We start from the raw sequence: 56,246 nt of genomic DNA, 5'->3' as shown, positions 1-56,246 counted from the left end.
ACAACGTGCAGATGCTGTGGAGCGAAGGCAACTGGACGCTCGGCATGCTTGGCGGTGGCAGCAATGCCAAGGATTGGGAAGCCGCGATCGATGCGGTGCTTCGCCTTTCGGGCCTGCTGCACGTGCTTCCGCCGGTCACCGAGAACGAATCGCGTTCGGCGGCAACGGAATCCGGCGATAGCGCCGATAGCGCCGAGTTCGATGACATCGAGTTCCGCCCGCAGAGCGACTTCGCCGCTGGCCGCATCCCGACCCCGCGGCGCGGCGACCTGCACGACCCGTCGCGCTTCACCGGCCCCGACGATGAGGATGTCGAAGACCTCGCCGTCGCCCGCATAGAAGCCGACACCCGTCGCGGTGGGTTCAGCGAGCGCGACTTCAAGATGCGCGGCACCGACGGCCTGCCCGACGATTTCGATCCCGATCTCGACGATCCCGATTACGTCGAGCCGATCCCCGAGCCGCGTCGTCGGGCTGAACCGTCACGTCGGCCGTCGCTCGCCGTCGTGCCAGAGCCGCGTCCGCGCGTCGAGCCAACGCGCCCGCGTCCGGTAGCCGCCCAAGAAGCCGAGGATTCCTCCGATTCCACAGAGGCACCCGGCGGCCCATTCCACCCCGGCTTCCGCCCGTACCAGGGTCCGGTTCCGAAGTAACCGCTACGCCGTATCCTTTTGCGTGAATCGGAGTCTTCAACGCACGCGAAAGGGACCACATGATCGACCAGGCACGTCAGGCGCTCACCACCGCCGATCGCGACCGACTGGCCGCGCTCGTGCGCGAGCTCGCGGTCGTGCACGGCAAAGTGACGCTGTCTTCGGGCAAGGAAGCCGACTACTACGTCGACCTGCGCCGCGCCACGCTGCACCACCAGGCTGCCCCGCTCATCGGTTCGCTGCTGCGCGAGCTAGTCGCTGACTGGGACTTCGACGCCGTCGGCGGGCTCACGATGGGTGCCGACCCGGTCGCGATGGCCGTCATGCACGCGCCGGGCCGTCCGATCGACGCGTTCGTCGTCCGCAAGGCCGCCAAAGCGCACGGAATGCAGCGCCAAATCGAGGGCCCAGACATCGTCGGTAAGCGCGTTCTCGTCGTCGAAGACACCACAACCACCGGCAACTCGCCGCTCACCGCGGTGCGCGCGTTGCGGGACGCGGGCGCGATCGTTGTTGGCGTCGCTACCGTCGTCGATCGCGAAACCGGCGCTGACCAGGTGATCGCCGAAGAAGGTCTGGAATATCGTTCCATCCTGGGCCTGGATGATCTCGCCCTGAGCTAGCCTGAACACCGCCAAGACCGGCAGACATTGTGGTCAGCCGGAATTTCAACGAGGACGTGTGAGTCACCTGTGGTGAGCATTGCAGTAAATAAGGGTCGTGAGAATGTCGCGATGCTCGGGATCGGTGCCTACCGCCCCCAGCGTGTCGTGAGCAACGCCGAAGTGTGTGAACTGCTCGATTCCACGCCCGAGTGGATTTTCGAACGCACTGGCATCAACAACCGTCGCTGGATCAGTGGCGACGAAACGATCCGGTCGATCGCTGCCGCCGCAGGTGAGCGCGCCCTCAAGAACACACCGATCGATCCCACCTTGATCGGCGCGGTCATCCTGTGCACGTCGTCGTGGCTCAAGCTCACCCCGCACGGTGCGCCGAGCGTGGCGTCTGACCTTGGGCTCAACGGGGTCGCCGCGTTCGACCTCACCTCCGGTTGCGGTGGCTTCGGCTACGGACTTGGTGTTGCCGCCGACCTCATTCGCGCCGGTTCGGCCGACTACGTGCTGGTCATCGGTGCCGAGACGATGACCGTCGGCCTCGACAAGTCCGACCGTGGCACCGCGATGATCTTCGGCGATGGCGCTGGCGCTGTCGTTGTTGGTCCCGCCGAGGAAAACGGCATCTCGCCGACGGTGTGGGGTAGCGACGGCGAAAACGCCGAAGCGATCGCCCAGAACCTCGATTTCCAGGCGTTCCAGACGCGCGCCCAGGAATTGCAGGGCACCGACCCGGCTGTTGAGCCGGTTGGTCAGATGTCGCTGCGCATGGAAGGCCCGAAGGTTTTCCGTTGGGCCGCCGTCACGTTGCCGCGCGCCCTTTCGGCCGCGTTGGACGCTTCCGGTGTCGCGAAAGAAGACATCGAGGTGTTCATCCCGCACCAGGCCAACGCGCGCATCAACGAGCTGATGAAGAAGAACCTCGGCCTCGCCGACAACATCCCGATGGCGAACGACATCGAGAACACCGGCAACACGTCGGCCGCGTCGATCCCGCTTGCGATGGAAGAAATGTTGGTGACGGGCAAGGCAAAGGGCGGCCAGCTGGCTTTGTTGCTCGGCTTCGGCGCGGGTTTGAGCTACGCGGGCCAGGTCGTAGTCCTGCCCCCGGCCCCGTCCGAAACCAGCTTCTGAGCAGCGACGAGTGCGCCGCCGACCGTTGCGCGTCGTAAGACTTCGCGTCGCAGCCGCTGATCGGGTTGCGGCGTGAGCGGGTTCGGGGCGATTCGGCTCGCGTATGTCGCCGCCGCTGCGGTGACTGTCGCGGGTGCGGTGACTGGCCGCGATCGGTGGCAGCAGGTTGCGAAACCACTGCTCATGCCCCTGCTCGCGGTTGAGGTCGCGAAAGCCGAGTTGCCAACGGCCGAGCGTCGGATCGCGCTCGGCTCACTCGCGGCGGCGACCGTCGGCGACGTGCTGCTGCTCGACCCCGATGACGACCGCCGCCTAGTCGCGGGCGCGTCCTCGTTCGCGGTGATGCAGACCGGGTATTCGACGCTGTGGGCGCGTCGAGGTGGCCGCCCACGCGCGCAGGTCGCCGTCCCGCGCGTACTCGCCTGGTTGGGCGCGGCGGGCTTATTGCGCGCGAAGGCCCCCAACCTGGCGGTCCCGTTAAGCCTTTACGGCCTGACCTTGGGCACCGCCGCAACTCTCGCATCCGACCCGAAACTCGCGCACCCATCCCCACGGGTGATCGCGGGGCTCGTCGTCCCAACGCGTGACCCGCAAACCTGGCTCGGGGTTGGTGCGCTCCTGTTCACCATCTCCGACGCGACCATCGTCGCCCGCAGGCTCTTCGCGCGCACCGACCAGCAAAAACGCGTCGCCGAAGGGTTCATTCTCACCACCTACGCCGCCGCGCAATACCTCATGATGGCTGGCGTCACACGACGCTTACCTGGGTGAGAACCGAGGGCAACACCGGGCGCGCATTCTCTTAAAGATGAGCGGGGATGTGCGGTTCATCGAGGTACACGGCTACCGGCGCGCCTTCAGGATGGCCGGTACTGGCCCTCCGCTGCTGCTGGTCCACGGCATCACCGACAGTTCAGCCACCTGGCTGCCGGTCTTCGATGCCCTCGCCGAACACTTCACCGTCATCGCCCCCGACCTCCTCGGCCACGGCGAATCGGCGAAACCACGTGCCGACTACGCCGTCGCCGCTTACGCCAACGGCATGCGCGACCTACTCAGCGTGCTCGGCATCGACCGCATCACCATCGTCGGCCATTCGCTCGGTGGGGGAGTGGCGATGCAGTTCGCCTACCAGTTCCCTGAGCGCGTCGAACGCATCGTCCTCGTGTGTCCGGCGGGCATGGGCGCTGGCGTGCACCCGGCGTTCCGACTCGCCACCCTCGCTGGCGCGGGCCCGGCGCTCATGGCCATCACGTCGTGGCCGGTGCGTACGGCGGTGAAGGCGTCGATTCCAATTGTGAAGGGGCTCGGCGGTTTTGGGCTCGGACCCGACGCTGAATACGTCCTCAGCCTCTACGGCCACTTGGCCGAAGAAGGCGCGCGCAACGCGTTTCTTCGCACCATCCGCGCCGCCGCCGACCGTCGCGGCCAAACCATCACGATGCTCGATCGCGGCTACCTCGCCGCCCACCTGCCAACGCTGGTGATCGGCGGCACCCGCGACACCGTGATCCCGTCGGGTCACGCGAACCGCGCCCACCGCGCTTTCCCGGGCAGTCGTATCGAAATCTTCGCTGGCGCAGGACATTTCCCGCACCACTTCGATCCCGACCGCTTCGTGAAGACGGTCAACGAGTTCATCGCCGAAACCGAACCGGCCATCTTCGACCCCCTACGTTGGCAACGAACCCTACGCCGGGGTCGCCCCATCGTGGCACTCCCAACCCCGGGCGCGAAACCAGTCGGCCAACCGGAGCCGATGCGCGAACAGGGCTGACCCGCCAGACCAACCTCCCCACCGCGACCCACAGCCGCGCCCGGAATTACACCCCCGCGCGGCGAACCCAGCGCGCCAGACCTCGATACCGATGCGACCCAATTACGACCCAACGTCCAAGCGTCCCAACCGTTACCATCATGCGCATGAGCCAACCTGAGTACCCGCAGCAGCCCTATCAGCCGTATGGGCAGCAGCCCTACGGGTACCCGCAGCGCGAAGCTGACGGTGCGACAACCGCACTCGTGCTCGGCATCCTCGGCCTTGTCCTTTGCCAGTTCATCGCCCCGTTCGCATGGGCGAAGGGCAAGGGCGTGCTCAACGAGATCGACGCGTCCAACGGCGCGCTCGGCGGACGGGGCTCCGCCCAAGCCGGCTACATCATGGGCATCATCGGCACGATCTTCCTGGTACTTGGCATCCTCGCTGGCATCGTCTGGGTGATCTTCGTCGTTTTCATGTTGTCGTCGTCGAGCACCAGCACGTACTGACGCTCAGGCTCACACCTAAGATTGCCGGGTGACTGAGTCGAGTGAGATCGCGGCGGGCCCCACCGAGTGGGGTGAACATCCCTATGGGGTCGGGCCGTGGGCCGAGGAATACGGCACCGAGCCGCCAACCGACGAGCGCTACGACCCTGAGCTGCTCGCCGAAGGCGACCGCCGCAACGTCGTCGACGCCTACCGCTACTGGAAGCGCGAGGCGATCGTCGCCGACATCGACGCCCGCCGCTTCCCGTTCCATGTCGCCATTGAGAACTTCGGCCATGACGCCAACATCGGCACGGTCGTGCGCACCGCCAACGCGTTCGCTGCGGCGGCGGTCCACATCGTCGGCAAACGCCGCTGGAATCGACGCGGCGCGATGGTCACCGACCGCTACCAGCACCTCGTCCATCACGCCGACCTCGCCGAGCTACGCGAATACGCCGAGACGAACGGTCTTGAGGTTGTCGCCGTCGACAACGTGCCCGGCTCGGTCCCGATCGAAACCGCAGACCTCCCACGCAACTGCCTCCTGCTGTTCGGCCAAGAGGGCCCCGGCGTGAGCGAAGACGCGAAAACGGCTGCGGCACTTACTGTTTCGATCGCCCAATTCGGTTCAACGCGCAGCATCAACGCCGGTGTCGCCGCCGGAATCGCGATGCACGCGTGGATTCGCCAGCACGGCGACCTCTCGCTGGCCTGGTAAAACACAAGAATGTGATCTGTTCGGCCGCGAATTGGTAACGGATCGGCCGCGGGAACCCGTCAACAGCTGGCACCATGGAGCAATGAGCTCGCGCGGGGGCCGGCGCCCACCTTTCACTGATCGCACCGGATCCACCCCAACGGCCGCAGTGTGGTCGGAGCGCGCCGACATGGCTGAGTCGGCAGTGGTATCGCGCCACCTGCGCACGCTATGGGGTTGGCCAACAACGGAATTGGGCGTTGTTGGTTGGCCCGCAACGCGCCGTGAGCGCGGCTTCGCGAGTTGGCATTACTGGTGGCAGGCGCATCTGCTCGACTGCGCGGTCGACGCCGCCAACCGCGTCCCAACTCCGCAGCGCCGCAGGAGAATTGGCGCACTCGCCCGTTCGCATCGCATCCGCAACATCACCGGGTGGACCAACCGTTACTACGACGACATGGCCTGGTTGGCGATCGCGCTCGAACGTGCCGAGCGCACACAGGAACTCACGTCGGTGCGCCGCGCGCTCGTCGCGCTCGAACGTCAGCTGTATGACGCGTGGCAGCCCGAGGTTGGCGGCGGCATCCCGTGGCGGGTCAAGTCCGACTTCTTCAACGCCCCGGCGAACGGTCCCGCGGGCATCGCCCTACTGCGCCTCGGCCAGGTCGAGCGCGCCCAGGAAATGGCCGACTGGATCGACGCGAATCTCCGCGACCCCGAAAGCGGTCTGATCCTCGACGGCATCCACCTCCCGTCGCGCGAGATCGAACGGCCAACGTTCTCGTACTGCCAGGGCGTCACCCTCGGCCTCGAAGCCGAGTTGGCCGTCCACACCGACGACGACCGCCACCTTGAACGCGTCACTCGACTGCTCGCCGCCGTCGAGGAACACATGACCGAACGCGGCGTGATCAGCGGCGGCGGTGGCGGCGACGGCGGGCTTTTCAACGGCATCCTCGCCCGCTACCTCGCGATCGTCGCGGTGATGCTGCCCGGCGAAGGCAAGCAACAGCAAACCGACCGCCGCAACGCGGCCGCGCTCGTGAAAGCATCGGCAACGGCCGCGTGGGCCAACCGACTTGAGGTCGAAGGCGAACCGCTTTTCGGCCACAACTGGAATCAACCAGCCCGGTTGCCCAGCGGCAGCGCGGGCGCTGGCAAGTTCACCGCGGGCGGCTCGGTCACCGCGTCCGCCGTCCCCGAACGCGACCTTTCGGTGCAGCTGTCGGGGTGGTTGCTCATGGAAGCGGCCTACCAGGTGGTTGCCGCCGGGCTTTAGCGCTCGGTTTCGCCGACCACGCTCGGCTCAAGTTCAACGTCGAACTCTTCGGCGGGCTTCGCCATTTCCTGCCGGTAGTGGCGCAGCCCGAAGACCGTGCCGATGATCAGCCCGGCGATCAACGTGCCGATCACCACGGGCATCAGCCACGAAACCTGCTCAAGGAATTCCCCCGCGTAATAGCCGATCAGCAGCAGTACGGGCGCCCAGATGATCGCGCCGATCGTCGACGCGATGGTGTAGCGGCGATGATCCATCTTGGCCGCGCCAGCCACCATCGGGCACAGCGTGCGCACCCACGGAATCCAGCGCGCGATGAGCACCGCGAAAAAGCCATGTCGCTCAAGTAGTTCAGTGACCTTGGCAAGATTTTTCGTATTGATGTAGCGGCCGTTTTTCCGCGCGACCAACCGATGCCCGGTGCGCGCGCCAATCACGTAACCAACCTGGTTGCCCGCGATCGCCGCCAACATCGTGCCGACCGCCAACCCCCACACTTGCGCTTCGCCATTGGCATGCGAAGCGAGCACGATGCCAGCGGTGATCAGCAGCGAATCGCCGGGCAAAAACAGCCCGATGATGAACGCGCACTCAAGGAAAACGAAGCTCAGCACTACCGCGCAGACCACGGCAGGGCCTGCTGAGATCAGCGGATCGAAGCTGCCCATTGCCTGTATCGCAGGTCCCGCGGTTGCCAATGGTCTAGCTGTTTTCTGTCACCGACGCCAGCTCGGCGTCGTTGCCAACCGCGGGCGCGGACCGCTTGGCGATCAGCTTCTTACCGACGGTGATGATGCCGGGCAGGATCGAGACGAAGACGATCAGCAGGAAGATGGCTTCGATGTGATCGCGAATAAAGGGCACGTTGCCCAGGAAGTAACCGAGCGTGGTGATACCGCCAGCCCACAGGACCGCGCCGACGATGTCGAAGATGACGAACTTGCGGTAGTCCATCTTTGAAACACCGGCGAGTACGGGCATGAACGTGCGCACGATGGGCACGAAGCGCGCCAGGATGATGGTCTTCGGGCCGTGTTTCTCGAAGAACTCGTGCGTCTCGGTGACGTACGACTTCTTGAAGAATCGGGTGTCTTCCTTGTTGAACAGCGCGGGCCCGATGCGGCGGCCGATCCAGTACGCGGTCTGGTCACCGAGGAACGCGACGACCGTGACGAGCGGTACAAGCACCCAGATGTTGACGACGGGATTTTCCTGGGCGGCGAGCATGCCACCGGTGAACAGCAGTGAATCACCAGGCAGGATCGGGAAAAGTAGACCAGTCTCGATAAAGACGATCGCCAAGATCGCCGGGAGTACCGCGTTCTTCAGCCAGGTCTCCTGAAGCAGGTACATGGGGTCGAGCAACTGTGTCAGGGCGAGGTTGTTCGTCGCCGCATCCGATACCGCCAGCAAAGTCACGGGGCCCACCCTACCGGGCGAAACTGAGACACGAGCGGTCCATGCTCAGGTGAGACGAGCCGATGCACACGGCCGTCCCTTCCTAATTTAGGGTGACGCCTGACAGAATTGGTTTTTTGCTCCCCCTAACACGGAGGTCACTGCCTTGCCTATCGCGACTCCGGAGGCCTACGCCGAGATGCTCAGCCGGGCCAAGGCGAACTCGTTCGCCTTCCCGGCCATCAATGTCACCTCGTCGGAGACCATCAACGCCGCAATCAAGGGCTTCGCTGACGCGGGCAGTGACGGCATCATCCAGGTTTCCACCGGTGGTGCTGAGTTCGCGTCCGGTCTCAACGGTAAGAACATGGTTGTTGGCGCTGTCGCGCTCGCCGAGTTCGCGCACGTTGTCGCCAAGCAGTACGACGTCACGATCGCCCTGCACACCGACCACTGCCCCAAGGACAAGCTCGACACCTACGTGCGGCCGCTCATCGCGCTGTCGCAGGAGCGCGTCGATAAGGGCCTTGAGCCGCTGTTCCAGTCGCACATGTGGGACGGCTCGGCCATCCCGATCGACGAGAACCTCGCCATCGCGAAGGAACTGCTTGAGGCAAGCACCAAGGCGCGCCTGAAGCTGGAACTTGAGATCGGCGTTGTCGGCGGCGAAGAAGACGGCGTCGAAGCCGACATCGACGAGAAGCTCTACACCTCGCCGGAAGACTTCCTCAAGACCATCGACTACCTGGGCGACCCGAGCGGCGGCAAGTACCTACTCGCGGCCACCTTCGGCAACGTGCACGGCGTGTACAAGCCGGGCAACGTCGTCCTCAAGCCCGAGGTGCTCGCCGAAGGCCAGCGCGTCGCCGCGAAGAAGCTGGGTCTCCCTGCCGACGCGCAGCCATTCGACTTCGTCTTCCACGGCGGTTCGGGCTCGCTGAAGTCGGAAATCGAAGACTCGCTGCGCTTCGGTGTGGTGAAGATGAACGTCGACACCGACACCCAGTACGCGTTCACGCGTCCGGTCGCCGGGCACATGTTCGTCAACTACAACGGCGTGCTCAAGATCGACGGTGAGGTCGGCAACAAGAAGGCGTACGACCCGCGCAGCTACCTCAAGCAGGCCGAGGCGTCGATGGCCGCGCGCGTCATCGAGGCATGTGAAGACCTGCATTCTGCAGGCAAGTCCATCTCTGCTTCCTAATTAGGTGCGATGACTCTTGATGTTCGGGTGCTTGGTCCTGTCGCGCTCTATGTCGGTGGAACACCGGTAGCTCTCGGCGGGCCCAAGCCCCGCGCACTGTTGGCCGCGCTCGCTGTGAATCGGCGACGCGCGGTGAGTTCTGCCGTTTTGGCGGAGATGGTGTGGAACGAAGACCCGCCGGATTCGTATGCGGCGAGTCTGCAAGTTTTTGTCTCTAACTTGCGAAAAGCGTTGCGTAACGCCGGAGTTGACTCCCCTGCGGTCTTGCGGACCGAGGGTGCGGGTTATCGCCTCGAAATCGACGATCCCGCTTGCGATCTCGGTCGATTCGAGATCGCGCGCGAAGCGGGAACGAAAGCGGCCGACGCGGGCGACCACGCCGGTGCCGCAACACTTTTCGCCACGGCGTTGCGTGAGTGGTCGGGGCGAGCGCTTACCGATCTTGCTGGGTTGTCGTTCGCCGACAGTTTCGCGACGGCGATGGAAGAAGAGCGCCTCGTCGCGGTTTCGGCTCGTGTCGATGCCGAAATCGCTTGTGGGCGTGCGTCTTCGGTGATCGGCGAGCTCGTCGCGCTCACCAATGAAAACCCGCTGCGCGAGCCGTTGTGGGGTCAGCTCATCACCGCGCTTTACCTGTCTGGCCGTCAGGCCGACGCGCTTGAAGCGTGTCGCCGGGTGCGCACGGTGCTCGCCGACGAACTTGGCATCGACCCTGGTCCCGGGCTTATTGAGCTTGAACGCAGCGTGTTGCGTCAGGAGCCGTTGAACCTTGGGGTGGTCAAGCGGGTTGAGCATCTTGCCGCCGCGATGACCGAGACCGTCACCGAGGTGCCGCGCAGCGTGCGAGCGGGCACCCTGCGCTTCGCGGACGGGCGTGAGATCCCAATTCCGCACGCGGGCATTCGAATTGGGCGAATGACGGACAACGAGCTGGTGCTCGACGACCCCAAAGCCAGCCGGTATCACGCGCACATCATGCCGAGCCGGGCCGGTCTGTTGATCAAGGATTTGCATTCGGCCAACGGTGTTTACGTCAACGAGTCGCCGATTGAGAGTGGAGCGTTGCTCGCCGACGGCGACCAAATCCGTATTGGGTCAACGATTTTGGCGTTCCGCGCAATCGGCTGAGTCTTGCGAAACGCGATGAGCCCGGTCCCTGGTTGGGGCCGGGCTCATTCGCGTGAAATTCGTTAGGTGAGACGCACTTCCGCGACCGCGCGACCAAACAGCTTCTTGCCGTCGGAAACTCCGCTCAGCAGCACCGTCGCCGCACGACGTTCCGGGTCGACCGACTTCACCTTGCCGGAGAACTCGATCTCGCCAGCCTCGGTCGGCGGGACGGGAACGAAACCGGAGAAGCGAACGGCCAACTTCTCGACAGCAGTCGGGTCGCCGAGCCACTGGGTGAGGAAGTCGGCGGCGATGCCCATCGTCAGCAGACCGTGCGCGACGACCGTCGGCAGGCCAGCCAGCTCGGCGGCGTGGTCGCTGAAGTGGATCGGGTTCGGGTCGCCGGAAACGCCAGCGTAGTTGGCGAGGTCGCCGCGGGTCACGCGCGCGGTGAAGCCTGCAAGCTCGGTGCCCTTTTCGACCGACTCGAACGTGCGCACGGTGTTGACCGGGGCGTCGATGCGAACCGGGGCCGGGTCGCGGTCGCCCGTCAATGGGGTGAGCAGGTCGTCCATGCTCACGCCAGCCACAACCTCTGGGCGCGGGTGCATGCTGATGTTCTCGACGGCTTCAACGATGTTGGGGTCGACGTCGACGCCCGTGCGCGCGACGATCGTCGTCGTGCCCTGCACCGCGGTTTCGCCGTCCTGGTTGATCAGCCGGAAACCGACGACGATGAAGTCGTTGTCATTGAACGTGCGCTTCGACTCGATCTCGACTTCGCTGCGGATGGTGTCGCCGGCGAGGATCGGGCGGAACAGCTCGAAGATCTGGTCGGTTTGTAGCACCTGGCTCAGGTCGTACTCAACGAGCACGGTTTCGAGGAGCGCGCGGGTGATGTTGGTGCCAATCACCGATGCGAAGGTCGGCGGGGCGATCAGGCCCTCGTAGCCGAGCTTGCGCGCGTCGATCTCGTTCTGATGCGCCGGGTGCGAATTCTGCACCGCGCGTGCGAATTCCCGAATCTTCTCGCGGCCGACTTCGTAGTGGTCACGGAAGCCGAAACGCTGTCCTGCCAGCGATGCAGCCGGGACAGATGACTGCGCCACTGTTTCTTGCGTGCTCATAATCCGGCAAATATTACGCTGTAGGGCGCGCAGATCCCAGTTATGTGTGACCCGTCATAGCCGATATGACGGGTCACTGTCGCTGAACTCTTCGCTAATTCTTCGCTGCGGGGTCGCACACCTTCCATGTCCCGTTCTCATTTTGAAGATCAAACGTGCGTGCACTCGGCTTGCCAGGATCGCCCGACGGCGCGACCGTCGCTTCAGCGATCGCGGCGTTGTCGGTGATGCGCACGGCGTTCACGCTCGACACCACCGGAATGGTCCCGCGATCGGCCGACGACTTGTGCACGCCACGGAACTGTTCAGGCGAAATCTCCTGGTAGAACGTGTGCAGGTCGCCGCAGGTTGTCGCGCGGAGTTGGTTGAGGTCACCGTCTTTGAGCGCACCGGAGAACGCGGTGATGGCGCCGCGCACCTTCCCTTCGGGCGAGTTGTCGGACCCGGAGGTGAAGGCGAAAATCCCGGCGACAATCGCGCCAACGGCCGCGACCGCGATCCCGGCGATGATGAGCGGCTTCTTCGACTTGGGTGCGCCACCGTCAACGGGACTTGCCCCAACCCGCTCAGGTTTGGCCGACTGCCCTTCTGGCAGATGGTTCGCTGGCCGCGTTGGCTGGATATCGGCGGGCGAGGGAGCCGACGCCGCGGCCCGCTGATTGTCGCCCTTGGACGGCTGAGTCTCCTCAACCCCCCGATCCCCGGGTAACCCAAGAATCGGCCCACCGGGATAGGCAGGCCCAGGCTGCACACCCTTTTGCGCTGCAGCCCCGGCCCCGGCCAACCCAGCGAGCGGTGCCGCCCCCGGATACCCGGGCCCTTGCACAGGATGCCCATGCTGCCCACCCCCTTGCGCGTTGGCTGGTTGGCCGGGTTGCCCCGAAGCCCCACGCCCTTGCTGGTTTGGCCCACCTTGCGCGTTGGCCTGTTCCTGACCTAGTTGGCCCTGCTGCCCGGCACCGCCTTGCCCGGCGCTACCTGGTTGGCCGCTCAGCCCGACGACCCCAGGTCCACCGGCAAGCCCTGCCCCCTGCGGCCCGCGACCTTGTTGGCCCGCGTTCCCTTGTTGCACAGGTTGCCCTGGCCCCTGCGGCCCACGTCCCTGTTGGTTTGGACCACCTTGGGCATTGGCCGCCTGTCCTGGTCCGGGCTGACCTTGCTGTCCGGCCCCGCCGACGAGCCCAGGCGCGCTGGCTTGCCCGGGTCCCTGTGCCCCGCGGCCCTGTTGGCCCGCGTTTGCCGGCTGGCCGGGTTGTCCCGGACCCTGGGGCCCGCGTCCCTGTTGGTTGGGTCCACCTTGCGCGTTGGGCTGCCGTTGCCCGGGTTGACCTTGCTGTCCTGCCCCGCCGACGAGCTCAGGCCCGCTGGCTTCCCCAGGTCCCTGTGGCCCCTGGCCCTGTTGGCGCGCGTTTGCCGGCTGGCCGGGTTGTCCCGGACCCTGGGACCCGCGTCCCTGCTGGTTGGGTCCACCTTGCGCGTTGAGCTGGCTTTGTCCGGGCTGACCGGCAGGACCCTGCGCGCCTGCGGCGGCTGCGGCCGGTTGGTTCGGGTTGCTGTAGAGGTTGGGGCGGGGCGGTTGGCCCTGCGGTCCGCGACCTCGCTGCCCGGGCTGTCCCGGTCCCTGCGGACCTTGCGCACCCGGCTGGTTCGGCCGGCCCGGCTGACCGGGAGCCGGATTCTGTTGCGGCCCTTGCGGATTCGGCTGGCCGGGACCGCCGGGATGCGGCTGCTGTCCCGGCTGGCCCTGCTGCCCGGCTTGCCGAGGTCCGGCAGGTCCGCGCGGGGTGTTGGGCGGGGGAGTGACCGGCCGCCCACCTTGCTTGACGACGCGATCGGTGCCAGGCCGCTGCACCGGAATCGCGGTAGTAGGCGCATCAGCGGCACTGACCACCCGCATAGCGACGGTCGCGTCGTCGGCAGGCGCACCCCCTTCGCTCGCACCCGGCGACACCCGAACCGTCGCGTCGTTACCGCCCCCAACGCCAGCGTCACCCGACGCCGTACTGTCGCCCGACCCGACGTCCTTCCCGCCCGCAGCGGGCGCGGTGCCCGCGTTCGCCCCAGACTGCGCGTCCTTTTGCGACGCATTCGATTCGCCAGCGGGACCCGTACTTCCTTGCCCCGCACCAGCATTCGCTTGACCGGCCGACGCCGCACCGTCAGCCGAATTCTGTCCGCCGGGCCCTGCGTTCGCGCCAGCACCCGTCCCTGCGGCCGGATTCGTTTGACCAGCCGATGCGGCGTCGCGAGCCGAATTCGGTCCGCTATTCGCGGCTACGACAGTGGCATCCGGCTGGGTCGCCGCACTCGCCGCGTCCGTCGCACCCTTGCCGGGTGATCCGCCGGCTTGCGCACCCGCAACCGCGACCCCTGCTGCACCGGCCACACCTGCGACCGCCGCAGCGCTCGCCCCATCGAGCCCCTTCTTCGACCCCGCTTGATCCTTCGCATCCGCCCCACCGACTTTTGCCGCGTTCGCCGCGCCGTCCCCCTTGGCGCGACCCGCACCTGAGGTGCCTGAGTCGCTAGCGGCCGCACCATCACCGCTCACGGCCGCCGCGCCCGCGCCAGCTTCGGCAGTGGCGTCGGGCTGTGACTTAGTGGCAGAAACGCCAGCTTTGCCCAGTGCGCCCGCAGCGTTCTCCGCGCCTGCGGGCTTCTCGTCGGACTGCGGTTCAACCTTCATGGCAGTAGCCGCGCTCTTCGCATCGCTAGCAACAGCTTTCGCATTCGCGTTGCCGGTGCCAGCACCTGACTTCGCGTCGCTCAGCTTCGCTTCATCCGGTGACGAACCCGGTGCATCCGACTGTGAATCCTTCGGCGACGCACCCTGTTTCACGTCGTCAGTGCGCGACTTATCCCCACCATCACGCGACCCAGCGGTAATTCGCACCGTCTGTGCGTCCGCGCCGCTCGGCTCCGACTGGCCCGTCGTGCGCGGCAAGGGGGCCTGGCGTGCGACTGGCTTGAGGCCCGGCAGGGACATTGCGGTCGTTGCCGCGTCAGCGCTTCCCGCGTGCTGGGTATCGCCGTACTGTCCCTTGCTCGCCCCCTCGGGAGGAGCATCGGGGCGTAGGCCGCCGCCTGGTCCGCGCGCCCCGCCAACTGGGCGACCGGCTCCGCCGGGTCCAGCTTTCGGCGGAACCGGCCCGCCTTCCCGAGGCCCACCAGCGTTAGGCGGCACGGGCCCACCCGGGCGAGACCCGCCACCGCTGGGCACAGGTGCACCCTGCCGACCATCACCTGCGGGCGGCACAGGGGCGCCGCGCTGAGTGCCACTCGGGGGCGACGCGGGTGCTCCCTCTCGACCCCCACCTACGGGCGGCACAGGACCACTCGGGCGAGGCCCGCCACCGCTAGGCGGCACAGGCCCGCCCGGCTGAGAACCCGCAGGCGGCACGGGCCCACCCGGTCGACCTAGACCCGCGGGCGGCACGGGTCCACCCTGCTGCGCCCCACCTACGGGCCCACCCTGCCGACCCGCAGGCGGCACAGTTCCACCCGCACGCCGAATCACCACCGTCTCCGCCGACGACCCACTATTGGACTGCGGCACAACAGGTTTCGACTCACCTACACCGTCAACTTCGGCGGGTTTCCCGGGCTTGGCCGGGTGGTCGGCAGGGTTGGCTGCCGCGTTGTTGTCGTCGGTCGGGTCGGACACCTCGTACCCCTCGATCGGATGCGAATATCTGCACTGGCCTGCCAGCCTAATGCGCGCGCCCCACATGTTGGCGCTGATAGACGTGGCGGCGTCGCGAACCTGTCGGTCCACTGGTGCACAATGTTTCTCATGTCTTCCTTCGGTGACTTGCTCGGACCCCAGCCGGTCCTCCTCCCTGAACTAATCGATGCCGAAGATGCCATCTCGGCAGGCACCGATCCGGTCGCGGTCGCCGCACAATTCCCGGCCGCCTCTATCGCGTGGGCGCAGCTCGCCGAGGCCGCGCTCGACCGTTCGGGCGATGAGGTCACTCACGACACGGTGGCCGCCTACGCCTTCGCTCGCACCGGCTACCACCGTGGTCTCGACCTGCTTCGGCGCAATGGCTGGAAGGGTTTCGGCCCGGTCCCGTGGGCGCACGAACCCAACCAGGGTTTCCTGCGCAGCGTCGGTGCCCTCGCCCGCGCTGCACGTGCGGTTGGCGAGACCGAGGAGTACGCCCGCTGCCTCGATCTGCTTGAAGATTGCGACCCGCACGCGGCGGGCGAGCTCGGACTGGACTGAGACCTCCTGCGGTGAGCGAACCCAATGCGGTTGTCGCCGCGGCGAGTCCAGTAGTCGCGGCTGCGAAGGTCAGCGCGGTCACGCGCTTGAAGTTGTCGACGGTGCGGTTGCGCCTGTCGGCGATTCCGATCGTCCAGTGCGCGGCGGGCGCGGCCCTCGCGTGGTTTATCGCGCACAACCTTATCGGTCACGATCAGCCGTTCTTCGCCCCAACCGCCGCGGTCGTCTCGATCGGCATTTCGTTCGGGGCGCGGCTGCGTAGGTCGATTGAACTGGTTGTCGGTGTCGCGCTTGGCATCGGCATCGGCGACCTCTTCATCAGCCAGGTCGGCACCGGCGTTTGGCAGGTCGGCGTCATCGTCGCGATCGCGATGGCGGTTTCGGTTTTCCTGGACGGCGGCACGATCCTCACGCTGCAGGCGGCGGGTTCAGCCGTCCTTGTTTCGACCCTCGAACAGGCGCCGGGCGCTGGCCCGAACCGCATGATCGACGCGCTCATCGGCGGCCTTGTCGGCATTTTGATGGTTGGCGCGATCCCACTGCATCCGGTGCGTCGCGCCCGCGAACACGCAGCGACGGTCCTCGGCGTCATGTCGAAGTCGCTCATCGAATGCGCCGACGGGCTGCTCGAACAAAAACCGGACAAGGTCGCCGACGCGCTCGCCGCGATGCGCGCGACTCAGGGCGAAATCGACGCGCTCCGTTCCGCGCTTGAGGGCGGCAAGGAGATCAGCCGCATCTCCCCGCTGTATTGGAATTCGCGCAAACGCCTCGAACGCCTGCATTCGGCCGCCGACCCGCTCGACAACGCGGTCCGCAACACCCGCGTCCTACTGCGTCGTTCCCTCACGTTGGTCCGCGACGACGAGGTCCTCGACCCGCGCCTCATCGACCTGGTCAACCAACTCGGCAACGCCACCGAAGTGGTTCGCAAAATGGTCCTCGCCGACCCTGGCGAACAGCCCGATCAGGCGGCGGCAACCCGCGCGTTGCGCAGCGTCGCCAAGAACGCGCGGCCCGAAGTTGTTGCGGGAGCTGGTCTTTCGGCCCACGTCGTCTTCGCGCAGGTGCGTTCGATTGTCGTCGACTTGATGGTGGTGTGCGGCATGCAACGCATCTCCGCGATGGCGATGCTGCCGCCGACCGTGCCCAATCCCTATGTCACGCCGGAAGATTGAGCACTACTTCCAGAACCTGGTCAGGTAGTTGCCGTACGCGGCCCAGATGTCGGGCACCCCGGACAGCGAGAACAGCCAGTCGGTCACGCTGAAGAACACCGTGTTCAGCGGCGTGTAAAACACGACAGCGAACACGATCAGCATGCCGAACGGTGCGATTTGGGCGGCGGTCTGGCGCGCCTGGTAGCTCAGCAGCGGTTCGATTACGCCGAAGCCGTCAAGGCCGGGAACCGGCAGGGCGTTAAGAATCGTGGCCGTGATCTGGAGGTAGGCGAGGAAACTCAGCCCGAACCAGAACGCCGCGCCCTCATGCATCGAGCCGCAGATCTTGATCACCACAAGCAGCACGATCGCGCACAGCGCGTTCGACGCGGGACCAACCGCGCTCACCAACTGCCGCACCGACCGCTTAAACCGGCTGGTGTCGAGGTACACGGCACCACCGGGCAGACCAATGCCGCCAAGCGCGATGAACACCAACGGCAACGCGATCGACAGCACAGGATGGCTGTACTTCAACGGGTTGAGCGTGAGGTAGCCGCGCGCGGAAACCTCGTGGTCGCCCGCTCGCCACGCGACGTAAGCATGCGCGAATTCATGCAGGCAGAGGCTCACGATCCAGCCGCCGACAACCAGGATGAAAACGCCGACTTTGGCGCGCCACGAATTGAGGTCGGCGTCCCACGCGAGCGCGCCGCCAAGCGCGGTCACGAGCACGATCCCTAGGAAGATCGGGCTGGGCCGCACCCCGTCGTGGTGGGGGGAACGGTGTTTGTGAAAGGAGTAGCTCATCGCACCAATAGCCAGGGTTGTTCGAATCGATAAAAGGTGGAGCGGGGCACGGTTCGGGTCGCGACGATGCCGTCACGGGTGACGACCGCGCCCGGGGTGCCAAGTTGCGCGGCGCGCCCTTGCACCCACTTGCGTTTACGGAATCCCTTGCGCACGCGGGCGCGGACACCGGGCATTTCGACGGTGGGGGAGATCAGCATCTCGCGCACTTCGCCGGTGAAGAGCAGGGTGTCGTCGACGTAGGCTTCGCCGACGAGTTTCGCGCCGTCGGGGCCGGTGATGGCGGCGCGGCCGACGAGTGCGGTGCCGGTGTCGTCGCGGATGAGCAGCGTTTCGCGCGCTTTGCCTTCGACCGCCAGTTTTGCCGCCGCGTTACCGGTGCCGAGGCTGTAAACCCGTGAGGCATAAGTGGTTTCGACCGGAACGTAGCCGAGTTCGACATGCAGACGTTCGGTTCGCATGAGGTGGGTGAGCACGGTCGCGAGGCTCGCATCGGCACCAAGCACGATCAATCGCGGAAGACTGTCGGCGGCCAAAACGGGGAGCAACTCATCGACGACGGTGAGGTCAGGCACCAGATCGGTCTGCGTTGTCGACAGTGAAGAGAGCGCGATCGGCACCGGGGTGTTACCACACCTAAGAACGTGGGTACTCAAACTGCGGTAGCCCTCCTTGCTCGGATCGCGCCGCGCGCGCTGCCGACAGACCACCGTAACGGATCGCCGCAGCGCAACGCCGACGCGGGTCGCAGGTCGGTCGCCGGGCTTCTATACGTCGTGGGCTAGACTGTGTTCCCGGCAACCGCCCCAGTACGGCAGTCGCTGCAGTACAGACGCGTGCTGCTCATCGTTGCGTAGGAGAGCTGACAATGCCGGCAATCGTCCTCATCGGCGCCCAGTGGGGCGACGAGGGTAAGGGCAAAGCTACCGATTTGCTCGGTGAGCGGCTTCAGTGGGTCGTCCGTTACCAGGGTGGCAACAACGCGGGCCACACCGTCGTGCTGCCCAATGGCGACAAGTTCGCCCTGCATCTGATCCCGTCGGGCATCCTCACTCCGGGCGTCAAGAACGTCATCGGCAACGGTGTCGTCGTTGACCCGGGTGTGCTGCTCGAAGAGCTCGCCGGTCTGGAAGAGCGCGGCGTCGACACGTCGAACCTGCTGCTCTCGGCCGACGCGCACCTGATCATGCCCTACCACGTCGCCATCGATAAGGTCACCGAGCGCTTCCTCGGCAACAACAAGATCGGCACGACCGGTCGCGGCATCGGCCCCTGCTACCAGGACAAGGTCGCCCGCGTTGGCGTCCGTGCCGCCGACGTGCTCGACGAGAAGATCCTCACCCAAAAGGTCGAAGCCGCACTGGAATTCAAGAACCAGGTGCTTGTCAAGATCTACAACCGTCGCGCGCTCGACCCGCAGCAGGTTGTCGATGAGGTCCTTGAGCAGGCCGAGTCGTTCAAGCACCGCATCGCCGACACCCGCCTTGAGCTCAACCTCGCGCTTGAGCGTGGCGACACCGTGCTGCTCGAAGGCTCCCAGGGCACCCTCCTCGACGTCGATCACGGCACCTACCCGTACGTGACCTCGTCGAACCCCACCGCGGGCGGCGCGGCAGTCGGCTCGGGCATCGGCCCGAACAAGATCGACACCGTCCTCGGCATCCTCAAGGCCTACACCACACGCGTCGGCTCGGGCCCGTTCCCGACTGAGCTCTTCGACGACAAGGGTGAATTCCTTGCCAAGAACGGCGGCGAGGTTGGCGTCACCACCGGTCGCGCGCGTCGCTGCGGTTGGTTCGACGCCGTGATCGCCCGTTACGCCACCCGCGTCAACGGCATCACCGACTACTTCCTCACCAAGCTCGACGTGCTTTCGGGCCTCGACACCGTGCCGATTTGCGTCGCCTACGAGGTCGACGGTGAACGCGTCGAGCAGATGCCGACCACCCAGACCGGCTTCCATCACGCGAAGCCGATCTACGAGGAAATGCCGGGCTGGTTCGAAGACATTTCCGGCGCGCGCACCTTCGAAGAGCTGCCAGCAAACGCGCAAGCGTATGTGCTTCGCCTGGAAGAACTTTCGGGTGCGCGGGTGTCGTCGATCGGTGTTGGCCCAGGCCGCGACCAGACGATCGTGCGCCACGACATCCTCGACTAACCAGCTAGCTCGGTTTGACAGCAACCTCAGAGCTACCGCTATTGTTCGCCACGCCGCACGCGGGGACGTGCGGCGTAACGCGAAGCAGTGAGGTGCTCGGCATGAGTCATGTGGCAGTGAAGTTGGTTGTGGGGGCGGTGCCGATGGCATTGGCCGTCGCGTGTGCGGGTGTCGCTGTCGCGGTGCCGACTGGTCCGGTGCAGCCGGGAACTACCGCGCCGGGCACTGTCCAGCCTGGCACCGTCGCGCCGGAGCCGCGCTCGGATCTGGCGAAGGTCGGCCCGTCCGACGACCTCGCGCACGCGGCACCGCGCGCCGATGGCACCGAGACGCGTCCCGTGCCTTCGTACGTGGCGCCCGCGCCGCCGATCGTCGTTGAGGAGCTGCACCTGCCGGAGGCGGTTGAGCCGGTCGCGCCGATCGCCCCGCCGGTGCAAACCCTGCGTCTCGGCGACTTCAACGCGCCGGTTCCCGACGAGTACTTCACCGCGGGCGCTGGCTTCATTCCGCAGGAACTTCCTGGTCAGGCACTTGACGGCGTGAACAACACCGCCGCCGACGTCGAAGCGGCCATCGCGACCCAGGGCCGTTCGATCGGCATCAACCCGAGCCGCTCCGACAAGATCGCCGCTGGTGCACTCGCCGGTGCCGCCCTGGCTGGCATCCCGGCCGCAACGGTCGGCGCGGTTGGCGGCGGACTCGCTGGCGCGGCCGTCGGCGCTGGCGCTGGATTCGTTGTTGGCGCGGTGACCACTGGCACCGCGGGCGCGATCATCGCGGCCGCTACCGCCGTCCCGACCGGTGGTGTCGGTGCGGTGGTGGCACTCGGTGCCGCAGCCGCAGCAACCGGCGGCGCGACCGCCGCTGGTGCCGCGATCGGCGCCGGTGTCGGTGCGGCCGCGGGCGCGGCGGTCGTCGGTATTCCCGCAGCGGCTGTCGGCGCGGTCGTCGGGGGCACGTACGCGAGCACGATGTAGCGCGTCCATTCCGGATCAAGATCATCAGGCTCTCAGGTAAACAACGGCCGAGTAGAAAAATCCCTGAGAGCCTGGTGATCTTGCTGGTTTCGCCTAGCCGAGCTGGTGAGCACGCTCTGGTGGCGATTTCCACTCGACCGATGCCGCCACCAGAGCGTGCTCACGGGTCGACAAAGCGGCGAGTAGCGTCGGATAACGGAGGTGGCTCGGATGACAGTGCGGTGGATCGCGGGCGGGATGCTCGTCGCGACGCTCGCTGTCGCGGGTTGCGCGAACCCCGGCGCCGACGCCCCAGCCCCGAAGCCGACAACCAGCAGCAAAGCGGTCCCGCTCAGGCAGACACTCGCCCCCGACCAACAGCGTTTCGAACGCATTCGCGGGATGCTCTACACGAACAATTGCACGAGTAATGCCTGCGTACAGACATATTTCGCGTGTATGGACGGCCTGCTAACCGGCGACCCATGCGACTTCTACCGAGCACACCCGCCCCCGGAATGAGCACTCGTCGGCCCGCACGGTTGGTCAGCGCCGTCGATTACTTCCCTGTCAGGAAGTCGCCAACTGCCGGGGCGAGGATTTCGACCTTCGGGTTGTGGCTTACGCCGGGGAGCTCGGTGAATTCCGCGTTCGGTAAGACGCCCGCGATTCCCTTCGCGCCCTTCGTCAGCATCGGTGACGTGCGGTCGCCCGCCAAAACAAGCACCGGTATTTCGACCGTTTCCCATTCGGCGGCGTCGAGTTTCACCCCGCGCATGTACGGCGCCATGACCGCCCAGTCGTGCGCGGTCGAGTTCGACGTCGCCGCCAGCTGTTTCCAAAACGGTGTCACCCGCATCACGCCAACCATCAACCACGGCATGCCCATTGCCTTGGTCAGGTAGTAGCGCACGGTCTTGTTGCGTTTGCCCGCGGCGATCATCGGATGCAGCTTGGTCGCTAAATCCTTCGGCGGCACATGGTCTTTCGGGTCGACGACGAACGGCGGCTCAAACGCGACAACCTTCGTGACGCCCGGCACCGTTCGCGCGGCGAGCAAGCCGAGGGCCGCGCCCGATGACCACCCGACCAATGCGGCTTCGCCCCCGGCCGCCTCGATCAGTGCCGCGGTGTCGGCGACTTCGTTGGCCGAGTCGTACACCCCGGGGGAGTCGGCGCTGTCGCCGCGCCCACGTCGGTCGTAGTTGATGACGGTGAGCCCGTAATCGTCGGCAAGGACCTTCGCGACCTCGCGCATCGTGGGGAATGCCCGCGAACTGAACGCGCCGCCGATGAGGATGACCGTCCCCGCGTCCCCGTCGCCAACCTGGTCGTAGGCGATAGTTGTCCCGTCGGCCGACGTAACAGTCCGCATTCCTGTCCTCTCACTCACCAGCGATTTCTAGCGACGCTACGCGATGCCCACCCACCCAAACCCGCGAACCCGCCGCGCCGAACCGACCCGCCGCCCTAACAGCACTATCGGCCGGGTCAGCACGCACCGCCGCCCCAGCCGCGCTCAGAACAAAGTCGGCTCGCCGAAGCCCGCCGTTCCTTCCAAAGTCAGCAATCGCGCCTTCGTGTCGATCCCGCCCGGAGCCGAAAAGCCGTGCAGCGCATGGTCGGCCGCGAGTACCCGGTGGCACGGGATGATCAGGGGGATCGGGTTTTCGCCAAGGGCGCGGCCCACCGCCTGCGCCGCGCCCGGCTTGCCGATTCGTGCCGCGACCTGCCCGTAGCTCAGCGTGTGACCTGGGTCGATCGACCGCGTAACGGCGTACACGTCGCGGTGAAACGGCGAAACCGCGTCGAGCGACGTCTCGATCCAGCGCAACGAGTCGAGGTCGCCAGCGAGGTGCGCCTGAATGCCTGTGATCGCCGCGAGCACCGCGGGCCCTGGCGCGTCCTCCCTCACCAGCGCATCCCCGAACGGCCGCGTGATCCGTGCCAGCGTCTTCTCCTCGGTTGCTTCCGGGAGCTGGAAACGCACGATGGCTGTGCCCCGCCACGCGACGGCGCACAGCCCAATCGTTGTGTCGAACAGTGCAGCGACCACTTCAGTAGCCATGTGGTCAAGTGTGCCAGCGATCATGCGGCAAGCGAACCACTATCAGATTCGATGCCAGTTTTCGGCAACTGGACTGGTTCGATGACGGGCTTGCGTGCGCGGACAGCGTCGAGGTCGCGGAAGGCCCGCTGATCGTCGTACGAGCGAAAAGCCCTGTCGTGCGCGGAATCTTGGAACGGCCAGAAGGGTAGTTCGCGGTCGCGCGGGGACAGGTAGTAGGTGGCGAAACCGATGACCAGGGCGACGGTGATGGCGAGGAAAGTGGACATGACTTAACAATCCACCCACTGGCCTTGGCGAAAAATATCCACTTACGTAATACTGGACTTTATGGCGACAAGAGTGATTGGTGCTTCGGGACTGGCACGCGACCTGGGCGCGTGGCGCGACCCGGAAACCGACGGCGTCGAACGTCGCCCGCACCGGCCCGCGTATCTCGCACTGGCCGAAGCGATTCGCCTGCTCATCCACGACGGCCGCGCGCCGCTCGGCGTTGCGCTGCCAAGTGAACGCGACCTCGCAACCACGCTCGGCGTGAGCCGCACAACCATCACGTCCACTTACGCACTCCTGCGCGACCACGGCTACCTGATCAGTCGACAGGGTTCGCGCAGCACAGTCGCGCTGCCGCCCGCGATCGCACACGACGGGTCGAAGCCCGCGCGCGGCATCATGGCGCTGATGGCGCAGCCTGCGGTGCCGACCATCGACATGACCTACGCGGCGATGTCCGCGCCGCCGGAAATGCAAGATGCATATTCAGTTGCACTACAAGGACTTCCCGCATTTCTAAACACGCATGGCATGGATCCCGTCGGCATGCTTGCCCTTCGGGAAGCGCTCGCCCGGCGCTACACCGAACGTGGACTGCCAACCGACCCGAGCCAAGTCCTCGTGACTCTCGGTGCGCAACACGGACTTCGACTCCTGCTGAACGTGCTCGCCACCCCGTCGGCACGCGTGTTGATTGAGCACCCCAGCTACCCCAACGCCATCGAAGCCATCCGCGACGTCGGCGCGCGCCCGATCCCCGTACCGCTCCGTCCCGAATTGCCAAGCGCGGGTTGGGATTTGGACGGCATCCGCAGCACCGCACGCCAAACCGCCGCAACACTTGCATATTTGGTGCCCGACTTCAACAATCCAACTGGCCTGCTCCTCGATGCGGAAGGTCGCGCCGAACTGGCCGCCATCGCCCGCGACACCCGCATGACCATCATCGTTGACGAGTCAATGAGCGACCTCAACCTCTCGGGAACCACCCCGCCCCCGCCGCTCGCCTCGTTCGCGAAAGGGTCGGAGATCATCACGATCGGCTCAGCGTCCAAGTCGTTTTGGGGTGGCCTGCGCGTTGGTTGGATCCGCACCAACCAGGCGCTGATCACGAAACTGCTCGGCATCCGAGCAACCGTCGACCTCGGCACCCCGGTCATGGACCAACTCGCGACCACCCACCTGCTCGAAAACGCGACCCCCATCCTCGACCGCCGCCGCGAACAACTCATCGCCCAACGCGCGACGCTGCTCGCCGCCGTCGCCGACGAACTCCCCGAATGGCACATCACCCCAGGTGCGGGCGGCATGTCGGTGTGGGCGCAGTTGCCGACCCCGGTCTCGACCGCACTGGCCGCGACCGCCCCGAACCACGGCGTGCTGCTCGCGGCTGGCCCGCGCTTTGGTGTGCAGGGTGCGTTCGAACGCTTCTTGCGCCTCCCGTTCACGCACCCGGAGGAACAACTCCGCTTGGCGGTGAAGTCGATAGCGTCGGCCTACGAGGCCCTCACCCCCCGCGCCGCCGACCCGCTACAGCCCCTGACCTGCTACTGACCGCCCGCGACCTCACCAGGCGCGCTCTCGCACACCGCCAATCCGGCCCCGACCAGCCCGGGGTCAATGGTCTCGTGCGCGGCCCCAAGCCCAAACAAACTCGCGACAACCAACGCGATAACCGTCAACGGCACCGTCGAACGACGTTCTGCCCCTTGCCGATACAACACAACTAACAACCACACCAGCGCCAAACTCGACGCCAACAACAGACCAGCGGCGAGCCCGTTCAACGCCGAAGCGAACGGCGGGATCGGGACCGTGCGCGTGCACGCGATCCGCAACACCTTCGCCTGACTATCCCCAAGCACCTTCGCGCCCGCGACAAACGCGACAAGCGCACACGCGAAAGTGGTAGCGGCGAAAGCTGCGGCTACCACTTTCGGGGACCGATGAACTGCTTCTTCGCGTCGGATAAGGCAAAACCCTACCCACGCGAACAGGCGAAATCAGTCAGCCCACACCGATTCGATCGGTGTCGCAACCGACGGCGGCGGCGTCGGCACCGGACCCTGCGTGCGCGAGAAACGCGGTGCGGGCGCGTGCTGGGTAACGCCTTCGATTTCGATCAGCCCTTCGCGCGCGGCGATGTGCTCGTTGGTAGTCGCCTCGGTGAGCGTGAGGACCGGCGTTGTGCACGCGTCGGTGTCGAGGAAAATCTCGGTCCACTCGTCGCGCGTCTTGGTTTTGAACTTCTCCGTGAACAGCTTCCGCAGCGTTTCCTGACCGTCGGGGTCGAGCTGCATCGGCAGCCCTTCGGGGTCGATCCCGAGCCCCTGCAGCAGCAGCGCGTAGAACTGCGGTTCGATCGCGCCAACCGCCATGTACTTGCCGTCGGCGGTTTCGTAGGTGTCGTAGAACGCCATGCCGGTGTCGAGCAGGTTGGTGCCACGCTCGTCCGACCACAGGCCGACGCCGCGCATGCCCCACACGAAGTGCGAAAGGGCAAGCGCCCCATCGACCATCGCCGCGTCGACAACCTGGCCCTTACCGGAAACCGACCGCTCGACGAGCGCGGCGAGCACGCCGGTGACGAGGAACATCGAGCCGCCACCGAAGTCGCCGACCATGTTCAACGGTGGAACAGGCCGCTCACCCTTGCGCCCGATCGCGTTGAGGATGCCGGTGAGCGAGATGTAATTAATGTCGTGACCAGCGCGTTCGGCCATCGGCCCATGCTGGCCCCAGCCGGTCATCCGCGCGTAAATGAGCCCGGGGTTGCGGGCCAGTAGTTCGTCGGGCCCAAGCCCCATGCGCTCGGTGACGCCAGGGCGGAACCCTTCGATCAGCACGTCGGCTTTGTCGATGAGGTCAGCGACTTTGGCCAGGTCGGCGGGGTCTTTGAGGTTGGCTTCAACGATCGTGCGACCACGCCACTGCGGCCGTTCGAGGAACCCGGGCAGCTGGCCGTGCCGCTGCACGCGCACGACGTCGGCGCCGAGGTCACCGAGCAGCAAAGCCGCATGCGGACCAGGCCCGATGCCAGCTAACTCGACAACTTTGATGCCCTTGAGCGGACCATGCCCGGCGGTTGGATTCTCGCCCACGCCTCGACCTCGTTTTCCTGTTACACGCCGTATTGACAACCTGACAATAGCGCCGACGTGGCGGTGACGGTAGAGCTTGGGCCAGAATTGCGGATGCGCGGTTCGCGCGCTTATGGGAGGAAACCCGGTTGTGAACGTGTGGGGCGAAGTAATCGTCGGCCTAGTGATCTTGGTCGGCATAGTCGGAGTGATCGTGCCCATCCTGCCGGGGGTGATCCTTATCTTCGGCGCAATCGCGGTGTGGGCGTTCATGACTGGTGGCGCGGGCGCGTGGACCGTGCTCGCCATCGCGACCGGCGCGCTGGCAGTTTCCGGCGTCGTGAAATACACCTGGCCGGGTCGACGCATGCGCGAAGCGGGCGTTTCGAACCGATCGCTGCTTGTTGGCGCGGTGCTTGGCATCGCGGGCTTCTTCGTGATCCCGATTGTCGGCCTGTTCATCGGCTTCGTACTCGGCGTGTACCTGGCCGAGCTGTACCGGCTCAAGACGCACGAATTGGCTTGGCCCGCAACGGTTCACGCGCTCAAGGGCGTTGGCCTTTCGATGCTGGTCGAACTGTTCGGCGCCTTGATCGCATCGGGCGTGTGGTTAACGGGCGCCCTGCTGGTTTAAGACCACTGCTCGTTTAGGGCGGCTGCTGGGTTTTCGAGTCGCCAGCCCCGCATCCGACGGGCAGCCCGTAACCGCGCGACCCGCGAGGTGCGCTGGTCGCCCGACCAAGTGCCCAGGCCCTCGGCGCTAAGGCTTTTCGATCACCCGCAACGGCTGCGTATGCGCATCCGGCAGCTCGTTGCGCGGGATCGGCAACGTGGGCGGGTCGATGCGCGGGATCGGGCGCGTCGGTTCCGGGTCGGCCCGGTCGCGTTCGGGCAGCCGATAACAAGCGCGCGCGTTGTCTTCAAGCACGGCGGGCACGTCAGCGCCGACAACCTGGCACAGCAGGTCGAGGTCGCTGTCTTCGAACGGCCGACCAGCACGCGTGCCGGGCAGGTCGGTGCCAAACATCAGCGCGCCCGGGTTCACCTCGTGGATGCGTCGAAGGGTCTCGGCGACATCCATTTCCACGCGACCGAACCCCGTCGCCTTCACGCGCGCACCCCGGTCAACGAGGTCGAGCAAATACGGCAGCCCCTCGGCCGACATCCCCAGATGGTCGATCGACAACGCGGGCAACTTCGACAGCACCGGCTGCAACGACGCGAGCATCTGCCCGTCGATGTAGAGCTCAACGTGCCACCCGACCAGCTCGTGCGCGCGAATGGCCTGCAACGTCATCGCGGTGATATCGGCGGCAGCGCGCTTCAAATTGAAGCGAAGCGCGCGCACGCCAGCCTTGTCGAGGTCGATGATTTCCTCATCGGTGGCGTCGAGATGTAGCCGGGTGACGCCAACCCAGTCGTCGCCGAGTTCGGCAAGTGCCGCCTTCAGATACGACTGGTCGGTCCCTTGGAACGAGGCGCTCACCACCGCGCCACCGTGAATGTCTAAGTGGGACACGCGCTTTCGGTAATCAGCGATGGTGAACGGCTCGGGCAAATAGCCTTCGTTGGGAATCAGCGGGTATCGCTGATCGATGATGTGGACGTGGGCATCGAACACGGGTCTTAGCTTGCCTTAGAACCGGCGGTACCGGCTAGTTCGATTGCCCACTCCCAGGTCAGGCCCGATCCGGCTCGCTGGCGCGCAGCATGTCTTCGCGCTCAACAACCTTCACGCGCTCGCGACCCTCGGGCTCGCCAAGCGCGCGCTCGTGCGCGTCGAGGCGGTACCAGCCAGCCCACGTGGTGAACGGAATGCCCTTGCCTTCGAGGAACGCGGTGACGGCCTCGGGCTCCGGCTGCGTGGCCGGGGTGAAGCCAGCGGCGTCGTCGAGCAGGCACGCGATGGTCTCGTTGGCGTCGCCCTTGGTGTGGCCGATGAGGCCGACCGGACCACGCTTGATCCAGCCGGTCACGTAGGTGGCCGGGATGAACCGCGCAGCGCCCTCAGCCGAGTCGTCGCCGATCACGCGACCAGCTTCGTTCGGGACAGTGCCAGCCTGGTCGTCGAACGGCAGGGCCGAGATGTTCTGCGACAAGTAGCCGACGGCCCGGTAGATGGCCTGAACGTCCCAGTCGGTGAATTCGCCAGTGCCCTTGACGTTGCCCGTGCCGTCGAGCTGGGTGCGCTCGGTGCGCAGACCGACGACCTTGCCGTCTTCGCCGATGACCTCGGTAGGCGACTCGAAGAAGTGCAGGAACAGCTTGTGCGGACGGTCGCCGTGGTCGCGAATGGCCCACTGCTCAAGCGTGTTGGCGACCATGTCGACCTGCTTGGAGTTGCGACGCGCCGCTTCCGAACCCTCGTCGTAGTCGATGTCCTCGGGGTTGACGATCACTTCGATCGTCGGCGAGTGGTCGAGTTCGCGCAGCTCAAGCGGGGTGAACTTCGCCTGCGCGGGGCCGCGACGGCCGAAAACGTGCACCTCGCGCGCCTTGTTGGCCTTGAGGCCGTTGTAGACGTTCGGCGGGATTTCGGTCGGCAGCAGTTCGTCGCCGGTCTTGGCGAGCACGCGCGCGACGTCGAGCGCGACGTTGCCAACGCCAAGCACGGCGACCTTCTCGGCGTCGAGCGGCCAGCTGCGCGGCACGTCGGGGTGGCCGTCGTACCAGGAGACGAAGTCGGCGGCACCGTAGGAACCGTCGAGGTCGATGCCCGGGATCGGCAGCGCGCGGTCGGCGTTCGCGCCGGTCGAGAAGATGACGGCGTCGTAGAACTGACGCAGGTCGTCAAGGGTGATGTCGGTGCCGTAGTCGATGTTGCCGAGCAGGCGAACCTGGTCCTTGTCGAGCACCTTGTGCAGCGCGGTGATGATGCCCTTGATGCGCGGATGGTCGGGCGCGACGCCGTAGCGGATCAGGCCGAACGGCGCGGGCATGCGCTCGTACAGGTCGATGCTGACGTCCGCGTCGGACTTCATCAACGCGTCGGCGGCGTAGATACCGGCCGGTCCTGCGCCCACGATCGCAATGCGGAGCGGGCGGGTCGCTGTCTGTTCGGTCATCTTTACGCGCACCCTTTGGTCGAAAACTGTTGTCGGCGTCTAGCCTCTAAATAAGCCTAGGCTAAGTGGGCCTAGCGGCTGCCTGTGGGGATTCTAGCTGCGGTGTTGCCAAGCTCACCGGGGCGGTAGCTCGACGGCGAGCGCTGCGAACCGTCTGCCAGGATCAACGGCATGAACGAGGCAAAACCTGGCCCGGATTCGGAACCCATCGTGGTCTCGCAGGCTGACAAGCGTTCCATCGTGCCGTTTGCCGCAGCGGCGATCTTCGCGCTGGTTGTGCTCATCGCCGTGATCGCGGGCGGGCTGCTTTCGCCCGCTGAGAAAAATGTCACAACCGCCGACAAGCTCGCGGCCGCCGTCACCAACTATATCGACGCGCGCGGCAAAAGCGACCTGCGTCCGCCGATCGGCGTCGCATGCCCGGGTTTTGACGAGCAGCGCGCTGGCCTCACCGAAGCGCTCGGTGGCGAGAAGTCGAAGGTGTCGCTCGATGGCAACGGTTTCACCAACGCGACCGTGAACGGCTCCCGCGCGAAAGTCGATGCGACCGTTGACGTCAACGGCACCGCGAAAACCTTCACGTGGAATCTCAAGGACGTCGACGGCACCTGGTTGGTGTGCGCGCCCTAGACCGTTTGACACGGTGACCTGCGCGAGGCAATCTCAAATCGCAAGGTCACGAGTACCAGCACTAAGCCCCGGCTCGCTGGTCGGCAACCCTCCTCCGCGGTGGGGTGCTCCGGGTGACGACCTGGCCGTCGCTGATATCCGTCGCGATGGCAAGAGCGGATTCGAGGAGGTTTTACATGAACTACGCAGGCGATATCACGCCCGAACAGGCGTGGGAGATCCTGACCGACAACCCCGACGCGGTGCTCGTTGACGTGCGCACCGAGGGGGAGTGGGCCACGATCGGCGTGCCCGACACCAGCTCGGTTGAGCGGCCGTCGCACTTCATCGAATGGGTCGACAACACCGGCGCGCGCAACCCCGAGTTCGGTGCCGAGTTGGCGAAAGCCCTCGGTGACCGGCCCGAAGACGCGCCCGTGCTCTTCATTTGTCGGTCGGGCCAGCGCAGCGCGCACGCGGCCAACCTGGCGACGGCGGCGGGCATCGCCCCGTCCTATAACGTGCTCGACGGCTTTGAGGGCGGCCCCGACGCGTTCGGGCAGCGTGGCAGCTCCGGTTGGCGCGCGGTCGGCCTGCCGTGGCGTCAGGCATAAGGAGAAATAGATGATCACCGGTGGTTCGTTCGACAAGCCACTGCCCGAAGGGGTCGGTCCCGCGACGCTCGGCGTGCGCGGCGGCCTGCGCCGTTCCGGTTTCGAAGAGACCTCCGAGGCGCTGTATCTGACCTCGGGTTTCGTTTACGAGAGCGCCGAAGCCGCCGAGGCGTCGTTCACCGGCGACATCGAGCATTTCGTTTACTCGCGCTACGGCAACCCCACGGTCGCGATGTTCGAAGAACGCATCCGCCTGCTCGACGGTGCCGAAGCCGCGTTCGCGACCGCGTCGGGCATGTCGGCGGTGTTCACCGCGCTTGGCGCGCTGCTGAAAGCGGGCGACCGACTCGTCGCCGCGCGCAGCCTGTTCGGTTCGTGCTTCGTTGTGTGCAACGAGATCCTGCCGCGCTGGGGCATCGAAACCGTTTTCGTTGACGGCGATGACCTTGAGCAGTGGGAGCAGGCGCTTTCGGTGCCGACGCAGGCGGTGTTCTTCGAAACGCCAGCCAACCCGATGCAGACGCTGGTCGACGTGCGCAAGGTTTCCGAGCTCGCGCACGCGGCGGGTGCGAAAGTGGTGCTAGACAACGTCTTTGCGACGCCACTGTTGCAGCGCGGGTTCGAACTCGGTGCCGACGTGATCGTGTACTCGGGCACCAAGCACATCGACGGTCAGGGCCGCGTGCTCGGCGGGGCGATCCTTGGCGACAAGGAATACATCGACGGCCCGGTCAAGCAGTTGATGCGCCACACCGGCCCGGCGTTGAGCCCGTTCAACGCGTGGACGCTGCTCAAGGGCTTGGAGACGATGCCGCTGCGCGTGCGTCAGTCGACGTCGTCGGCGTTGCAGGTCGCGAAGTTCCTTGAGTCGAACAGCGGCGTGAACTGGGTGCGTTACCCATACCTGGACTCGCACCCGCAGCACGCGCTCGCGCTTGAGCAGATGTCGGGCGGCGGCACGGTTGTCACGTTCGAACTGGCAGGCGACGACGGCAAGAAGCGCGCCTTCGAGGTACTGAACCGCTTGCGGATCATCGACATCTCGAACAACCTTGGCGACGCGAAGACCCTGATCACGCACCCGGCGACGACAACGCACCGCGCGATGGGCCCGGAGGGCCGAGCGTCAATCGGCTTGTCTGACGGCGTAGTTCGCATTTCAGTGGGCTTGGAGGACGTTGAGGACCTCCTAGACGACCTGGACCACGCCCTGGGCTAACCCCTTCAAGATCAACACGCTGTGGTGGCGAAAGCTACTCGACCGACCCCGCCACCACAGCGTGCTCACCACTCCAGCGCTAATCAACCAAGTCGATTGCTGCTCTCGCGATCGCCAATTCCTCGTTCGTCGGCACTACCAGCACCGTAACGGGGGAATCGTCGGTCGAGATTCGGCGGATTCCCGGGGTGCGGGTTGCGTTGCGTGACCCGTCCAAGTGAATCCCGTATCGCTCCAGGCCGGACAGCGAATCAGCGCGAACCTCGACGCTGTTCTCACCAACGCCTGCGGTGAAGATGATGTCGTCTACCCGGTCCAAGTCGAGCATGTACGCGCCCAAATACGCGCGCAAGCGGTGGATGTAGGTCTCGTATGCCAATTTCGCCGCGGCGTCGCCGGATTCGATCAGCTTGCCGAGGGCGCGGAAGTCGTTCACGCCCGACATCCCCTTCAAACCCGATTCGCGATTCAGTAAGTGCTCGATGTCGGCGAGGTCCATGTTCGCGATGTGCATCAGGTACGGGGTGATACCCGGGTCCAAATCGCCTGGGCGCGTTCCCATTACGAGACCCTCGAGCGGCGTGAGGCCCATGCTCGTGTCAACCGCGCGCCCGCCCCGGATCGCCGACGCCGACGCGCCATTGCCCAGGTGGAAAACGATCTGGTTCAGCTCGGTCGTGTCGCGCTCAAGGAACTTCGCCGCCTGCTCCGACACGTACTGATGCGACGTCCCGTGAAAGCCGTAGCGGCGAATGTCGTACTCGGCAGCCAGTTTCGCGTCGATCGCGTACGTGCGGGCGGGGGCTGGCAGGTCGTGGAAGAACGCGGTGTCGAACACAGCGACCTCGGGAATGCCTGGCAGCAATTCGAGCGTGGACTCAATGCCAATCACGTTGGCGGGGTTATGAAGTGGCGCGAGCTTGGACAGGCGCGAGATGGTTTCAAGCACCTCTTTGTTGATCAACGTCGGCTGGTAGAACACCTCGCCGCCGTGCACAACGCGATGACCAACCGCCGTGATACCGATGGTTTTGAGGTCGATACCGGTGTCGTTGAACAGCTCGAATGCTTGACGCAGCCCGTCGCGGTGATCGGGGATCGCGCCCTCACGAATGAGTCTGGTGTCGCCCGCTTCGTGGACGATCTTGCCGTCCGGCTCACCGATGCGTTCGACGATGCCCGACGCGAGCACCTCTCCCGACTTCGCATGTAGCAGTTGGTATTTGATCGACGACGAACCCGAGTTGAGGACGAAGACCAGATCGCTCACTTGTCGTCTCCCTGCGCCTGGATGGCGGTGATCGCCACCGTGTTGACGATGTCGGCGACGAGCGCGCCGCGCGACAGGTCGTTGACTGGTTTACGCAAACCCTGCAACACCGGCCCAATCGCGACCGCACCCGCGCTGCGCTGGACCGCCTTGTAGGTGTTGTTGCCGGTATTCAGATCGGGGAAAACGAAAACGGTTGCGCGCCCGGCAACTTCGGAATCCGGCAGCTTGGTGCTCGCCACCGCCGGTTCGATCGCGGCGTCGTACTGAATCGGACCTTCGACGGGCAACTTCGGGTCGCGTTCGCGCACCAATTCCGTTGCCTCCCTGACCTTGTCGACATCAGCGCCCGAGCCGGACGCGCCAGTCGAGTACGACAACATCGCCACACGCGGATCGATTCCGAACCGCTCGGCGGTCTGCGCTGACGACACCGCGATGTCCGACAACTGCTGTGCCGTCGGATCGGGGACAACGGCGCAGTCGCCGTACGCGAGCACTCGGTCAGCCAGGCACATCAGGAACACGCTCGACACCGTCGAAACGCCGGGCACGGTCTTGATGATCTCGAAGGATGGGCGAATCGTGTGCGCGGTGGTGTGCGCGGCGCCGGAAACCATGCCGTCGGCGATGCCGATGTAGACCATCATCGTGCCGAAATACGAGACGTCGAGCATGGTTTCGCGCGCACGTTCCAGCGTCATCCCCTTGTGTGCGCGTAGCTCGGTGTAGGTGGCGGCGAATTCCTCGCGATAGGGCGAAGTTGCCGGGTTGATCACGCGGGCGGCGGCGATGTCGACACCAAGTTCAGCAGCACGCCCACGCACCGCCGACTCGTCGCCGAGGATGATCAAGTCCGCGATCTTGCGTTGCAACACGCGACCGGCTGCGCGCAGCACGCGGTCGTCGTTGCCTTCTGGCAACACGATGCGCTTGCGATCCGAGCGCGCCCGCTCGATGAGTTGGTATTCGAACATCTGCGGCGTGACAACGTTGCTGAGCGGAACTTGGATGCCGCGCAACAACTCTGGCGCGTCGACCCGTTCTTCCATGAGCGCTAACGCGGTGTCGACCTTGAGCGGACTGCCCGCCCACATCCGACCGCGCGCACCGTGCACGGCACTCGCCGCGTCGTAGGTGCCCAACTTGGTCGCGAGGATCGGCAGCTTCGGGTGCAGCCCTTCCATGAGCCGCGCGATCGCCGGGTGCGGCAGCAGGCCGCCGTTCATGATGATGCCAGCGAGCGACGGAAAGCCCGCTGCCTCATGGGCATTCACCGCGGTGAGCAGCACGTCGGAGCGGTCGCCGGGGACGATGATGACCGCGCCGTCGGAGAGTCGTTCAAGGATGTGCTCGGCGGTCATCGCGCCGACCATCGTGCGCAGCGCTTCACGTTGCAGCAGTTCCGGGTCGCCGCTGTAGATTTCGCCGTCGATCGCTTCACAGAGTTCGCCCATCGTCGGGGCCATCAGGAGCGGAATCTCGGGCAGCGTCCACGTTGGTACGCCGAAGCCGACCAGTGCGTGGTCGACGGCGACGAGTTCATCTGGAGCGCAACGGTTTGCGATTACCGCGACCAACTGCGCGTGCTCAACGCCCAGTTCAGTCGAACACAATTCAACGAGCTGACGCACCTCGTCGGGCGTGCGACCGGCACCGCGAACCACAAGTAGCACCGGCGCACCCAAGTTAACCGCGATACGCGCGTTGAAACGCAGCTCGCTGGGGCTGGCGACGTCGGTGTAGTCGGTGCCGACGATCACGACGGCATCGCACACCTTGGCAACTTCGTGGTAGCGCATCACGATGTCGCTGATGGCGGCGTCGGGGTCGCGGTGCACGTCTTCGTAGGTGACGCCGACGGCCTGCTCGTAACTGATATCGGCGGTGCTGTGCTCAAGCAGCAGCTCAAGGATGTAATCGGGTTTGTCGGCCGAGCGCGTGATGGGGCGAAAGACGCCGACGCGGGCCGTTGTCGCGCACAGCATCTGCAGGACACCGAGCGCGACCGTGGATTTTCCGGTGTCACCCTCGGGCGAAGCGATGTACACAGACGACGGTGCATGTTCGACCATGAACCCGAGCTTAGTTAATCCGGCTGGATATAGTCCGCCCATGACACCGCAGTTCCCCGATCGCCTCTGGGGCTCCCGTACGACTCTCGTTTCTCGCGCTGCCAATCGCTTCGCCGCGACCAAGCCGGGCTCGTGGCTGATCCGCACGCTCACCCCGCTCGACCGCGCCCTGCTTGAGCGCACCGACGCGCGCTTCACCGTGCTCGGGCCGATCGGCGCGCCCGTTATTTTGCTCACCAGCATCGGCCGTAAGTCGGGGCAAAAGCGCACGCAGCCGCTGCTGTACGTGCATGACGGCGACACGCTTTACGTCGTTGGCTCGAACTTCGGCCAGGCGCATCACCCCGCGTGGACGGGCAATTTGCTCGCCAATCCAAGCGCGGAGGTGGCGATCGCGGGCGAGCGCATCGCGGTCACGGCAACGCCGGTGCCCGACGAGGACAAGGAAGCCATCTTCGCCCGCTTCGTCGAAATCACCGGCGCGTACGCCGCCTACCGCGACCGCACCACCCGCAACCTGCGCATTTTCGCGTTGAAGCGCGCTTAGCCCAGCTTGCGCAGACGCGGCGCGAGGTCACGCTGGAACAGTTCGAGGAACCGCTTCTGATCGTGACCGGGCGCGTGGAAGACCAGGTGGTTGAGGCCAGCGTCGATGTAGGGCTTGATTTGGGCGACGGCCTCGTCGGGGTCGCTCGCCACGATCCAGCGCTTGGCGACCTGTTCGATCGGCAGGGCGTCGGCGGCCTTTTCCATTTCGATGGGGTCGCTGATGTCGTGCTTCTGTTCCGGCGTCAGCGAAAGTGGCGCCCAGAACCGGGTGTTTTGCAGGGCCGCTTCGGGGTCGGTGTCGTAGGAGATTTTGATTTCGATCATCCGGTCGATGTCGTTGATCGAGCGACCAGCCGCCTCGGCACCTTCCTTCAGCGCGGGCATCAGCTTCTCGGTGTAGAGGTCCATACCCTTGCCTGACGTGCAGATGAACCCGTCGCCAACGCGACCCGCGTACTTCGCGACAACCGGGCCGCCAGCGGCGATGTAAACCGGGATGCCGCCCGGCGGAACGTCGTAAATCTGGGCGCCGACGGTGTGGTAGTACTCGCCGTCGAAGTCGACGCGCTTGCCCGTCCACAGTTCGCGCATCAACCGCACAGACTCGCGCAGCCGAGCGAAGCGCTCCTTGAAACCGGGCCATTCGCCCTGGAAACCGGTCGCGATTTCGTTGAGCGCCTCGCCCGTGCCGACGCCGAGCATGATGCGGTCAGGGAACAGACAACCGAGGCTCGCGAACGTCTGCGCGACGACAGCCGGGTTGTAGCGGAAGGTCGGGGTGAGCACCGACGTGCCGAGTTGGATGTGCTTGGTGCGTTCCCCGGTTGCGGCGAGCCAGACGATCGACGAAGGCGCGTGCCCACCCTCGTGGCGCCACGGCTGGAAGTGGTCGCTGACCGTCGCGCTTTGCATGCCGTGTTCCTCGGCGAGCACGCCAAGTTCAACCAGCTCACGTGGCCCGAATTGTTCGGCCGATGCCTTGTATCCGAGCTTCAGCTCGCTCATGTGTCCCGACTTCCTGTTGTTCGGCGATGTATGAATTGCAATGTAGTTAACGCTTTGGTTAGCGCAAGGTTTCCCGTACCGCGCGGTCTTAGAATCGGGCGGGTGACCCACACCGACACGCAGGTGCTCGCCTATCTGACCGATATGGACGGCGTCCTGATCCACGAAGGCCACCTCATCCCCGGGGCCGACGAATTCCTCGCTGAGCTGCGCGATCGCGAGGTGCCCTACACCGTGCTCACGAACAATTCGATGCGCACCCCACGCGACCTCGCCGCCCGACTCAAGGTAATCGGGCTCGACGTGCCGGAGGACCGCATTTGGACGTCGGCGTCGGCGACCGCGGTTTTCCTCAACGACCAGCGCCCGAACGGGACCGCCTATGTTGTCGGTGAATCGGGACTCACGACCGCGCTGCACGAGATTGGCTACGTGCTCACCGAGACCGACCCCGATTACGTTGTCCTCGGCGAGACGCGCACGTACTCGTTCGAAGCGATCACGACCGCGATCCGGCTCATTGACAAGGGCGCGCGCTTCATCGCGACCAACCCCGACGCGACTGGTCCGTCGCTCGACGGGGTGCTTCCCGCGACGGGGTCGGTTGCCGCGCTCATCACGCGCGCGACTGGCCGCGAGCCGTATTACGTCGGCAAGCCGAACCCGCTGATCATGCGAACGGCGTTGCGCCGCATGGACGCTCACTCGGGGACGACGGTGATGATCGGCGACCGAATGGACACCGACGTGCTCGCTGGCCTCGAATCCGGTTGCCGCACAATGCTTGTGCTGTCGGGAATTTCGACGCAGGAGTCGATTGAGGCGTACCCGTACCGGCCGACGAAGGTGTTGACGTCGGTGGCCGATCTCGTTGGACACACGAGCGACCCATTCGCGTAAGACGTGCTACCAACGCCCAAGCGCGGTTGACGCGGCGTCCAGCATCCGAGCGGGCAGAGTTCCTCGCCAGTAGCCAACGCCTGCAAGCGGATTCGGCCGACTACCCCGGTTAGGCGGGTTACCGCATCGTCGGCGCAGGCAACGCCGCCACCCCACGGTTTTCAGCCAGCCGCCGCATGTCGCCCTAACCTTGCGAGCGACGCGACCGCCGCTTAGTCGCGTACCGATTCACTCGCTAACGCTTCCAGATCGAGTCGGTCAAGCACCTCGGTGAGGCGGGTCAGGACCTCAACTGTCGGGGCGAAGTCGTCGCCCAGTTCCTCGGCAAGGCGTGCGGCCAAACGGGCCTGCGCCGGGCCGATTTTGGACACTGCCGCCCGGCCAGCCGACGTAGCGACGACCAACTTCGCGCGACGGTGCGCCGGGTTCGGCAGGTACTCGACCAGGCCCTTTTCCGCGAGCAGGTCGGCGATACGCTGCACGCTTTGGCGGGTGATGCCCATCGCGCGGGCGATCCCCGCGACGGTCAGCGGCTCGCGCGTCACCGCGCCGAGCACCTGCCACCACGCGACCGTGAGGCCAGCGGGCTTGGCGAGCGCGTCGCCGATGCCGAGAAACTGGCCGTTCAGGCGGAACGACGTGATCGCGGCGGTCGCGAATAGTTCCTGCTCGCGGTTCACTGTCCCGTTAGTGCGAAGAAACCGGCGGGGTCCTTCTGGCCGAAGAGTTGGTACCAAGCAGCCAGGGTTTCGGGCTCGTAGAGGTCGAGTCGGGCGAACACCTCACGCGCGAATTCGAACGGCGACATTGAGTTAGCGGTGATCACGTCGCCATCGGTGACCGCATCGGCTTCGACGTAGTGCCGCGCACCCGAATAGCCCGACATCGCAAGGTATTCCAGCGCGTTGCTGGTATGGCGACGGTCGTCGAGCAGCCCCGCACTCGCGAGCCCAAAGGTCGCACCGCAAATTCCCGCGACCGGAACACCGGCGGCAACGAACTCAGTTGCCTTGTCCGCGAACGGCTTTAGCTCGCCGGAATCCCAGGTGTCCGCGCCTGGCAGGATCAGCATCGCGCTGTCGGCAGGGTCGAGGTCGGTGAGCACCACATCGGGCGTGACCCGCATTCCGCCTTTCGTCGTGATGGGCTCAGCGGTGAGCCCGACCGTGCGCACCTGGTAGCGCCCCGGTTCGCGTTGCCACTGGGGATTGGCGATGTGGGCGGTGGCCGCACCGGTTTCCCAGTCGGCGAGCGTGTCGTACACAGCGAGGTGGACCGTCTCGGTAGCCATGACAGTATGCTGTCATATTCGACAGGATGCTGTCAATAAGAAATTTGCAACCACAACGCCGGTTATGCCCCGTAGTCTGTCGGCATTCGGTGTGCGACAAGGAGGTTGGGCGACATGACCGATCCCGTCAACGGACTTACCGGCGTCGTTACCTCACCCATTAGCGCTGCGGGCGGACTGGGCGAAGTGCTCGTTTCCATTCGCGGCGGCACCGAGCTGTATCTCGCTCGCGCCGACGAACCCATCCCGGCAGGAACGACCGTGCTCGTTGTCGCCGTCAACCCGGGCCGCATCGTCGACGTCGTCGCGTGGATCGCCTTGCCAGACAACTAAACCCGCACCACGAGGAGAACCTTGATGCTCGGTTATCACGTCCCCAACCCCGACGAAGCGATGCTGGTCAGCGGCGCGAAGGGCAAAGACGACGCGCCGTTTCGCGTTGTCATCGGCCGAGGCACCTGGGTGGTGCCGTTCTTCCGCAAGGTCAGCTACCTTTCGCTCGCGATGTTCGAGTCCGAGATTCGCGAACGCTGCGTGACCCAGCAGGCCATTCAGCTCGACGTGCGCGCGGTAATCGCGTTCAAGGTCGCCAATGACACCCAGTCGATTGTCAATGCGGCACAACGGTTTTTGTCCGAGCAAGAGCAGGAGATGTCGGTGCTCACCGGCCGCATCTTCTCCGGCCACCTGCGCTCAATCGTCGGCTCGATGACGGTTGAGGAGATCATCCGCGAACGCCAGAAGCTCGCCGACGAGGTGCTTGTCGCGTCTAAGGTCGAGATGAGCAACATCGGCCTGTGGGTCGACTCGTTCCAGATCCAGTCGATCGACGACGGCAACCTCGGCTACATCAACGCCCTCGCCGCCCCGCACAACGCCGCCGTGCAGCGCGACGCGCAGATCGCCCAGGCGCAAGCGGCGATGAAAGCGGCTGAGGCAGAACAGGAATCGTTGCGCCGCCGCGCTGAGTACGAGCGCGAGACCTCGATTCTGAAAGCGCAGTACCAGCGCGACATCGACAAGGCCAATTCCGAAGCGGCACAGGCTGGCCCGCTTGCTCAGGCGATCGCTTTGCAGGAAGTGCTTTCCGCACAGGCGATTCAGGCGGCGCGCGAAGCGGAGTTGCGCCAGGCGCAGCTGCAAACCGAGGTCGTGAAGCCAGCGCAGGCCGAGGCTGAGCGCGTGCGCATCCTCGCCGAAGCGGAGGCCGACCGCACCCGCATCCAGGCCGAAGCGGCGGCGTCGAACAACCGAATCGCGTTGGACCAGCTGCTGATTGAGCAGCTGCCGGAAATCGTACGTCAGGCGTCGCAGGGTCTCGCTGGCGCGAACCTGACGGTGCTGAACGGCCCGGATGGCGTGAGCGAATTGGTGAACGGCATGGTTGGCCAGGGTTTGACGGTATTCAACTCGCTGCAGAAGGCGCTGAGCCCCACGCAGGAACTCGACAAGAACTAGGCAACAAGATCAACACGCTCTGGTGGCGAAAGCCACTCGGCCGATGCCGCCACCAGAGCGTGTTGATCTTGGTCTGTGCCGCCTAAAACCACGACTTGGGGCGTAGGGAGTTCGCTAAGTCCACCAGGGCGTAGCGGTGGGATCGGTCGGGGGTCGCCCGGGCCAAAGCGCGTAAGCCCTCTTCCGTCGACATGCGCAGCTCGCGTTCGGTGAAAGGTTTGCCCAAAAGCTTCGTGTCGCGGCGCTTCGGGTTGTTGCCCGCGAGCAACCAGGCGAGGGCCGAGCCCTGGACCAGGGTGCGCATCAGCGTCGCGCGGTTTTCGCCTGCCGGAACTGCCTGTACTCGGGTCGCGGCCAGGCGCAACAACTGCTCGTCTAACTCGGTGACCGGCGCGCTCGTCAGCAGCATCAGGATCGCTGTTGTCTGTGCCGTCGTGAAGTGACGCGACGCCGCAGGTACCTCGTCAAGCGCGTGCACCGCGTCACCGACCTGACCAGCCTTAGCGAGCTGTCGGGCCAAGCCGAACGCCGCGCTCACGACCGCGCGATCGGTGCGCCACACCGTCGCGTAATAGTGCTCGGCGAACCTGCGCCACTGCTCAGGGTCGGGCGAATCCCAGTGCTGCAGAATCAATTCCGCCGTTGCGGCCAGCGCGAGCTTCGGTGCGATCTCACCCGGCAGCACACGCAACACTTCTTCGAACGAACCGAACGCGGCTTCGTATTCGAGCTCAAGCAGGTACGCGAGACCAGCGAACCAGTCTGTGCGCCAATGGGATTCGGTCAACTTGTCGAGTAGGTGCAGCACGCTCGCTGACTCGCCAAGGTCGATCCGTGCGCGCGCCTCGGCGAGGATCAGTTCGGTCGTGAGCGTTTCGGGCGCGTTGTCAGGGTCGGCGGCAGCCCGTTCGCGCGCATCGTGCAACGCTTCGAGCACCCGCTCAGGCTCGGGGTGCGCGGTGGCGGCCAGTAGGGGAGCGCACGGGTCGGTCGGGTCGATCAACGGAATCGGCAGCGCGGCAACAACATCGACCGCATCAAGCTCGGGCGAGCGACCGATGCCGTCAAGGTAAGCGTCGGTCTGGCTGATCAGTTCTTCGGTCCCGAAACTCGTGCGCTGCGGGCTGAACACCGTCGACAGCTGCGGGTGTTCCGTCCCCGATTCGGCGGCGAGAATCTCACGCAACACGCCAGCGAGCTGGTTCGACATCGCCCGCGCCGATGGGAAGCGCCGCGCGGGGTCGGGGTCGATGGCGGTGAGCAGGAACCGGTGGAAGAACTCATGCTGTTCAAGCAGTGGGGTGTCGGGCAGTCCGTCGAGGTAGCGGCCTCCTTCGCTCGGCAAATCGAGCGTGAGCGCGGCGAGGGTGCGGCCGACGGTGTAGATGTCGGACGCGACGGTTGGGCCGGTGCGCGCAACTTCCGGCGCTTGAAAACCCTTGGTGCCGTACAGGTTTCCGTACGCCTCAAGCGGCGCGACCGCGCCAAGGTCGATCAGCTTGATGTGATCTTCGGTCACCATCACGTTGTCGGGCTTGAGGTCGTTGTAGGTGAGCCCGATCGAATGCAAATGGTCAAGTGCGGGAAGGGTTTCCAGCACATAGGCGATGCCTTCGGCGAGCGGCATTGGGTCGCGGTCCGGGCGTGCGTCGCGGATGTCGCGCAACGAGTGCCCGCCCACGTACTCCATCACGATGTAGCCCGTTGACGTGCCGTTATCGCGACTGTGCTCAACGAAGTTGTGGATCTTGACGATGCTCGGGTGGGCTACCTCGGCGAGGAACTGTCGCTCGGCAACCGCGACGGCCTGCGCCTCGGCATCGCCCGCATGCAGCAGACCTTTCAACACCACCCAGCGGTCGCTGACGTTGCGGTCGATCGCGAGGTAAATCCAGCCCAGCCCACCGTGGGCAAGGCAGCCCTGGATCTCGTACTGGCCAGCGACCATGTCGCCCGCGTGCAATGCGGGGCGGAAATCGTAAGCGGCACCGCAAGTTTCGCACTCGCCGGACGACGACGCGGCTCTCGTCGGCGTCGACCGACCGACCGGATTCCCGCAGCGCCAACACACCCGCCGACCTTCGGCGACGACCGGATCGGTCAACACGGCGGTGCGCGGATCGGCAGGCGCGACGGTCGGGATCGAAACCAATCCGGCACCCAGCCGTCGCGTCGGCCGCGACCGCGCGGTGCGCACACTCCGCCCAGATCGCGTTGGTTCGGACGCCAGCGCGGCCGTGGGGCGCGGCTCGTTGTCGGGCGTGGTCGCGGCGGCGGCCGTGCGCGCGTGGCGCATGGTGAGCGAGGTCGAAACCATGCGCGGCAGTGTCGGCCAACCGCCCGGCGCGGTTGCGGGCCCGTCAGAATGCGAATCCATCTCAGTCCTGGTAGGCGGGCGTCGGCGGGGCGGGCGGGCTGCCGAGCGTGGACAACCAGCGGCGATAGATGCTCGACCAGGTGCCGTCGGCGCGGATGCGTTCGAGGGTCGAATTCACGAAACGCACGAGGTCGTCGTCACCCTTCGGAATGCCGATTCCATAAGGCTCCGAACTGATTTCGGCACCGACGAGCCGCGTGTACGGGTCTTGGGCGGCGAGGCCAGCGAGGATCGAATCGTCGGTGCTCACCGCGTCGACCTGGCGTTGTTGCAGCACCACGAGGCAGTCGGCCCAGGTCGGGACGGTCAGGACGATGGCGGCGGGCTGTTCGCGGCGCAGGGTGTCGAGCGAAGTGGTGCCGCGCGCGACGCAGACGCGTTTACCGGCGAGGTCATCGATGCCCGCAATCCCCGAGTTCTGCACCGCCAAGATGCGTTGTGCAGCACGCAAATACACGGTCGAAAACGCGACCTTCGTGCGTCGCTCGCAGGTGATGGTCATGGTCTTCGCGACAATGTCGACAGTGTGGTTCACCAGCGCCAGTTCGCGCTCTTCCGAAGCGAGACTTCGGTATTCGATCGCGTCGGGGTCGCCGAGGATGTCGCGGGCGACCTCCCGCGCGATGTCGGCATCGAAGCCAACGATGCGCCCGCTGAGTGGGTCGCGGAAGCTGAAGAGGTTGCTACCCGCATCGAGCCCGACAACGAGCCGCCCACGCGCGCGAATCGCGTCAATGCGCGGGCCGCCCTTAGTGTTTGGCCGCAGACTGGCAGTCACGTCCCCACACTTATCCGCCTTCGGCGGGGGCAATGGCGCTTCGCTCCCAACGGGAATCACCTTGGCGGGCAGGGGAAATGTGCTGTAGGCGATCGGCGACCCGGAGTCGACCCCGGACTCGTCACACCCGGCAAGCAGGCTGACCGCAACGAGCCCAACAGCGACCCACCCGCGCTTCGCGAACCATCCACCCTTCATCGGTACTCCCGCAGTCGCGGCCAAACGCCGAGGGCGATGCAAGCTGCGGTCACCAAGCCGAGGGCCAGTGCGCCACCTGACAGGAACGTTAGTGCTTCGATGGCGCGAGAGATGTTGGTGCGCATCGTGCTTCGCGTTGCGGTGCTCGCGGTGTCGAGGGCGCGGTCAAGCGACGTCACCTGTGCGGCCGAGTCCGCCGCGCTAATGCCTGTCGCAATGCCGGACGCGCCCCAATAATCCCCAGCGGCAAGCCTTTCGTTCATCCGGCGATGCGCGGAAACCCAACGGTCAAGTGCCGCACGACCATCCGCGACCTCGCCCCGCGCAGGAGCCTTCGCCGGGTACCCGTCAAGCAGCTGACGTAGTCGCGCGATGTCGGTATCGAAGGTGCGGTCGTAGTCGCCGCTCGCGTCGCGCCGCACCAGCTTCACCATCTCAGCGGCTCGCGCCTGCTGCACCAAAATGCGCGCCTCGGCCAAGCGCGCGGCGGGGACAGCGCCGCTATCGCGCCCGGTCAGCATCGCAATTGCCGACCACGAGCCCGCCGAAACCGTCCACAGGACAGTCAACGCGAGCGCGCCCGTCCCGACGATGAGCCCAATGTTGAAAACGCGACGCGACCGCTTCGCCAATTCGGCCTGCGCCCACATCAGCGCACCGAGCGCACACATCAGCAACCCGATCGCGAGCCACGGCGGAATCACGTGTCGGTGTTGGGCTTCGATTACCGCGTCGAACCGGTGGTTGGCGAGTTCTTCGGCCATCGGCAGGATCGCGGTCTGCATGTGATTGGACGCTTCGCTCAAATACGCTGCGCCAACCGGGAATCCGTTGCGATTGTTCACGCGCGCGGTCTCGATCAGCCCGCTGTACACCGGCAGACTGGTTGCGATGCCGGTGCGGAGCGCTCGATCGGCGTCGTCGGAAACGGCGGCGGGCAAGTGCCCGGACTGGGTGACCAATTCGGCAGCAGCTTCGCCGACGGACTGGGTGTAGCGGTCGCGCACGGCAGGCGGTTCGAGGCCGCCAGCGAGGAACGCGGTACTCGCCGCAGCGTCGGCAATCGACAGCGACATGTACAGGTGATTAGCTGAGTTCGCGTCCGGTTCGGTGTCTTCGAGCAGGATGCTCAACGCTTGCTGACGATCGGAGACGGTAACCGATGTCACCGTAGCCGCCCCTACGGAAAGTCCGGCGAGGACGAGCGCGGCGGTCAGCAATCGGCCCGGCGGCGACTTGACGAACTCGCCAAGCCGTCCTGGGCGAAGCTGCTCGCGGATGGCTTTGACATCGGGTGCGGCGGGACGGTCGGCTGCCGAGCCTGCCCTGCGCGAGCCCTGTCCAAGCGTGGCGGCCCGCGACCTCCCGCGCTGCGTGCGCGAAAGCAATGATGCGCGGGTGCGGACCGTCACGATGTCGGCCGGTGAATCCCGGTTCTTCATCTCGGTCATTGGTCTGCTCCCGCGTCGGCCGTGGTATCCGGCTGGTAAGGGAGTCTATTGTGACCGGAGCGTCATCGCAGCGCTGATTCTGGGTGCGCCAGATTGCTGGAAGGTTGCCTGTTAGTAGGGTGCGGCGGTCACAATCACGTTGTCGCGGTAGGCCGACCGACCGCCTTCGTCGCGCACAACGTCGCCGCCACACGTCACCAGAATCAGTTCGCGATCGCCACGCGCGCCACGGAACACATCGTCGGGCAGCGCGGTCTTGTCGATGACGGTCATCTCGATCACCTTCCAGCGCGTGAGGGTGCCGTCGCGATCGAGGAAAACCGCTGCGCCAGGCTGCAATTCGTGTAGACGGTATAGCGCGCCCGCACCCTGACTTCGATTGTCGACATGTCCGGCGACGAGCACCGCGCCGTCAAGCGCGTCGATCGATGCCGAGCCGTTCCACCAGGTCAGCTGCGAAACATCTTCTGGGATGGGCAAATTGCCGTCGGAGTCGAGGCTGTTGGCCACCAGCGGCGCACTCACGCCGATCGCTGGAATCGAGACGGTATCGCGCGGGACCTCCGGCGCCTTCCCGCTCGGATTCTTGACGGCCTCGGCCTTCATCGAGAACTCGTGGTGGGGGAGCGGTGCGGCGGCCGGGGATTCGCCCATTCCGTGCACGATCAGATACGCGCCAACTAGCGCGGCGCTGATCGCCAAAACGATTGCGGCTAAATCGAATCGGACCTTACGCACACCGAACTCCTGTCGGGATAGAAGGTGGGGTGGCCCTCGCTGAGGACCACCCCACCTTTCGAGCACAGGGAGTGAGAACTAGTCGCGATCACGTCCGCGACGGATTGCCACCGCGATCAACACGGCGAGCGCGAGGACGGCGAGACCGACACCGCCCGCGATCATCGTGCGACTGACCCCGGTTTCCGACTGCGCGCCAAGACCAGAATCGATCTTGCCGCCGGGTTGGGCGTAGTTGCCCTTCCCTCCGTGACCTTGGTCGGGACCGGGCCCCGGTGCCGGTTGCGGCACGTACTGCACCTGCGGGTACGACGGCACCTGGACCACTACGGGCGCTGCCGGGGCGGCGGGTGCCGCAGGTGCGGCCGGGGCAGCGGGCGCGGCCGGGGCCGCCGGAGCAGCGCCGCCACCACCGCCACCAGCTGGGATGGGGATCGGAATCGGGATGGGGAGTGGGATGGGCAGCGAGCCGACGCCTGAGATCGTCGCCGATGCTTGCGACTGCGACTGCGACTGCGACTGCGACTGCGACTGCGACTGAGCAGCGCCACCGGCACCGCCCCCGCCGCCACCCGCACCGCCAGCGCCCCCGCCGCCGCCGCCACCACCGCCACCGGCACCGCCAGCGCCGCCGCCCCCACCGGCGCCGCCGCCACCACCGGCACCGCCACCGCCACCTGCGCCGCCGCCACCTCCGGCACCGCCGCCACCGCCTGCACCGCCCCCGCCACCGGCACCGCCGCCACCGCCGCCCCCACCGCCGCCGGGATTACCCGGATGCGGACCGCAGCACGGAGGCGGCGGCGGGTTCGGCGTGCAGCACGGACCCGGCGGAGGCGGTGGTGGTGGAGTTGGGTTGCAGCACGGCGGGATTGGCGTCGGCGGCGGGCACGGCTTGACCGGCGTCACCACCGCGTGCGCGGGCGGCGAAACAACGTGCTGCCCGTTCGGCGTCTTGCCCGCCGCGTTGGCCGTGTTCTGGATCGTTCCGGCGTCGACGTCGGCCTGGGTGACTGTGTAAGTCGCGGTGCAGTCGGTCGACTCGCCCGGTGCCAGCGTGGTCTTCGAGCAGGTGATTGCCGAAAGCTGACCCGAACCGGTGAACGCGGTTTCCTCGACCGTCACGTCGTGCACGGTCACGTCACCGGTGTTGGTGATGCGGAACGTGTAGGTGACGGTGTCGCCCGCCTTCACCCCGCTTGACGGCGTCGCCGTCTTCGTGAGGTCGAGCGAAGGCGTCTGCTTGCCGACGACGGTCGCCTCATCAGGCGGCGACGTGACGTCGGGCTTGCCGGGCACCTTGCCGGTCGCGACGGCGGTGTTGTCGATCTTGCCCGCGTCGAGGTCGGCCTGGGTTACCTGGTAGGTCGCGGTGCAGTCAGCCGATTCGCCCGGTGCCAACGTGGTCTTGGCGCAGGTAATGGGCGAGAGCTGACCCGAACCGGTGAACGCGGTGTCGGTGACAACCACGTCATGGATAGTCACGTTGCCGGTGTTGGTGACGACGAAGTGGTAGGTGAGCACCTGGCCCGCTTCGGTCATGATCGTCGGGGTCACCGACTTCACGATCGCGATGTTGGGCGTTTGGCTGCCGGGCACCGAGATCCCCGACGGCGGCGATACCGGTTTCGTCCCGCTTGGCGGGGTGCCGGTCGCGGTCGCGGTGTTGTCGATCTTGCCCGCGTCAACGTCGGCCTGGGTGACCGTGTAGGTGGCGGTGCAGGTCATCGACTCACCCGGCGCGAGCGACGTCTTCGGGCACGTAATGGCCGAAAGCTGGCCCGTACCAGTGAACGACGTCTCGTCGACCTTCACGTCGGTCAGCGGGAGATTGCCGGAGTTGGTGACCTTGAACGAGTAGGTGAGTGTGTCACCCGCCTTGTCGAAGGAGGCCGGGCTCACCGACTTTTCGAGGTCGATTTTGGGTTCGAGCGCGTCGTTGGTGAAGACGCAGTGGATCGTTTCACCATCGGCGTTCGTCTGCGGGTAGGTGAACTGACCGGTGTGCCCGGTACCTTCCGCGACCGTCGCACCCGCGCCTGTCGTGCACTTCCACTTCGAGTTGTAGCTACTCAAACTGGTTGTGCCAGAAGCGGTTTCGGTGATCGTGTAAGTGGTACCCGACAACGCGAGCACCGGTCCTGCCTTATCCGGCTGGATGCCGGTCGCGGTGCCGGTGGTTGTCGCGGTGTTGCCCGTGCTCAGGCCACCGCCGGTGATGGCGAGCCCGAACTGGTCGGTCGGCTGCACACGACCCTGCGGCAGATCCTTTTGCAGGGTGATCGTGTTCGGGCCGGTGCACGAACCCATGTCGTACATGCTCACCGTCGGCACTTTGCTCAGCAACGCGCCGGTGCTCGGGTCAACCTTGGTGAGCGTGGTGCCGTCGCTGATGTAGAGATAACCGCCGGGGCCGAACGCTGCCGAGTTCGACGATTGCAGTGCGGATGTGACCGGGGTGATCGCGGTGCCGGGGACGTATCCGGGCGGCCCGGCGGTCGGCATCGGCGCGGAAACGCGGTAGATCGCGCCCTGGGTGTCGGATGCGGCGACGAAGTACATGTTGCCTTCGGCGTCGAAGGCAAGGTCGCCGTTGCCACCGGGGGAATCGGGCGTCGTCTCAACCAACATGACGGTGCCCTTGGACTCCATGGTCACCGGATCGAAGGCGGCGAACGCGAAGTACTCGCCGAACGGGTTGTAGCCGCCGTAATAGAACAGCCCGTTGGCGGGGTTCACGCCACCGTGGGTCAGGGGCACGGTGAGCACCTTTGGCGCGCTCTTGGTTGTGCCGGTTGCCGGGTCGTAGACGTAGATCCGGCCGTCGGCCGAGGTGTAAACGGCGTACGACCCATTCGGCCCGATGCCGAGCTGGTTGTGCTCAATGAATGGCCCGCTCGGCTCAACCGGGAACGATTGCGTCCCGACGCCGGTGTCGGGGTTGATCTCATTGGCGTAGTTTTGCCCGCCCATGACCGAATAAAGGACCATGCAGTTGAGCGGACCGCCTTGGATTTCCCGAGCGTTGGGCACGTTTGCCGGTGAAACGGGAATGGCCGCAGGCGAAGTCGCCTGCGGCGCGGTAGTTGAGGTTGGTGGGGGCGGCGTCGGCGGTCTCGCCACCGCAGCGGTCGCACCCCACGTTGCGAGTAATCCGAGTAAGAGGACAACGATCAGCGATCGCGTCCACACGGCCATTGACTTCATATTTTTCCTCCGAAGGACCACTCGCCCTCGACGGCGTAGGCGTGTGCGACAGTGCAGTTGCCAGGACACGAGCAATTCCGCACGCGAACTTAGGGACACTTCGGGGTGGCTACACCGCGACGAGCGCTGGGGTTGCCAGACCGTAACTAGAACCGTTACCGCTGTTACCAAGACGGTGGAATACGCATTCGCATCCGAGTCCGAATCGGTACCAGAGTGCGAATCCGACGTAACCTTTCTCCGACCTTGCCCCGCATCTTCAGGCAGGGATGACGACGGGAGAGCAGCGTGCTCAACGACGGAAACGGCTGGTCCGAAGGCCCTGACGGCGAGAAATACTGGGGCCGATTCGGCGCGGCTGGCCTGTTGCTGCGCGCCCCGCTGCCATCAGGTCTCGCGGCAGTGCTTTTGCAACATCGGGCCGAGTGGAGCCACCAAGGTGATACGTGGGCGTTACCCGGGGGAGCTCGCGATTCACATGAAACCCCTGAACACGCGGCGTTGCGCGAGACTAACGAGGAGGCAGGGCTTGACGCCGCCGACATCCGCGTACGCGCCGAGCGGGTCACGCACGTCGTAGAAGGGGGATGGACTTATACGACCGTTATCGCCGACACGTCGACGTTGCTGCCGACGGTGACGAACAAGGAAAGTGTCGAGGTGACGTGGATTCCGGAGGATGAGGTGGCGGAGCTGCCGCTACACCCAGCGTTCGCGCTCGCATGGCCGACGTTGCGCGCCAAGCCTTTTCGCGTCATCGACCCCGATCCCGAAGTCGCGGCGCTGTTGCCGTGCACGGTTGAGGTTGGCGACGATTTCGTGTGGTTGACGACCGCGCCCGAGGTGGAAGCGCTGGTACTTGGCGAGGCGACGGTCGATGGACTGGTTGTCAGCCGTGAGCAGGTGCTTGCGGCTCGGAGCGAGTAGCAAAATCGTGCAGGTTCGCGCCGATTCGTGCTCAAATCGGCTGGTTGGGCGCGAAAGTGCACGAAAATGCCATCTTTGCCGACCCTAAGTTAGGCCCGCTGACCTGCGTGTTTGCAAGGTGCGTTTCGCCACCCGGCGGAGACTACTGCTGGTTCGCAGCCAGCAACGCGTCCTTGAGTTGGCGCGCAGCAGCGCGCGGGTCGGCGGCTTCCGTGATCGCCCGGACGACAACAACCCGGCGCGCCCCCGCCGCCAGCACCTCAGGCAAGCGCTCAGCGTCGACTCCACCGATCGCGAACCACGGCAACGTCGGGTGCGCGTCGTAGGTCGAGCTCACGAAGTCGAGCCCAGCGGCCTGACGGCCCGGTTTCGTCGGCGTTGTCCAGATCGGGCCGGTGCAGAAGTAGTCGAGGTTGCCGTCGATCGCGGCGAGGCCAGCTTGGGCGCGATTGTGCGTCGAGCGGCCGATCACCACGTCAGGGCCGAGGATGCGTCGCGCGTACGCGGGCGGCAGGTCGCCCTGGCCGAGGTGCAGGACGTCGGCACCGGCGGCGAGCGCGATGTCGGCGCGGTCGTTCACCGCGAGCAGCGCGCCGTGCCTGCGGGTCGCCGCCTTGATCTCGGCGAGCGCGCCCAGCTCGGCCTTGGCTTCGAGTGGGCCGAATTGCTTTTCCCCGGCCGACCCTTTGTCGCGCAACTGCACGATGTCGACGCCACCGGCCAGCGCGGCATCGACGAATCGGGCGAGGTCGCCCTTCTCCCGACGCGCGTCGGTGCACAGGTAAAGCAACGCGTTCGACAGGCGTTCGCGGGGCGGGACGGCGCGGTTGGGATGGGTCGGCTGCACGTTTGAACCGTAGCCGTCGGCGTGGGTCCGGGGCTAGCGCACGCACTGCCAGGGAACTCGCCTACTACGATTGACCACGGATGGTTGACGAGTAGGGCAGGTGTGGGCAATGCGGACGCTGGCGGTCGTGGGTGGCGGGGCCGTCGGGCTCGCTGTCGCATGGCAGGCCGCTAACGCGGGCTGGAGCGTCACCGTTTTCGATCCGACTCCCGGAAGCGGCGCGTCGTGGGTCGCGGGCGGGATGCTCGCCCCCCTTTCCGAAGGTTGGCCCGGCGAAGAACGCGTGCTCACGTTCGGCGCGGCGGCCCTAGCCGCGTGGCCAGCCTTCGCCGAACAGCTCCGCGCGACCACCGGCGAATCGGTTTTCGTCGCCGAACAGACGATGACCGTCGCGCTCGACAGCGCCGACGTCGCCGATCTGCGCACGGTCGCCGACTGGCTCGGCAGCCTCGGCCACCAAACCGAGCTCCTTGACCGCGCTGGTGTCCGCGCCGCCGAACCCGCACTGGCCCGATCCGTGCGCGCGGGTTTAGTCACCACCGGCGAATCCGCGATCGACAACCGCGTCCTCTTGCGCGCACTCAACAAGGCGTGCGCGCAGGTGGAGATGCGCGCGGAAACCGTTGCCTCCCTTGATAATCTGCCGCACGATCGCGTAGTGCTCGCGGCAGGTGCGCAGTCGGCGCAACTCTGGCCCGACCTTCCCGTGCGACCGGTGAAGGGCGAAATCCTGCGCCTCCGTCATCGCATCGGCGCGCAACCCGCACCCAAGCGCGTCATCCGCGCCCGCGTCCACGGTCGACCCCTCTACTTCGTCCCACGCGACGACGGAATCGTCGTTGGCGCAACACAATACGAGGCGGGTTTCGACACCACCGTCACCGTCGGCGGCGTACGCGACCTCATCGCCGACGCCGAAACGATCTTCGGCGGCGTCGCCGAATACGAATTAGCCGAAGCCGCAGCGGGTTTGCGCCCATCAACCCCCGACAACCTTCCGCTGCTCGGCCCACTCGACGACCGCGTGATCGCGGCAACCGGCCACGGCCGCAACGGGATGCTCTCCCTCGCGCTCACCGCCGAACTCATTCCGCGACTGCTCGAAGGCGATGAGACACCGAATCTCGCCGACCCCCAACGTTTCTCATCCCCGACCGTAGGAGGACGTCAATGACCTCGACCATCCCGATCGGCGTCACCGTCAACGGCGTCGATCACACCTTCCCGGAGCCGCTCAGCGTCCGCGAACTGCTGACGAAGCTCGAATTGCCGTGCCAAGGCGTGGCTTTGGCGGTCGACGGCGCGGTGTTCCCGAAGTCGCGCTGGGACGAACCGGTCGAACGCGGCTGGACCATTGAGGTGCTCACGGCGGTGCAGGGTGGCTAGCCCCGCAGCGCTCATCGAACCCCTTCGCATCGGCGACAAGGAGTTTGGCTCCCGTCTGATCATGGGCACCGGGGGTGCTGACAACCTCGCGGTACTTGAGGAAGCGCTCGTCGCGTCCGGCACCGAACTGACAACGGTCGCGATGCGCCGCGTCGACGCGGTCGGCGGCACCGGTGTGCTCGACCTGCTCAAGCGCCTCGAAATCACGTTGCTGCCCAACACCGCTGGCTGTCGCACGGCGGCCGAAGCCGTCCTCACCGCGCAACTGGCGCGCGAAGCGCTCGAAACCTCCTGGGTGAAGCTCGAAGTCGTCGCCGACGACCGCACGCTTCTGCCCGACCCGATCGAATTGCTCTCGGCCGCAGAACAACTCGTCGACGACGGGTTCACCGTGCTGCCCTACACCACCGACGACCCAATCCTCGCGCGCCGACTCGAAGAGGCAGGCTGTGCCGCCGTCATGCCGCTCGGTTCGCCCATCGGCACCGGCCTCGGCATCGGCAACCCGCACAACATCGAAATGATCGTCGCCGCGGCCAACGTGCCGGTGATCCTCGACGCGGGCATCGGCACCGCGAGCGACGCCGCCCTCGCAATGGAACTCGGCTGCTCGGCCGTGCTGCTCGCGACGGCCGTCACGCGCGCGAAGCAACCACGGCTGATGGCGTCGGCGATGGCGTCGGCCGTCCAAGCCGGCTACCTCGCGCGAAACGCCGGTCGCATCCCCAAGCGCTTTTGGGCGCAGGCCTCTTCACCTGCACGCTAGCGCGCGTCCATCCACCGGCCGCAGATTTGCGGCATGGTGGAGACCATGATTGAACTGAACGGGCTGACGAAGAAATTCGGCCAGACCGCTGCGGTCCAAGATTTGTCGTTCACCGTCCGTCCTGGACAAGTGACCGGCTTCTTGGGGCCCAACGGCGCAGGTAAATCAACGACAATGCGGATGATCCTTGGGCTAGATCGCCCGACAGCGGGCACCGCGACGATCAACGGCAAGCCATACGGCGAACTCGACCGCCCGCTCACGCAAGTCGGCGCGCTGCTCGATGCGAAGTGGGTACACCCGAATCGGTCGGCTCGCGCGCATCTGCGTTGGCTGGCCGCGTCCAACGACATTCCGGCGTCCCGGGTCGACGAGGTCCTTCGGCTCGTCGGCTTGAGCGAGGTCGCTGGCAAGAACGCGGGTGGGTTCTCGCTTGGCATGTCGCAGCGACTCGGTCTCGCCGCCGCGCTGCTCGGCGACCCGAAGGTGCTGCTTTTCGACGAGCCGGTCAACGGCCTCGACCCCGAGGGCATCCTCTGGATTCGTCGCTTCATGCAGGGCCTCGCCGCCGAAGGCAGGACCGTGCTCGTTTCGAGCCACCTCCTTTCGGAAATGGCACAAACCGCCGACCACCTTGTCGTTATCGGTCAGGGCAAGCTCATGTTCGACGGTTCGACGAAGAGCTTCATCGACCGCGCGTCTGAACAGTCGGTGCGCGTCCGCAGCCCGCAACTCGAAACACTTCGCGACTTGCTCACCACTAACGGCATGACCGTGCGCGAGGACAAGACCGATGGCAATCCCGCACTCATCGTCGCAGGTCAGACCAGCGACGCCGTCGGCGAATTGGCAGGAAAGAACTCGCTCACGCTGTATGAATTGGCACCGCAACAGGCTTCGCTCGAAGAGGCGTTCATGCGGATGACCGGCGGCGCTGTGCAGTACCACGGTGCCAACCTCGGCGGCGACGTCAGCGTGCAGAAACCGATGGGAGGCGCGCTCTGATGGGCGTAATGGCTGCGGAACGAATCAAACTCACCTCTACTCGGTCGCCGTGGTGGTCGTCGGCGATCGTCATCGTGCTCGGGCTCGGCCTTGCGATTCTCATCGCGGTCGTCACCAAGGCGGCGTCGGGCGCCGACTCAGGCGAAGTACCTGAGCTCACACCCGACATCGTCGTTTCGGGCGTTTCCGGCTTCGGCGTGCTCGTGCTGATGATCATGGCCGCGCTGACCGTGACCAGCGAATATCGCTTCGGCGTCGTTCGCACGAGTTTCATGGCCGTGCCCAACCGCAGTCTGGTGATCATCGCCAAGGCCGTGCTCGTCGGGGTTTACGCGGCGGTGCTCACGTTCGCGCTCGCGTTGGTCGCGTTCGGGGCCGCCAAGCTCATCGCGGGCGACAGCGCCCCGCTGCTCACCCTCGACGGGAACTGGCGTGCCATCTACGGCATCGCGATTTACGCGCTGTTGTGCGTCGTTCTCGCGATCGGTGTCGGTGTCCTCGTTCGACAATCCGCCGCCGCGATCTCGCTGATCGTGCTGTGGTCGCTCGTCATCGAATCGCTGCTCGGCGCGTTCGGTTCGTTCGGCCGCAACGTGAAGCCATTCCTGCCGTTTCAGAACGCGAATCGGTTCCTGACGCCGGGCGATGTGCCGGGCGAATGGCACTGGGGACCGTGGGGCAGCATCGTGTATTTCGGCGTGTTCGTCGCCATCGTTTTCGGTGTCGCGCTCGTCGTGGTCAACCGACGCGACGCCTGATCGGTCGCGCGCGCGTGCGATACCCTCGCCTGGTGAGTGAAACGCCTTCTGGCGGGCGGAATCCGCGAGCGCGCGATGCGGTCTCGGATGTGGTTATCCCGTTGGAGCCGACAGTGTCCGATGCGATCGCTGATAGTGATCAATCAGTTGACGAGTCAAGTCAGCGGAAGGCGGCTAACCGCGCGGCACGAATCTCCGCGAAACTGCACGCCGCCAATCGGCGCGCCGACATCATCGGCGCGGTACGCAAAGCACGTGCCCAGCTGCCCGGCGACCCTGCCTTCGGCGACCCGCTGTCGGTTTCGGGCCCGGGTGGCGCGCGTGCGGTCGCGCGTGCGGCCGACAAGATTTCCGGCGGTTCGCCAACGGCGGCCCGCGAAATTGGGTTCGGCGCGCTGCAACTGTGGCAACACGCGTTGGAACGCGTTGGGCGTGGTCGCGGGACTGAGCCCGTCACGATCATGTTCACCGACCTTGTTTCGTTCTCAAGCTGGTCGCTTTCGGCCGGTGATGAACGCACGCTCGCGCTGTTGCGGCAGGTCGCCAATGCCATCGAGCCGCCGGTCGCTGAGCAGCGCGGCACGGTCGTCAAGCGGATGGGCGATGGGCTGATGGCCGTTTTCTCGTCGCCCGACCGTGCGGTGGCCGCCGCGATTGCCGCGCGACACAACCTCGCCGACGTTGAGATCGACGGCTACCGCCCGCGCATGCGCGTCGGTTTACACACCGGAACACCACGCGAAATCGGCGGTGACTGGCTGGGCGTCGACGTGAATATCGCGGCTCGCATGATGGAAGCTGGCGGCAAAGGCAAGCTGATGATGTCGAGCGCCACCGCCGATGCGTTGCGCGAAAATACCCTCGCCGACCTGGGCGTGACGGTGAAGCCTTACAAAAAACCGCCGTGGGCGGCACCGCTGAGTGGCGTGCCCGAAGGTACGCGAATCTTCGAAATCGTCACCGATTAGCGCGCTAAGGCATCCACAGCAACGCGCCCGCGACGGCGAGAATCGCGGCAACACCGAGCGCGCCCGAAGCGGGCCGGTTGGTCTTCCAAAACGCGATCGCGCCGCCGATCAAGAAGCCGGCGAGCGCGAAAAGTAGGACGGCGATGGTCATGAATTCATCATGCCCGCTCGATTGCCCCAAATTAACAAGCACGCGTGCTTGCTTTTTTTAGCGGGGAGTGTGATCCTGATTGCACTGTGCATCGCAACGTCTTAGGGAGGCACCGCGCACATGGGCACCCTCAGCGCCAACCCGGATCTCATCCGCATTGGCAACTGTTCCGGGTTCTACGGTGACCGTCGTTCCGCTATGCGGGAGATGCTCGAAGGCGGCGAACTCGATGTCCTCACCGGCGACTATCTAGCCGAACTCACCATGCTCATCCTGGGTCGCGACCGGATGAAAGACCCAAGCCTCGGCTACGCGAAAACCTTTGTGCGCCAGATCGAGGAGTGCCTCGGCCTCGCGCTTGAGCGCAATGTGCAGATCGTCGCGAATGCGGGCGGGCTCAACCCGGCCGGGCTTGCCGAACGGTTGCGCAAG

57 protein-coding genes and 1 riboswitch (2 of these 58 cut by a window edge) are annotated in these 56,246 nt (G+C 65.7%); of the genes, 32 read left to right on the top strand and 25 right to left on the bottom strand.

Features of this window, described 5'->3' with window-relative positions:
• The 8 genes from IEX78_RS12600 to IEX78_RS12565 all read left to right on the top strand — a co-directional run.
• Positions 1-653, top strand: partial view of a TtfA family protein gene (locus IEX78_RS12600; RefSeq protein ID WP_229683910.1) — the 3' portion only. The gene continues 469 nt to the left of window position 1, outside the view; only the last 653 of its 1,122 coding nucleotides appear in the window; the start codon falls outside the window, past its left edge; its stop codon occupies positions 651-653.
• 59 nt (positions 654-712) lie between these two features.
• Positions 713-1,276, top strand: coding sequence for an orotate phosphoribosyltransferase (gene pyrE, locus IEX78_RS12595; protein WP_188829083.1), 564 nt, complete (start codon positions 713-715; stop codon positions 1,274-1,276).
• A 69-nt stretch (positions 1,277-1,345) separates the two neighbouring features.
• Positions 1,346-2,404: a beta-ketoacyl-ACP synthase 3 gene (locus IEX78_RS12590; protein ID WP_188829082.1), complete on the top strand. Its 1,059-nt coding sequence runs from the start codon at positions 1,346-1,348 to the stop codon at positions 2,402-2,404.
• 72 nt (positions 2,405-2,476) lie between these two features.
• On the top strand, positions 2,477-3,175 hold the full coding sequence (locus IEX78_RS12585; RefSeq protein ID WP_188829081.1) for a lysoplasmalogenase family protein: 699 nt from the start codon (positions 2,477-2,479) through the stop codon (positions 3,173-3,175).
• A 37-nt stretch (positions 3,176-3,212) separates the two neighbouring features.
• A complete protein-coding gene (locus IEX78_RS12580; protein WP_188829080.1) occupies positions 3,213-4,181 on the top strand; it encodes an alpha/beta fold hydrolase in 969 nt (322 codons plus the stop codon).
• Between the two features lie 146 nt (positions 4,182-4,327).
• A complete protein-coding gene (locus IEX78_RS12575; RefSeq protein WP_188829079.1) occupies positions 4,328-4,672 on the top strand; it encodes a DUF4190 domain-containing protein in 345 nt (114 codons plus the stop codon).
• A 28-nt stretch (positions 4,673-4,700) separates the two neighbouring features.
• Complete coding sequence (locus IEX78_RS12570; RefSeq protein WP_188829078.1) at positions 4,701-5,372, top strand: TrmH family RNA methyltransferase; 672 nt, start codon at positions 4,701-4,703, stop codon at positions 5,370-5,372.
• A gap of 169 nt (positions 5,373-5,541) precedes the next feature.
• On the top strand, positions 5,542-6,630 hold the full coding sequence (locus IEX78_RS12565) for a glycoside hydrolase family 76 protein (RefSeq protein ID WP_188829077.1): 1,089 nt from the start codon (positions 5,542-5,544) through the stop codon (positions 6,628-6,630).
• Here IEX78_RS12565 and IEX78_RS12560 read toward each other — a convergent pair.
• Complete coding sequence (locus tag IEX78_RS12560; protein ID WP_188829076.1) at positions 6,627-7,298, bottom strand: DedA family protein; 672 nt, start codon at positions 7,296-7,298, stop codon at positions 6,627-6,629. The genes IEX78_RS12565 and IEX78_RS12560 overlap by 4 nt on opposite strands.
• A 34-nt stretch (positions 7,299-7,332) precedes the next feature.
• Entirely contained in the window at positions 7,333-7,983 is a 651-nt protein-coding gene (locus IEX78_RS12555; protein ID WP_188829551.1) for a DedA family protein, read from the bottom strand.
• 211 nt (positions 7,984-8,194) lie between these two features.
• Between IEX78_RS12555 and fbaA the strand changes: the two genes are divergently transcribed.
• Complete coding sequence (gene fbaA / locus IEX78_RS12550; RefSeq protein WP_188829075.1) at positions 8,195-9,232, top strand: class II fructose-bisphosphate aldolase; 1,038 nt, start codon at positions 8,195-8,197, stop codon at positions 9,230-9,232.
• Positions 9,233-9,241: 9 nt separating this feature from the next.
• Positions 9,242-10,360: a BTAD domain-containing putative transcriptional regulator gene (locus tag IEX78_RS12545; protein WP_188829074.1), complete on the top strand. Its 1,119-nt coding sequence runs from the start codon at positions 9,242-9,244 to the stop codon at positions 10,358-10,360.
• Positions 10,361-10,422: 62 nt separating this feature from the next.
• Here IEX78_RS12545 and IEX78_RS12540 read toward each other — a convergent pair whose 3' ends face one another.
• On the bottom strand, positions 10,423-11,469 hold the full coding sequence (locus IEX78_RS12540; RefSeq protein WP_188829073.1) for a fused (3R)-hydroxyacyl-ACP dehydratase subunits HadA/HadB: 1,047 nt from the start codon (positions 11,467-11,469) through the stop codon (positions 10,423-10,425).
• Between the two features lie 94 nt (positions 11,470-11,563).
• Positions 11,564-14,653, bottom strand: a complete 3,090-nt coding sequence (locus tag IEX78_RS24630; RefSeq protein WP_188829072.1) for an Rv0361 family membrane protein — start codon at positions 14,651-14,653, stop codon at positions 11,564-11,566.
• 609 nt (positions 14,654-15,262) lie between these two features.
• Here IEX78_RS24630 and IEX78_RS12530 point away from each other — a divergent pair.
• Complete coding sequence (locus tag IEX78_RS12530) at positions 15,263-15,697, top strand: DUF3151 domain-containing protein (protein WP_188829071.1); 435 nt, start codon at positions 15,263-15,265, stop codon at positions 15,695-15,697.
• A gap of 11 nt (positions 15,698-15,708) precedes the next feature.
• A complete protein-coding gene (locus tag IEX78_RS12525) occupies positions 15,709-16,875 on the top strand; it encodes an FUSC family protein (RefSeq protein ID WP_188829070.1) in 1,167 nt (388 codons plus the stop codon).
• Positions 16,876-16,878: 3 nt separating this feature from the next.
• Here the strand turns inward: IEX78_RS12525 and IEX78_RS12520 are convergent, their stop codons facing one another.
• On the bottom strand, positions 16,879-17,667 hold the full coding sequence (locus IEX78_RS12520) for a site-2 protease family protein (protein ID WP_188829069.1): 789 nt from the start codon (positions 17,665-17,667) through the stop codon (positions 16,879-16,881).
• Positions 17,664-18,287, bottom strand: a complete 624-nt coding sequence (locus IEX78_RS12515; protein ID WP_229683909.1) for a hypothetical protein — start codon at positions 18,285-18,287, stop codon at positions 17,664-17,666. The genes IEX78_RS12520 and IEX78_RS12515 overlap by 4 nt, the downstream gene beginning before the upstream one ends.
• A gap of 248 nt (positions 18,288-18,535) precedes the next feature.
• Here IEX78_RS12515 and IEX78_RS12510 point away from each other — a divergent pair, with 248 nt between their 5' ends.
• The 3 genes from IEX78_RS12510 to IEX78_RS12500 all read left to right on the top strand — a co-directional run bounded on the left by IEX78_RS12510 (position 18,536) and on the right by IEX78_RS12500 (position 21,303).
• Positions 18,536-19,825, top strand: coding sequence for an adenylosuccinate synthase (locus tag IEX78_RS12510; protein ID WP_188829067.1), 1,290 nt, complete (start codon positions 18,536-18,538; stop codon positions 19,823-19,825).
• Between the two features lie 101 nt (positions 19,826-19,926).
• Complete coding sequence (locus IEX78_RS12505; RefSeq protein WP_188829066.1) at positions 19,927-20,802, top strand: hypothetical protein; 876 nt, start codon at positions 19,927-19,929, stop codon at positions 20,800-20,802.
• 210 nt (positions 20,803-21,012) lie between these two features.
• Entirely contained in the window at positions 21,013-21,303 is a 291-nt protein-coding gene (locus tag IEX78_RS12500; protein ID WP_188829065.1) for a hypothetical protein, read from the top strand.
• A 37-nt stretch (positions 21,304-21,340) separates the two neighbouring features.
• Here IEX78_RS12500 and IEX78_RS12495 read toward each other — a convergent pair whose 3' ends face one another.
• The 3 genes from IEX78_RS12495 to IEX78_RS12485 all read right to left on the bottom strand — a co-directional run bounded on the left by IEX78_RS12495 (position 21,341) and on the right by IEX78_RS12485 (position 23,118).
• Positions 21,341-22,156, bottom strand: coding sequence for an alpha/beta fold hydrolase (locus IEX78_RS12495; RefSeq protein ID WP_188829064.1), 816 nt, complete (start codon positions 22,154-22,156; stop codon positions 21,341-21,343).
• Between the two features lie 144 nt (positions 22,157-22,300).
• Positions 22,301-22,849, bottom strand: a complete 549-nt coding sequence (locus tag IEX78_RS12490; RefSeq protein WP_188829063.1) for a methylated-DNA--[protein]-cysteine S-methyltransferase — start codon at positions 22,847-22,849, stop codon at positions 22,301-22,303.
• A 20-nt stretch (positions 22,850-22,869) separates the two neighbouring features.
• Positions 22,870-23,118 (bottom strand): hypothetical protein, encoded by a 249-nt coding sequence (locus IEX78_RS12485; RefSeq protein WP_188829062.1) that lies wholly within the window; start codon positions 23,116-23,118, stop codon positions 22,870-22,872.
• A gap of 61 nt (positions 23,119-23,179) precedes the next feature.
• Here IEX78_RS12485 and yczR point away from each other — a divergent pair, with 61 nt between their 5' ends.
• Positions 23,180-24,676, top strand: coding sequence for a MocR-like transcription factor YczR (gene yczR / locus IEX78_RS12480; protein WP_188829061.1), 1,497 nt, complete (start codon positions 23,180-23,182; stop codon positions 24,674-24,676).
• On the opposite strand, the gene IEX78_RS12475 is transcribed toward yczR, so the two are convergent.
• Both IEX78_RS12475 and IEX78_RS12470 read right to left on the bottom strand, forming a co-directional pair.
• On the bottom strand, positions 24,670-25,056 hold the full coding sequence (locus IEX78_RS12475; RefSeq protein ID WP_188829060.1) for a hypothetical protein: 387 nt from the start codon (positions 25,054-25,056) through the stop codon (positions 24,670-24,672). The two genes, yczR and IEX78_RS12475, sit on opposite strands and share 7 nt — an antisense overlap.
• 69 nt (positions 25,057-25,125) lie before the next feature.
• Positions 25,126-26,223 carry a CaiB/BaiF CoA transferase family protein gene (locus IEX78_RS12470; RefSeq protein ID WP_188829059.1) on the bottom strand — a complete coding sequence of 366 codons (1,098 nt, stop codon included), beginning with the start codon at positions 26,221-26,223 and terminating at the stop codon, positions 25,126-25,128.
• 130 nt (positions 26,224-26,353) lie between these two features.
• On the opposite strand from IEX78_RS12470, the gene IEX78_RS12465 reads away from it, so the two are divergent.
• Entirely contained in the window at positions 26,354-26,836 is a 483-nt protein-coding gene (locus tag IEX78_RS12465) for a DUF456 domain-containing protein (RefSeq protein ID WP_188829058.1), read from the top strand.
• Positions 26,837-26,962: 126 nt separating this feature from the next.
• Here the strand turns inward: IEX78_RS12465 and IEX78_RS12460 are convergent, their stop codons facing one another.
• Together IEX78_RS12460 and IEX78_RS12455 are read right to left on the bottom strand one after the other, a co-directional pair.
• Positions 26,963-27,823, bottom strand: coding sequence for an amidohydrolase family protein (locus tag IEX78_RS12460; RefSeq protein ID WP_188829057.1), 861 nt, complete (start codon positions 27,821-27,823; stop codon positions 26,963-26,965).
• A gap of 58 nt (positions 27,824-27,881) precedes the next feature.
• Positions 27,882-29,267, bottom strand: coding sequence for an FAD-dependent oxidoreductase (locus tag IEX78_RS12455; protein ID WP_188829056.1), 1,386 nt, complete (start codon positions 29,265-29,267; stop codon positions 27,882-27,884).
• A 171-nt stretch (positions 29,268-29,438) separates the two neighbouring features.
• Here IEX78_RS12455 and IEX78_RS12450 point away from each other — a divergent pair, with 171 nt between their 5' ends.
• The 3 genes from IEX78_RS12450 (at position 29,439) to IEX78_RS12440 (ending at position 31,709) form a co-directional block, all read left to right on the top strand.
• Complete coding sequence (locus tag IEX78_RS12450) at positions 29,439-29,897, top strand: Rv0361 family membrane protein (protein ID WP_188829055.1); 459 nt, start codon at positions 29,439-29,441, stop codon at positions 29,895-29,897.
• Between the two features lie 44 nt (positions 29,898-29,941).
• A riboswitch (SAM riboswitch) is annotated at positions 29,942-30,059 on the top strand.
• A gap of 14 nt (positions 30,060-30,073) precedes the next feature.
• A complete protein-coding gene (locus IEX78_RS12445) occupies positions 30,074-30,490 on the top strand; it encodes a rhodanese-like domain-containing protein (protein ID WP_188829054.1) in 417 nt (138 codons plus the stop codon).
• A 10-nt stretch (positions 30,491-30,500) separates the two neighbouring features.
• A complete protein-coding gene (locus tag IEX78_RS12440; protein ID WP_188829053.1) occupies positions 30,501-31,709 on the top strand; it encodes an O-succinylhomoserine sulfhydrylase in 1,209 nt (402 codons plus the stop codon).
• Positions 31,710-31,788: 79 nt separating this feature from the next.
• Here IEX78_RS12440 and IEX78_RS12435 read toward each other — a convergent pair whose 3' ends face one another.
• Positions 31,789-32,979: an acetate kinase gene (locus IEX78_RS12435; RefSeq protein ID WP_188829052.1), complete on the bottom strand. Its 1,191-nt coding sequence runs from the start codon at positions 32,977-32,979 to the stop codon at positions 31,789-31,791.
• Complete coding sequence (pta, locus tag IEX78_RS12430; protein WP_188829051.1) at positions 32,976-35,054, bottom strand: phosphate acetyltransferase; 2,079 nt, start codon at positions 35,052-35,054, stop codon at positions 32,976-32,978. Before pta ends, IEX78_RS12435 begins: the two co-directional genes overlap by 4 nt.
• Before the next feature lie 40 nt (positions 35,055-35,094).
• Between pta and IEX78_RS12425 the strand changes: the two genes are divergently transcribed.
• Positions 35,095-35,601 carry a nitroreductase/quinone reductase family protein gene (locus IEX78_RS12425; RefSeq protein WP_188829050.1) on the top strand — a complete coding sequence of 169 codons (507 nt, stop codon included), beginning with the start codon at positions 35,095-35,097 and terminating at the stop codon, positions 35,599-35,601.
• Here IEX78_RS12425 and fgd read toward each other — a convergent pair.
• Positions 35,598-36,608, bottom strand: coding sequence for a glucose-6-phosphate dehydrogenase (coenzyme-F420) (gene fgd / locus IEX78_RS12420; RefSeq protein ID WP_188829049.1), 1,011 nt, complete (start codon positions 36,606-36,608; stop codon positions 35,598-35,600). The two genes, IEX78_RS12425 and fgd, sit on opposite strands and share 4 nt — an antisense overlap.
• 144 nt (positions 36,609-36,752) lie before the next feature.
• On the opposite strand from fgd, the gene IEX78_RS12415 reads away from it, so the two are divergent.
• Entirely contained in the window at positions 36,753-37,508 is a 756-nt protein-coding gene (locus IEX78_RS12415) for an HAD-IIA family hydrolase (RefSeq protein ID WP_229684002.1), read from the top strand.
• A 212-nt stretch (positions 37,509-37,720) separates the two neighbouring features.
• Here IEX78_RS12415 and IEX78_RS12410 read toward each other — a convergent pair whose 3' ends face one another.
• Both IEX78_RS12410 and IEX78_RS12405 read right to left on the bottom strand, forming a co-directional pair.
• Complete coding sequence (locus tag IEX78_RS12410; RefSeq protein ID WP_188829047.1) at positions 37,721-38,188, bottom strand: MarR family winged helix-turn-helix transcriptional regulator; 468 nt, start codon at positions 38,186-38,188, stop codon at positions 37,721-37,723.
• On the bottom strand, positions 38,185-38,799 hold the full coding sequence (locus IEX78_RS12405) for a type 1 glutamine amidotransferase family protein (protein ID WP_188829046.1): 615 nt from the start codon (positions 38,797-38,799) through the stop codon (positions 38,185-38,187). The genes IEX78_RS12410 and IEX78_RS12405 overlap by 4 nt, the downstream gene beginning before the upstream one ends.
• A gap of 114 nt (positions 38,800-38,913) precedes the next feature.
• Between IEX78_RS12405 and IEX78_RS12400 the strand changes: the two genes are divergently transcribed.
• Positions 38,914-39,132: an NfeD family protein gene (locus IEX78_RS12400; protein ID WP_188829045.1), complete on the top strand. Its 219-nt coding sequence runs from the start codon at positions 38,914-38,916 to the stop codon at positions 39,130-39,132.
• Between the two features lie 24 nt (positions 39,133-39,156).
• Entirely contained in the window at positions 39,157-40,257 is a 1,101-nt protein-coding gene (locus IEX78_RS12395; protein ID WP_188829044.1) for an SPFH domain-containing protein, read from the top strand.
• Positions 40,258-40,339: 82 nt separating this feature from the next.
• On the opposite strand, the gene IEX78_RS12390 is transcribed toward IEX78_RS12395, so the two are convergent.
• The 5 genes from IEX78_RS12390 to IEX78_RS24530 form a co-directional block, all read right to left on the bottom strand.
• Positions 40,340-42,634, bottom strand: coding sequence for a serine/threonine-protein kinase (locus IEX78_RS12390; RefSeq protein WP_188829043.1), 2,295 nt, complete (start codon positions 42,632-42,634; stop codon positions 40,340-40,342).
• 1 nt (position 42,635) lies between these two features.
• The gene (locus IEX78_RS12385; protein WP_188829042.1) at positions 42,636-43,610 is read right to left on the bottom strand and encodes a glutamate ABC transporter substrate-binding protein; all 975 of its coding nucleotides are present in this window, start codon (positions 43,608-43,610) and stop codon (positions 42,636-42,638) included.
• Positions 43,607-45,061 (bottom strand): GlnX family signal transduction membrane protein, encoded by a 1,455-nt coding sequence (locus tag IEX78_RS12380; RefSeq protein ID WP_229683908.1) that lies wholly within the window; start codon positions 45,059-45,061, stop codon positions 43,607-43,609. Before IEX78_RS12380 ends, IEX78_RS12385 begins: the two co-directional genes overlap by 4 nt.
• A 111-nt stretch (positions 45,062-45,172) precedes the next feature.
• Positions 45,173-45,799, bottom strand: a complete 627-nt coding sequence (locus tag IEX78_RS12375) for a class F sortase (protein ID WP_229683907.1) — start codon at positions 45,797-45,799, stop codon at positions 45,173-45,175.
• 78 nt (positions 45,800-45,877) lie between these two features.
• On the bottom strand, positions 45,878-49,006 hold the full coding sequence (locus tag IEX78_RS24530; RefSeq protein WP_188829041.1) for a CLIPPER-2 domain-containing protein: 3,129 nt from the start codon (positions 49,004-49,006) through the stop codon (positions 45,878-45,880).
• A 288-nt stretch (positions 49,007-49,294) separates the two neighbouring features.
• On the opposite strand from IEX78_RS24530, the gene IEX78_RS12365 reads away from it, so the two are divergent.
• The gene (locus IEX78_RS12365; RefSeq protein ID WP_188829040.1) at positions 49,295-49,933 is read left to right on the top strand and encodes an NUDIX hydrolase; all 639 of its coding nucleotides are present in this window, start codon (positions 49,295-49,297) and stop codon (positions 49,931-49,933) included.
• Positions 49,934-50,075: 142 nt separating this feature from the next.
• Here the strand turns inward: IEX78_RS12365 and thiE are convergent, their stop codons facing one another.
• Positions 50,076-50,780, bottom strand: coding sequence for a thiamine phosphate synthase (gene thiE, locus IEX78_RS12360; protein ID WP_188829039.1), 705 nt, complete (start codon positions 50,778-50,780; stop codon positions 50,076-50,078).
• A gap of 109 nt (positions 50,781-50,889) precedes the next feature.
• Here thiE and thiO point away from each other — a divergent pair, with 109 nt between their 5' ends.
• The 6 genes from thiO (at position 50,890) to IEX78_RS12330 (ending at position 55,663) form a co-directional block, all read left to right on the top strand.
• On the top strand, positions 50,890-51,954 hold the full coding sequence (gene thiO / locus IEX78_RS12355) for a glycine oxidase ThiO (RefSeq protein WP_188829038.1): 1,065 nt from the start codon (positions 50,890-50,892) through the stop codon (positions 51,952-51,954).
• Positions 51,951-52,166, top strand: a complete 216-nt coding sequence (gene thiS, locus IEX78_RS12350) for a sulfur carrier protein ThiS (protein ID WP_188829037.1) — start codon at positions 51,951-51,953, stop codon at positions 52,164-52,166. The genes thiO and thiS overlap by 4 nt, the downstream gene beginning before the upstream one ends.
• Positions 52,159-52,932, top strand: coding sequence for a thiazole synthase (locus IEX78_RS12345; protein ID WP_308426536.1), 774 nt, complete (start codon positions 52,159-52,161; stop codon positions 52,930-52,932). The genes thiS and IEX78_RS12345 overlap by 8 nt, the downstream gene beginning before the upstream one ends.
• A gap of 45 nt (positions 52,933-52,977) precedes the next feature.
• Positions 52,978-53,937, top strand: a complete 960-nt coding sequence (locus tag IEX78_RS12340; RefSeq protein WP_188829036.1) for an ABC transporter ATP-binding protein — start codon at positions 52,978-52,980, stop codon at positions 53,935-53,937.
• Entirely contained in the window at positions 53,937-54,695 is a 759-nt protein-coding gene (locus IEX78_RS12335) for an ABC transporter permease (protein WP_188829035.1), read from the top strand. Before IEX78_RS12340 ends, IEX78_RS12335 begins: the two co-directional genes overlap by 1 nt.
• A 125-nt stretch (positions 54,696-54,820) precedes the next feature.
• Positions 54,821-55,663: an adenylate/guanylate cyclase domain-containing protein gene (locus tag IEX78_RS12330; protein WP_188829547.1), complete on the top strand. Its 843-nt coding sequence runs from the start codon at positions 54,821-54,823 to the stop codon at positions 55,661-55,663.
• Between the two features lie 4 nt (positions 55,664-55,667).
• Here IEX78_RS12330 and IEX78_RS12325 read toward each other — a convergent pair whose 3' ends face one another.
• A complete protein-coding gene (locus IEX78_RS12325) occupies positions 55,668-55,814 on the bottom strand; it encodes a CG2302 family histidine operon protein (RefSeq protein WP_188829034.1) in 147 nt (48 codons plus the stop codon).
• A gap of 120 nt (positions 55,815-55,934) precedes the next feature.
• Between IEX78_RS12325 and IEX78_RS12320 the strand changes: the two genes are divergently transcribed.
• On the top strand, positions 55,935-56,246 hold the 5' end (the start) of the coding sequence (locus IEX78_RS12320; protein ID WP_188829033.1) for an acyclic terpene utilization AtuA family protein. Its footprint extends 1,404 nt past the window's final position; the window shows 312 of its 1,716 coding nt (coding positions 1-312); it begins with the start codon at positions 55,935-55,937; the stop codon falls past the right edge of the window.

Source organism: Nocardia camponoti, from assembly GCF_014646135.1.
Taxonomy (GTDB): Bacteria; Actinomycetota; Actinomycetes; order Mycobacteriales; family Mycobacteriaceae; genus Nocardia; species Nocardia camponoti.
This window is presented reverse-complemented; position numbering and strand designations above follow the sequence as displayed.

Excerpts from the sequence above, each read along its gene's own strand:
- pyrE (WP_188829083.1), top strand. The coding sequence starts at position 713 with ATGATCGACCAGGCACGTCAGGCGCTCACCACCGCCGATCGCGACCGA.
- IEX78_RS12580 (WP_188829080.1), top strand. The coding sequence starts at position 3,213 with ATGAGCGGGGATGTGCGGTTCATCGAGGTACACGGCTACCGGCGCGCC.
- IEX78_RS12575 (WP_188829079.1), top strand. The coding sequence starts at position 4,328 with ATGAGCCAACCTGAGTACCCGCAGCAGCCCTATCAGCCGTATGGGCAG.
- IEX78_RS12565 (WP_188829077.1), top strand. The coding sequence starts at position 5,542 with ATGGCTGAGTCGGCAGTGGTATCGCGCCACCTGCGCACGCTATGGGGT.
- IEX78_RS12560 (WP_188829076.1), bottom strand. The coding sequence starts at position 7,298 with ATGGGCAGCTTCGATCCGCTGATCTCAGCAGGCCCTGCCGTGGTCTGC.
- IEX78_RS12555 (WP_188829551.1), bottom strand. The coding sequence starts at position 7,983 with ATGTACCTGCTTCAGGAGACCTGGCTGAAGAACGCGGTACTCCCGGCG.
- IEX78_RS12545 (WP_188829074.1), top strand. The coding sequence starts at position 9,242 with ATGACTCTTGATGTTCGGGTGCTTGGTCCTGTCGCGCTCTATGTCGGT.
- IEX78_RS12540 (WP_188829073.1), bottom strand. The coding sequence starts at position 11,469 with ATGAGCACGCAAGAAACAGTGGCGCAGTCATCTGTCCCGGCTGCATCG.
- IEX78_RS12530 (WP_188829071.1), top strand. The coding sequence starts at position 15,263 with ATGTCTTCCTTCGGTGACTTGCTCGGACCCCAGCCGGTCCTCCTCCCT.
- IEX78_RS12520 (WP_188829069.1), bottom strand. The coding sequence starts at position 17,667 with ATGAGCTACTCCTTTCACAAACACCGTTCCCCCCACCACGACGGGGTG.
- IEX78_RS12510 (WP_188829067.1), top strand. The coding sequence starts at position 18,536 with ATGCCGGCAATCGTCCTCATCGGCGCCCAGTGGGGCGACGAGGGTAAG.
- IEX78_RS12505 (WP_188829066.1), top strand. The coding sequence starts at position 19,927 with ATGAGTCATGTGGCAGTGAAGTTGGTTGTGGGGGCGGTGCCGATGGCA.
- IEX78_RS12500 (WP_188829065.1), top strand. The coding sequence starts at position 21,013 with ATGACAGTGCGGTGGATCGCGGGCGGGATGCTCGTCGCGACGCTCGCT.
- IEX78_RS12495 (WP_188829064.1), bottom strand. The coding sequence starts at position 22,156 with ATGCGGACTGTTACGTCGGCCGACGGGACAACTATCGCCTACGACCAG.
- IEX78_RS12490 (WP_188829063.1), bottom strand. The coding sequence starts at position 22,849 with ATGGCTACTGAAGTGGTCGCTGCACTGTTCGACACAACGATTGGGCTG.
- IEX78_RS12485 (WP_188829062.1), bottom strand. The coding sequence starts at position 23,118 with ATGTCCACTTTCCTCGCCATCACCGTCGCCCTGGTCATCGGTTTCGCC.
- yczR (WP_188829061.1), top strand. The coding sequence starts at position 23,180 with ATGGCGACAAGAGTGATTGGTGCTTCGGGACTGGCACGCGACCTGGGC.
- IEX78_RS12455 (WP_188829056.1), bottom strand. The coding sequence starts at position 29,267 with ATGACCGAACAGACAGCGACCCGCCCGCTCCGCATTGCGATCGTGGGC.
- IEX78_RS12450 (WP_188829055.1), top strand. The coding sequence starts at position 29,439 with ATGAACGAGGCAAAACCTGGCCCGGATTCGGAACCCATCGTGGTCTCG.
- IEX78_RS12445 (WP_188829054.1), top strand. The coding sequence starts at position 30,074 with ATGAACTACGCAGGCGATATCACGCCCGAACAGGCGTGGGAGATCCTG.
- IEX78_RS12440 (WP_188829053.1), top strand. The coding sequence starts at position 30,501 with ATGATCACCGGTGGTTCGTTCGACAAGCCACTGCCCGAAGGGGTCGGT.
- pta (WP_188829051.1), bottom strand. The coding sequence starts at position 35,054 with ATGGTCGAACATGCACCGTCGTCTGTGTACATCGCTTCGCCCGAGGGT.
- IEX78_RS12425 (WP_188829050.1), top strand. The coding sequence starts at position 35,095 with ATGACACCGCAGTTCCCCGATCGCCTCTGGGGCTCCCGTACGACTCTC.
- fgd (WP_188829049.1), bottom strand. The coding sequence starts at position 36,608 with ATGAGCGAGCTGAAGCTCGGATACAAGGCATCGGCCGAACAATTCGGG.
- IEX78_RS12415 (WP_229684002.1), top strand. The coding sequence starts at position 36,753 with ATGGACGGCGTCCTGATCCACGAAGGCCACCTCATCCCCGGGGCCGAC.
- IEX78_RS12405 (WP_188829046.1), bottom strand. The coding sequence starts at position 38,799 with ATGGCTACCGAGACGGTCCACCTCGCTGTGTACGACACGCTCGCCGAC.
- IEX78_RS12400 (WP_188829045.1), top strand. The coding sequence starts at position 38,914 with ATGACCGATCCCGTCAACGGACTTACCGGCGTCGTTACCTCACCCATT.
- IEX78_RS12395 (WP_188829044.1), top strand. The coding sequence starts at position 39,157 with ATGCTCGGTTATCACGTCCCCAACCCCGACGAAGCGATGCTGGTCAGC.
- IEX78_RS12390 (WP_188829043.1), bottom strand. The coding sequence starts at position 42,634 with ATGGATTCGCATTCTGACGGGCCCGCAACCGCGCCGGGCGGTTGGCCG.
- IEX78_RS12385 (WP_188829042.1), bottom strand. The coding sequence starts at position 43,610 with ATGAAGGGTGGATGGTTCGCGAAGCGCGGGTGGGTCGCTGTTGGGCTC.
- IEX78_RS12380 (WP_229683908.1), bottom strand. The coding sequence starts at position 45,061 with ATGACCGAGATGAAGAACCGGGATTCACCGGCCGACATCGTGACGGTC.
- IEX78_RS24530 (WP_188829041.1), bottom strand. The coding sequence starts at position 49,006 with ATGAAGTCAATGGCCGTGTGGACGCGATCGCTGATCGTTGTCCTCTTA.
- thiO (WP_188829038.1), top strand. The coding sequence starts at position 50,890 with ATGCGGACGCTGGCGGTCGTGGGTGGCGGGGCCGTCGGGCTCGCTGTC.
- thiS (WP_188829037.1), top strand. The coding sequence starts at position 51,951 with ATGACCTCGACCATCCCGATCGGCGTCACCGTCAACGGCGTCGATCAC.
- IEX78_RS12340 (WP_188829036.1), top strand. The coding sequence starts at position 52,978 with ATGATTGAACTGAACGGGCTGACGAAGAAATTCGGCCAGACCGCTGCG.
- IEX78_RS12335 (WP_188829035.1), top strand. The coding sequence starts at position 53,937 with ATGGGCGTAATGGCTGCGGAACGAATCAAACTCACCTCTACTCGGTCG.
- IEX78_RS12325 (WP_188829034.1), bottom strand. The coding sequence starts at position 55,814 with ATGACCATCGCCGTCCTACTTTTCGCGCTCGCCGGCTTCTTGATCGGC.